The sequence below is a fragment of the Mycobacterium sp. MFM001 genome (assembly GCF_003402475.1).
In the GTDB taxonomy this organism is placed as follows: Bacteria; Actinomycetota; Actinomycetes; order Mycobacteriales; family Mycobacteriaceae; genus Mycobacterium.
In genome coordinates, this window is record NZ_BFAB01000011.1 from 1 (window position 1) to 55,994 (window position 55,994).

Sequence of the window (55,994 nt, forward strand, 5' to 3'; positions counted from 1 at the left end):
TCCTGCGGCGGCTCGGGTTCCGGTGCCGCCTTGGGGGCGGGCGGCTCGACCTTGGCCGGCGGCGGAGCGGGCGCCTTGGCGACCGGCGCCGGCGTCGCCTTGTGGACCGCGTGCTTCACCGGTGCGGCCGGCTTGTCCGGAAGCAGTCGCGGGCCTACCGCCAATGACACCGAGGCCACCAGCGTCACTGCGCCGGCAACCAGCATGGTCAGCGCCCCGGCGTAGCCCCGCGGGCGCGACGGCTCGGGCCGTTCGATGCGTGCCTCAAAGGACTCGACCAGCGGCGCATCGGTGAAATCGGTGTTCTGCGCCGCTGCCAGGGCCGCGCCACGCGCCAGGGCCAGCGGCGTGCCGTTTTGGGTGAACACCGGCACCGGCAACGCCTTCTCGAGTTGCCACGAGAGCGCGTCGAGGTCGCGATCGGGGCCGACGACCACCACGCCGCCCGGTCGCCACGAGCTCCGGTCGAACATTGCGATCAGCCACTCGGTGAGCCGCTCGGCCCCGCCGTCCAGCTGTTTGACAGCGGTTTCGGCCCGGTCATCGGAGTCGTCGACCATCACCACAGTCGTCGAGTCGCCCTCGAGTAGGCACACCGCGGCCTTGTCGTAGCCGACGACGGGTGCGATGCCCCGAGCCAACAGCTCGGCAGCATCGACCAACCGGATCGGCACGACGTTGTGGAACCCCGCCCCGGTCAGCGACTCCATCAGCAGCGCGGCCTCGGCCGCCGCGTCGTCGGTCCATGTCACGCCGACAGCGTGAAGGCGCTGATCGCGCCGTGCCGCCGCCTCTTGGGCATCCAGTACTGCCGCGGTCGCTTGCTCGGAGGTATCGGCTGCACGCGTCCCGCCGCCGGTGCGCACCTCGAAGTCGTCGTGATCCACGATCGTGCCGTCGGCGTGGCGGCCTTCGACAAGCACCCAGCCGCCGGCCGCCGGCGTGAGCGACAGCCCTAGTACCGTATCCAAATTCGCACCTCAATCGTGCCCCTACCTGCGACGTTGCCGTCTGAATAGCGGTGGTTCGCAGCGCCCGAACGGGACCGGGGCAATGTGGTCATCGTCGGCGTACCCGGGGTGAGCCTACGCGGGCATCGCGGCCTCTGCTGAACGGGTGTCGACCAATCCGGGGTGGTTCGCGGGCGGCAAAAGTAGCCACGGCCGGCGGCACGCGTCCAATAGCAAGGGCGCGAAGCAGGTGGTAGCTGCGGATACAGAACCGCGACATGTTTGCGCTGTGATCGACATATGGACTACCACACGGTAAGTTCTGCCCAGGGTGCGCGACGGCATACGACAAGGGGCACGGTATGACAGACGTGAGCAAGAAGGTGCGGGGCTGGGCGCGGCGGCTGACGATCGCCGCGATCGCAGCGGCTGCACTACCCGGCCTGGTTGGCCTTGTGGGTGGAGCTGCGACCGCGGGAGCGTTCTCCCGGCCCGGTCTGCCGGTGGACTACCTGCAGGTGCCGTCTGCTGCGATGGGCCGCAACATCAAGGTCCAGTTCCAAAGCGGCGGACCCAATTCCCCGGCCGTTTATCTGCTCGACGGTTTGCGTGCCCAGGACGACTACAACGGCTGGGACATCAACACCCCGGCCTTCGAGTGGTACTACCAGTCCGGTTTGTCGATCGTGATGCCCGTCGGTGGGCAGTCCAGCTTCTACACGGACTGGTACAACCCGGCGTGCGGCAAGTCCGGCTGCCAGACCTACAAATGGGAAACGTTCCTGACCAGCGAACTGCCCGGATATCTGGCCTCCAACCAGAATGTCAAGTCGACCGGCAGCGCCGCGGTCGGTATCTCGATGGCTGGCGCATCGGCGATGAACCTGGCGATCTACCACCCCGGCCAGTTCATCTACGCCGGTTCGCTGTCCGGCTACCTCAGCCCGTCCACCGGGCAGGGCTGGATCGGCATGGCGATGAATGACGCCGGCGGCTACAAAAAGGAAGACATGTGGGGGCCGGACAGCGACCCGGCATGGGTGCGCAATGACCCCACGGTCAACGTCGGTCAACTCGTCGCCAACAACACCCGGCTCTGGGTTTACTGCGGCAACGGCACCCCGAACGAACTGGGCGGCGCCAACCTCCCGGCCACGTTCCTCGAGAGCAATTTCATGATCGGCGGCAACAAGAAGTTCGAAGAGGCGTACAACGCGGCCGGTGGCCACAACGCCGTCTTCAACTTCCCGCCCTACGGCACCCACAGCTGGGAGTACTGGGGCGCCCAGCTGCAGGCCATGAAGCCCGATCTGCAAAGCAGCCTGGGCGCCGGTGGAGGTGCCGGCTAACCCGACTGACGACTAAGAAAACTGCGCTCGACGATGATCCGTCGAGCGCAGTTTTTGTTGGCCCACTCCCCTTTTCCGAACACCACCAATGCGCGCACAATCGGAATACGCCACACAGATAGCTCGACCAAAGAAGGAAGGTTCTGTGCGATGAAGGCCAAAGTTGGCGATTGGCTGGTCATCAAGGGGACGACAGTTGCACAGCCAGACCATCGTGGCTTGATCACCGAGGTGCGCTCGGCCGACGGGTCGCCGCCCTACGTGGTGCAGTGGGCCAGCGACCATGTGGCGACGGTGTTTCCTGGCCCCGACGCCCTCGTCGTCTCATCTCAGGAGATGGACGCCGCCGACACCCGGGCCGCGCACCGGGTTCACTGAACCCGGTCGGTCACGTCCACCCAGGCCGTCGTGTCGCGGCGGTGGTCGTTCATGTTCCGGCACTGACCGTAAAGACGAGCGACTCCGAGGTTGGGATAGTCGTCGTCGCGGTACAGAATCGCGGTGACGCCGTTCTTGTTCAGCGTTTTACCGAACAGATGCCGGTTGGGGGGCTGCCCTTCCGTCCAGCCGTGCGCCACCAGGGCCGCCCCGATGTCCTGGAAGTAAATGTCGGGGCGGGCGTCGGCCGGCACGGTGAAGTTCAGATAGACCGCACCCTGATACGGCGGGCTGTCGCGGTCCTTGCACGACATCAACAGGTAACCCGCGGTCGCTTTCTGTAAGTGCGCGACGTCGACGAGATGCCTTGCCTTATCAACGACTTCGTTCTCGCTTTGCTCGTCGGAGACGGTTTGGGCGGGCCGGTCGAGGTCGGCGGGCGACGAATGCAGCCTGCCCACCGCCAGGAATGCTCCGCCCAGCACCAGCGAAATCGACAACGCGGCGGCGAGCAACGCTCGGGCAGCCGGCGAGCGAAGCCAGCCTGGTTGGACTGCGGCCACGCACCAGGCTAACTCCCGGCTAGCCGCCGAGCGCTGCGATGAGCTCCTTGATCTTGGCCGCCTCGTCGTCGGTGGGCTGCTCGTCGGCTTCGAGTGCGTCGAGAAGGTCTGCCGTCAGCCCGGCGCCGTTGGCGGTCTCTTGCGCGGACAACTTGGCCCGGCGGCGAGTCACATACAACTGCTGGCCCAACGTCGCCCCGGGTCCTTCCGCGACCCGTTCCATCAACTCGTCGTACTGAGTCCGAACCCCACTGAGCGCCACGATGACCGACGGCGTCGACCGGCCTCGCGACGCCGCTTCGGTGAGCGCCGTCTGCAGCTTGCGCAGACCGGACAGGATCACCCCCGCGCGGCCGGAGAACTCGGGATCGCCGGAGTCCGGCAGGGCCTCGATCGACGCGGTGAACATCTGCATTGCCGCCTCGACCAAGCTGACAATGACCGGTGCCTCACCGTCATCCAGCGCGCCGTCGCCTTTGAATCGATTCATGTTGTCGTCAGGCCTCACTGATCTCCGTGTCGATGGTGATCACTCCATGTTGAACGTGGTGGAGGACGTCGAAACGCTAGCGCGTCTCGAGCGTCGATACAAGGGTCGCCGCGGCTCTTGTGCAGGTGCCTTATAGCGGCCAGAGTGAATATATGACGGACCAGAAATTGATCGAGCACTGGATTCAGGGCTGTGCGGTGCAGCGGATCATGTTCCGCGATGGTCTCGTGCTGAATCTCGAGGATTACAACGAACTCGTCATCTCCGCGCCGCTGCGGCTGACTTTGCCGGCCACGCCCACCGCGCCCAGCGAAGTCGTTTCGATCGACCCGAATGACCCGGCTGAGCAGGAGCGGGCGCTGTTCGATTTCTCCGGCGCGGAGTGCACCGAGGTCTTGTGGGATGACGCAGGGGATTTGCACCTGGAGTTTTCCGACGGCCACCAGATCGACGTGCCGCCCGACGAGAACGTGACCGCATGGGAGCTCTACGGCAAGTACCACGGGTATGCCGCTTGCCTGGCCCGCGGGAAAGTGCGCGTAGTGCGCCACGACATGCCGGAAAATTTCGGCGACGAGTAGCTCGGCGGATTTACGACGGCGGTCCATAGCGGACTGCCGGAAGTCATTTCGCTACGTAAACGTAGGATTTGTTTGCTTTTGTTTGTGTCGACGTTTTGTCGCCGCGCAATGGGTCGCCGATCGGCGCAAGACATGCTTGGATCAGCCCCATGCAAGGGTCGGCGACGGTTCATATGGCAGCACCAGCGGAGAAGATCTGGAATCTGATTGCGGATGTTCGCAATACCGGGCGGTTCTCCCCCGAGACGTTCGAAGCGGAGTGGCTCGACGGCGCCAGCGGTCCCGCGCCCGGTGCGCGATTCCGCGGTCACGTCCGGCGCAACGAGATCGGGCCGGTGTACTGGACTACCTGCCGCGTCACTGCCTGTGACCCCGGACGGGAATTCGGCTTCGAGGTGCTCGTCGGAGACCGCCCGGTGAACACCTGGCACTACCGGCTGTCGCCCAGCGGGGACGGCACCGACGTGACCGAGTCGTTCCGGCTCGCCTCGTCGCCGCTGACCACCCTGTACTACTGGGTGTTCGGCGGCTGGTTGCGCCAGCGCCGCAACATCCGGGACATGACGAAGACACTGCAGCGCGTCAAGGAAGTGGCCGAGAGCGAGTGAAAGACAGGGTGCACTGGTTCGCACTGCACGGGTTCGTCCGCGGACTCGCCTCCCTGGCTGCCCGGCGAGGTGATCTGCAGTCCCGGCTGATCGCCGATCCGAGCGTCAAGGCGAATCCGGTGCCGTTCTACGAGGAGATCCGGCGCCGCGGCCCGCTGGTGCGAACCCGCATCGGACACCTGACCGCGGATCATGCTGTCGCACATGAACTTCTGCGATCGGACGACTTCCGGGTGCTCTCGATCGGATCGAACTTGCCGGCGCCGCTGCGCTGGCTGGAGCGTCGCGCCCGCGACGATCTGCTGCACCCGCTGCGGCCACCGTCGCTGCTGGCCGTTGAGCCGCCGGAGCACACCCGCTACCGCAAGACCGTGTCGTCGGTGTTCACCCCGAGGGCGGTGGCCGCATTGCGGGACCGCGTCGAGCACACCGCGCTGACCCTGTTGGATCAGCTTGCCCGCGAGCCGGGTGTCGTCGACATCGTCGACCGGTATTGCTCCCAGCTGCCCGTCGCGATCATCAGCGACATCCTGGGTGTGCCCGACCACGACCGGGGCCACATCCTGGAGTTCGGCGAGTTAGCCGCGCCCAGTTTGGATTTCGGGCTCTCCTGGCAGCAATACCGGCAGGTGCAGGCGGGCATCGCCGGTTTCAACCGCTGGCTGGCCGAGCATCTGCGCCAGCTGCGGCGCGCACCCGGTGACGATCTGATGAGCCAACTGATCCAGACGACCGAAAGTGGTTCTGCCGAAACGTATCTCGATGAGCGCGAACTTCAGGCGACCGCCGGGTTGGTGTTGGCCGCCGGCTTCGAAACCACAGTGAACCTGCTGGGCAACGGAATTCGTCTGCTGCTCGATGCGCCCGGCCATCTGCAGACGCTGCACCAGCGTCCGCAGCTGTGGCCCAACGCGGTCGAGGAGATCCTGCGGCTGGAGTCGCCGGTTCAGCTCACCGCACGGGTGGCGCTCAAGGACACCGAAGTCGCCGGAACGCCCGTTTTGCGCGGCGCGCTGGTGGTGATCTATCTCGGCGCCGCCAACCGCGACCCGGCCGTATTCGACGAGCCGAACCGGTTCGACATCGAACGGGCCAATGCCAACCGACATCTCGCGTTTTCCGGTGGCCGCCACTTCTGCCTGGGCGCGGCGCTGGCCCGGGCCGAAGGCGAGGTCGGGTTGCGGACCTTCTTCGAACGCTTCCCCGAGGTGCGGTCCGCAGGCGCGGGCAGTCGACGCGACACTCGCGTTCTGCGGGGCTGGTCGTCGCTGCCGGTGGCGCTGGGCCCGGCGCGAGCGATGGCCGCCCGCTAGCTATTACGCGAGGCTGTCCGGATCGGCCAGCGGAATCACAATGTGCGACGGGGTGGCCCCACCCTGATGGACCTGATAGCGGCCACCCGCCAACGCCCGCCGCGACGGCTTGGTGGGCACCAGGTTCGGGAAGTCGTAGGTGGTCAGGGTGAGACACAGGCGGTGGTCGGGAGCGATCAACGCGGCGGTCGGGAAGATCTCGACGTCGTAGCGGGTCACCTCGCCGGGTACCACGGGTTCGACGGCGTCACGGGTGGACAGGTGATGCGGCCGCAGTACGGTCCCGTCGTCCAGATACCAGGTGCGATCGGGGTCCAACGCGCGATGCGAGCCGAGCAGCGCGCCCTGCGTCAGCGGGCGGCTGGCCCCGTCGGGCGCGACGTCGTCGAGGTAGGCCACCCACAGGGTCTCGGTCGTGTCGGCCGTCGCGTGCAGGGTCAGCGCGATCGGCCCGGCCACCAGCGTGGGCGAGGTGAACGGCTCGGTGGTGTAGGTCAGCGCGCCGCGCTGTAGGCGCCGGCTGTCCAGGTCGTAGCGGATCCGCCCGCCGCGCTGGGCGGCGAAGAAGCTGTTGAGGCCCAGGGTCCACTGCTCCAGGCTGCGGCCCGCCAGCGGGCCCCGCGCCTTGTAGTTGAGTGTCACCGCGCATTCGTCGTCGACGGGTTCGCGGGTCAGCCGGCTTTCCGGAGACAGGTAGAAGCGGGTGGGCGTCGCCTCGGCAACCGGATATTCGCGAGCATGACACCACTGCGAGCTGCCGATCGCTTGGAAGGTCAACGGGGATCCGGTCAACGCCGCGTCCGGATCGTCCTTCAGCCAGTGGTCGAACCAGCGCAACTGCAGCGAATTCAGGTGCAGGCCACCGAAATTCGACACGTGATACCACGGCCCCATCATCAGCCGGAATTTCTCGGACACCCGCTGGCCCGGTTCCATCGGCGAGCGCTCGGGCCGGCCGGCGAAAGCATTCTGCAGCGTGGCGTAGTTGAGCGGCGCCCCGCGCTGGAAGGCGTCGTTCCACCCGCCGACCAGGAACACCGCCACACCGTTGGCGGCGATATCCCCGATGACCGCACCCGGGCGCATCGCGTCCCAGAACGGCCCGTCGTACGCCACCTCGCCGCCCTTCATGGCGTCCGCGACCAACGGCCCGAAGTAGCGGCGCTGGTCGCGCCCGCGCTGCCGCACCGCGGCGAGGCCGCCGGCCCGCGGCCGCGGATGACCACCGGGGGTGAGCACCTCCAGCGTCGGGTTGACGACGTTGAGCAGCGTGTAGACCGCCCCGTACGCCCGGATGGTGCGCAAGTGCGGCACCCCGCCCATCGCCGCCGCGTCGCGGTAGAAGTCGTTGGCGGCCATCACCGGGAAAATCGCCTTGAGCGGCGAGTCCGGCCCGACGGCGGCGGCGGTGAACAGCTGGTTGATCGCCAGGTAGGAGATACCGAACATGCCGACCCGGCCGTTCGAGTTGGGCAGCGTCGACGCCCAGTCGACCAGCTCGACCCCGTCCCGGGTCTGCCGGTCGCCGAACATCTCGAACGAGCCGCCGGACGCGCCGGTGCCGCGGACGTCGACCATCGCCTCGATGTAGCCGCGCTTGATCAGATACGGCGTGGCGCCGCCGCCGATCTGCGCGGCCGGCGGCGGGGCCTTCTTGCCGTACGGCGTCACGGACAGCAGCACGGGAAACGGCCCGGTTGCGGGCTGCCCGCTGTCCGGGTCGGTCGGGTAATGGATGTCGGCGCGCAGCACGACGCCGTCGCTCATCGGGATTTCGACGTTGTGCCGCACGCCGTGTCCATAGACAGCGGGCCCCGGTGTCCACGGCGAGAACGGCGACGGACTTTCCTTGCGCGCGCGTACGGTTGCGGCCCGGCCGGCCACCGCCGTCGCGCCGAGGGCCGCCAGCGCCAACCCTGCCCGCCGCGCCAACCGCAGCCCCCTCGTCTTGGGCATCGCTTTCCTCCCGCATCGTCGGCTTCCCAGACTCTAGAGCGTGCCCGCTAATGGACACGTGTCCAGCGGCGTGGTTATAGTGCCGCCTGTGACTTTCGACACGATCATCCGCAACGGCCGCTGGTTCGACGGAACCGGTGGGCCGTCGGCGATCCGCAACATCGGCATCCGCGACGGCCGCATCAGCGCGGTCACGCCGCACGACCTCGACGCCGCGGGCTGCCCGCAGGTGATCGACGCGACCGGCAAGTGGGTGCTGCCCGGTCTGCTCGACATCCACACCCACTACGACGTCGAGGTGCTCGACGGGCCTGCGCTGTCGGAATCGCTGCGCCACGGGGTGACGACGGTGTTCGTCGGCTCGTGCTCACTGTCGACGATCCACGTCGACGGGGTGACCGCGGGCGATCTGTTCGGCCGGGTCGAGGCCATTCCGCGCGATCATGTCATCGCCGCGGTGGACAAGCACAAAACCTGGCGCAACTGCGACGAGTACGTCGCCGCGTTGGAGGCGTTGCCGCTGGGCCCCAATGTGGCCGCATTCATCGGGCACTCCGACATCCGCGCTGCCACAATGGGTCTCGACCGCGCCACCCGTAAATCCGTACGGCCCACCACGGCTGAACAAGCCGAGATGGAGCAGATGCTAGCCGATGCGCTGGCTGCCGGGTTTGTCGGAATGTCGTCGCAGCAACTGCTTTTCGACAAGCTGGACGGCGACACCTGCCGGTCGCGGACTCTGCCGTCGACGTACGCCAAGCCGCGGGAGCTGCGCCGCCTGAAGTCGTTGCTGCGCCGCAGCGGCCGGGTTTTCCAGTCCGGACCCGACATCACGAACCCGCTCAACCTTGGGTCGCAGGTGGCTCAGTCGCTGGGCGTGTTCCGCAAGCCCCTGAAGACCAGTCTGCTCTCCGCCGCCGACGTCAAGGCCAACCCGTTCGCGATCCACGCCTTGGGCCCGCTGGCCCGCCTGGTGAACCGGTTCGGCGCCGACTTCCGTTGGCAGCATCTGCCGGTGCCGTTCGAGGTGTACGCCGACGGCATCGACCTGGTGGTCTTCGAGGAATTCGGTGCCGGCGCAGCGGCTTTGCATCTGCGCGACGAGCTGGAGCGCAACGCGTTGATGCGCGACTCGGATTACCGGCGCCGCTTCCGCAAGGACTACGAAAGCAAGTTCGCCATGCGGGTGTGGCAGCGCGACTTCTTCGACGCCGAGATCGTCGCCTGCCCGGACCCGTCGGTGATCGGGAAGTCGTTCGGCCAAGTCGGTCTCGACCGCGGCGGGCTGCATCCGGTCGACGCGTTTCTGGACCTGGTGCTCGAACACGGCACCGCATTGCGCTGGCGGACCACGATCTCCAACCACCGGCCGCACGTGCTCAAGAAGCTGGCCCGCGATTCCGGTGTGCAGATGGGTTTTTCGGACGCTGGCGCGCACCTGCGCAACATGGCGTTCTACAACTCCGGGTTGCGGCTGCTGCGTCACGTCCACGACGCCGAGAAGGCCGGCCGGCCGTTCATGACGATCGAGCATGCGGTGCACCGGCTCACGGGCGAGCTGGCCGACTGGTTTGCGCTCGATGCCGGGCACTTGCGCGAGGGCGATCGGGCCGACCTGGTTGTGCTCGATCCCGCGCGGCTGGACTCCGCGTTGGACGAGTACGCCGAAGCGAAAATCGAGCAGTTCGACGGGATGTCGCGGATGGTCAATCGCAACGACGACACGGTGAACGCCGTCTTCGTCGGCGGGCAGGCGGTATTCCTGGACGGCGCCCCCACTGCGGTGCTCGGCAAGCAGCGCACCGGCAGCTTCCTGCGCGCCAAGACCGCGGCTGCCCCGACGAAAGGTGAGTTGGCCCATGCCAGTTGACGACGCCGTACTCGGACTCTGGCGGGCGCTGTCTCAGCGGGACTGGGATGCGGTCAAGACGTTTCTTTCGCCGGACTGCATCTACGTCGACATGCCGGTGGGGCCGACACTGGCCGCTCGCGGCCCCGACGACATCGTCAAACGCCTCAAGGTCGGTCTGGAGCCGTTGGCTGGTTATGAAAACCACGACGGTCTGCTGCTGTCCAACGGCGCCGACGCGATGTACGAGCACTCCGAGACGTGGAAGTGGGCGAGCGGCGAAACGGCACTGCTCAAGTTCGTCAGCGTGCACCGCGTCGAAAACGGCAAAGTGACGCTGTGGAAAGACTATTGGGACATGGGCTCGATGGTCAGCCAGGCGCCCGCCAGCTGGATGGAAGACCTGGCCGGCACCGACACGTCGTGGATTTACGACGCGACGGGGTTGATCTAGCGGGCGGCCGTCAGCGCTTGGCCTCGACGAGCTCCTTGAGGCGCTTGAGGGTCTGCGCGGCGTTGCGGCCCACCTGTCGCACCGCGACGCGATCGGCGATGTAGCCGAGAAGCCCGCCGGGCGCCTGATAGGACAGCCGGAAGATCACCTTCGTCTGGCCCTGCCCCGCATCGCGCAGCCGGAACCGGCCGCGCAGGGTGACCCCGGTGATTCCCACCCAGGCCAGGTCGCGGGCTTCGTCGAACTCGACCACCTCAACCAGGCCGCCGACCGGCACCGAGCCGATCTTCCAGTGCACGGTATAGCGGGCCCCTACCCCGGGCGGTTGCTCGTTGGCCGTCTCCCAGCGCTCCAGGCTGGTCATGAACAACGGGTAGCAGTCGGGGTCGCTGACCACCTTCCACACCGCGTCGCGTTCGGCGTCGATCACGCAGCGGCGTTCGACGCGCATCAGCCGATCACCGGGAATCGACGTTCGGCGGCGAGGCGATCCACGCCGGCTTGCAGGCTTGCCATCACCTTGTCGTGCACGGCCTGGTCGTCGCCGTCGACGTCGATGGGCTCCTGCACCTCGACCGCGATCTTGGCCGGCAGCGGAATGTGCCCGGCGAGGTCGCTGATGTTCAGGCCCCACGGCAACGCCAGCGAGATCGGAATGCTCTTGAGCCGCAGCAACTTATCCGTCATCAGCAGTCGGGCCAGCCACTGCCCGCGGGACAGGAACAAGGCGGTCTCCTGGCCGCCGACACTGGCGACCGGCACGATCGGCACACCGGTCTCGCGCGCCAGCCGCACGTATCCCATCCGCCCGCCGAAGTCGACGGTGTGCCGTTCCCACGACGGCCGGAACACTTCGTAGTCGCCGCCGGGATAGACCAGCAACGCTGCCCCGGATTCCAGTGCCAGCCGGGCGTTTTCGGGGTTTGCGGCGACGGTGCCGAACTTACGCAGCCAACCCAGCGGCGGCGCCGACACGACCAGGTTGTGGGCCAACTGGTAGAAGGGCCGCTCGACGCCGAAGTACGAGCAGAACGCCAGCGTGAACACGAACGTGTCGGGCGGCACGTTGCCGCCGCTGTGGTTGCCGACCATCAGCACCGGGCCCTCGGCCGGGATGCGGTCCAGGCCGCGCACGTCGGCCCGGAAGTACAGCGATGCCAGCAGCCAGGTACCGGGCAGTTGGTCTCGGATGTAGTCGGGATCGCGCTGGTCGAGGTCGGCCTTGGGCACCCGCGACGCCACCTGCGTGCGGACCCACTCCTTCAGATCCCCGAGTCCGGCCATAACCGCCGTTTATACCCAGCGCCGCCCGTCGTCAAACGCCGTAGAGGCGTGCCGCGTTGGCGTGCCCGATCAGGTCGACCACCCGGATGGCGTCGGGCTCCCTCCAGTCGCCGTCGGCCACGAATCGACTCAGTACCTTCCCAATGCCTTTGCGCCACAACGTGGCACCGAGAAAGTGCAGCTCCGCCGGACCGAACCCGTCCGACGAGTAGACGATCTTGCGGAACGGCGCCAACTCCAGCAGCCGGGCGATGAACGCCGGAGCCCGGGCACCCAGGTAGTTGATGGAGAGGCCGCCGTCGAGGTAGACGTTGTTGAACGCCTGGGCCAGGTAGCCGGCTTCGCGCTCGTAGGGGTAGCAGTGCAGCAGCACGATCGGCGTGTCCCCTGAGCGGCGCAGGAAGTCGAGCAGATACAGCGGGTTGGCTCGGTGCAGATCGCAGTCCCGGTCGCCGAAACCGACGTGGAACTGCAGCGGCTTGCCCAGCCGCAGCGCCTGGTGCAGCCCGAAGCGGAGCAGCACCCGGTCGCGCAGCCGGGTCCCGCCGCCGTCGCGCCACCGGGCCGCGGCCTCGTTGACCTCCGCGGCCGACGGCTCGGTCAGGTCGCCGTCGAATCCACCGCGATAGGCCAGGATCGATTTGGTGCCGACGGCGGTGGCCACGCGCCGGTGCAGGATCTCCTCGAACGCCGAGGCGTAATCGCCAGGCGCCTGCGCGGCCTGCTCGGCCACCTGCTCCAGGCGAACCACCTCGTGTGCGCGGGCTCCGGACAGCTCGGCGAGGTGCGGGACGTCGGCGACGCCCTCGGCGTACCCGGTGTCCACCAGCCAGTCGGTCACTCCCGCCGCGCGTAAGAAAATGCGAGCCAACTCGAGCTCGCTGAACTGACAGCGGCGCTCCCAATAGTCGTCGGCTCCAGCATGTTTCGCCAAACCCAGCAACGGGGCGCAGTGAGCGCGCACGGCAAACCCGAGTTGCGAGTCGAATCCGGAGTCGAAGTCGGCCAGCGGTTCGGTGTTGGCCTCGTTCAGGCCGTTCTCGAACCGCTGCCTGTCCCCTGCCGCCAGCCAGCAGCCGTGCACATGCTGATCGATCAGCGGCACGTCCGCGACGTGGTGCGCCAGCTCAGACACTCCAGGCCATCCGGAACTTGTCCGCCAACTCCTCGGGTTGCAGGTCCGCGTAACGCTCGTGTTCGAGACGGCGGACGGCGACAATCACGTCGACCGCGGCATCGCCCAGAATGGCGCGCATTCGAGACGAATTATCCAGCGCGGCAATGGCTTCCGATTGCGCCTGCGGCAGCTGGACGATGCTACCGCGGGTGCGCTCGGCATCGGACATTGTGGCCGGGTCCACGGTGGTTTCCCCTGGCAAAGTTGCTTTGTGCGTGATGCCGTCCAGTGCCAATCCGAGGATCGCCGCCGATGCGAAATACGGGTTGGCCGACGGGTCGACGACCTTCACCTCGACGTTGCCGCCGTAGGGGTTGGCCGGCCCGCTGGCGACGAAACGCAGTGCCGCCTCCCGGTTCTCGGCGCCCCAGCACGCGTAGGCACCGGCCCAGTTGCCGGGCCGGGTCCGCAGACCGGACACGATCGACCCGCACAGAACTCCCTGCGCTTCCGGCAGCCCGTCGAGCACGCCGGCCAGCGCGCTCTCCCCCGTCGTCGTCATGCCGTGCGCACCGCTGCCGTCGGAGAACAGCGGCCCTTCGGCTGTTGTCAACGAAAAATGCTGGTGTGCACCGGATCCCACGCCGTCGACGAACGGCGCCGGCGACAGGCTGACCCGCAGCCCGTAACGCCGCGCCGCCCGGCCAACCAAAAGGCGGGTGAGCACCAGCTGATCGGCGGCCGCCACCGGCGGTTGCGGCGTCAACGAGATCTCGAATTGGTTGATGCCGTATTCGGGATGGAACTGTTCGATTCCGACACCTGCCGCGGTCGCGGTGGCCGACACGTCACGAACGAACTCCTCGTACTCGAGGATTCCGGCCAGGCCGTACTGCGCCCACAGCGTCGACGGCAGCCGGCTGCCGTCCGGATTGACCAGCATGAACTCGATTTCGTGGCCGACGACCGCGTTGATGCCTTGTTCGGCCAGCGCTGCCTCGACCCGCTGCAGTGTCCCCCGGCTACACGCGGGCACCGGCGTGCCGTCCTGCTCGAAGAATCCCGCCGGCGCCCACGCCAGCCCGTCGCCGATGATGCGCAGCGCCGACGGATCGATCCGGACGCGTTGATCACCGACCACGCCGATGTTGTCGGTGAACGCAATGCCGGTCTGGTCGATGGTGAAGGCATGCCAGACCAGGCTGGCGCCCATGCCCGGGACGGCAAATGTGTTGGTGCGCCGTATCGGCACCGCTTTGGCAAGTACGAGACCGGCCGGGTTGACGACGGTGCCGATCACCGCGTCCACCCCTTCGGCCTCCAGCTGCGCGATGGCGGCGGCGGCAAGCGGGGTGGTGCTCACGGGCGGTGAATCAGGCTCGGCTGGGCAGGGTGAGCTTGCAGCTCTGCCCGATGTCCAGGGTTCGCAGCACGCGTCCCATTCCGACCCACAGTGCACACGACAACGCCAGGTCGGCGAGCAGCTCGTCGGAAAAGTGTTCGCTGCAGCGCTTCCAGAAGTCCTCGTCGTCGCGCAGCACGGTGTGCTCGGTGGCGAACCGGTGCGCGAATTCGGCGGCCAGCCGCTCCTGTTCGCTGTACCCCGGCCAGGTGCGCCACTCCGACGCGTGTGCGTAAAGCTCTTCGTCCACTCCGGCCGCGGGTCCGTCGCCGTCGCGGGTGTTGAGGCAGACCTCGCATTCGTTGTCGTGCGCGATCACTGTCCGTGCGAGTTCACGGGTGCGCATCGGCAGCCGGTTGCGGTTGTACACGGCGTCGCTGAACGCGCCGATGGCGCTGCCCAGTTCGGGTGATTTCAGAATCCAGCCGGCCAGGTCGTCGTCAGGGAATGGTCCGATTCGGCTCATGGCGGGATGGTACGCCACCGGTGAGTTGCCGGTGGCCCTCATGCCAATCACGTTGGGCCACAACCCGGTGTGCGATCCGATCGAGGGCCGCTTCGACCTGTGCGCGGTCCGGGCGGCCCTCGAAGCCGGGAACCCGCGCAAGTTTGTCGATGACCCAGTCTCGAATCAGTCTCGACACGAACTCGACCTGCTGGACACCGGACGGCGTGAGCCACAGCCGGTCGATGTCTCGTGCGGCGTAGCCGGCGCGTACCACGCCGTCGAAGACGGGCTCCAGGACTTCGTAAGGAACTCCCACGTCGTCGCCGATGTCGGTCAGCCGCGCCGCGCCGAATATCCGGGCATACCGGTGGATTCGCAAGACCGCCCACAGGCCGGCGACATCGAGTCGGCAATCGGGCCGCATGGCGATGCTGCGCAGCCGCATACCGGGAGTGCCAGCCAGCATGCGTCCGATCGCGGACTCCAGCAGTTCGTCCGACGTCTGGGCGGTCGGCATCGCGAATCCGTCACCCATGTCGGCGGCCCTGTTGCCGATGTCGCGCAACGGCACCTCCCGAAGGAACAGGGCCAACACGAACCCGACCGCGGCGACCGGCGCCGCCCACAGGAACACCTTGGACAGCGAATCGGCGTAGGCGGTGACGATCGGGGCCGCGACGTCATGCGGCAGGCGGCGCAAAAGCTCGGGTGAACTCGCCGCCGCGGGCGGTGTTCGGCTGGCCGCCAGTGCGGGGCCCAGCCGGCTGTGCAGGAAGTTCATGAACAGCGACCCAAAGATCGCGGCGCCGAACGAGCTGCCGATCGTGCGGAAGAAGGTCACGCCCGACGTGGCGACACCCAGGTCGTCAAAGCTCGACGTGTTCTGCACGATCAGGACCAGCACCTGCATACACAGCCCGATGCCGGCGCCCAGGATGACCAGGTAGAGCGACTGCAGCAGCGTCGACGTCGACGGCCCCATCCGGGACAGCAGCACGAACGCAAGCGCCATCACCGCGGTTCCGGCGATCGGGAAGACCTTGTAGCGGCCCGTCCGCCCGACCAGGACACCGCTGCTCATCGACGTGGTCAACATGCCGACCACCATCGGCAGCGTGCGAAGACCGGACGTCGTCGCCGACACGCCGTCCACGAACTGCATGTAGGTCGGCAAGAACGTCAGAGCGCCCAGCATCGCGAATCCGACCACGAACGAGAGCACGCAGCACACGGTGAACACCGGGCTGGCGAAGAGTCGCAGCGGCAGAATCGGTGCGGCCGACCGGCTTTCCACCCAGACGAAGATGCCCAGCGCGACGGCGGAGCCCACGAACAGGCCGATGATCGTGGACGATCCCCAGGGATAGGTGGTGCCGCCCCAACTCGTGGCCAGCGTCAGGCCGGCGGCGCCGAGCCCGACGAAAACGATTCCGGCATAGTCGATCACGGGCCTGGCGCGGTCGGCCAGCGACGGGATCGTCGCCGCGGCGACGAAGAACACCACCACCGACACCGGGACGTTGACCCAAAACGCCCACCGCCAGGTCAGGTCGTCGGTGAAATAGCCGCCCAGCAGCGGACCGACCACCGTGGTGACACCGAACACCGCGCCCAGCGCGCCCTGGTAGCGGCCGCGTTCGCGCAGCGGAATCACTTCCCCGATCAGCGCCGTCGCGGTCACCGTCAGCCCGCCGCCGCCGATGCCCTGCAGCGCGCGGGCCAGCACCAGCATGATCATCGAGTGCGACAGCCCGCACAGAATCGAGCCGGCGAGAAAGAACACCACGGCGCCCTGGAACACCGTCTTGCGGCCGAACAGGTCCCCGAGCTTGCCGACGAGCGCGGTGACGATCGTGGAGGCCAGCAGATAGCTGGTGACCACCCACGACTGGTGTCCGGCCCCGCCGAGGTCGGCGACGATCGTCGGCAGCGCGGTTGCCACGATCGTTTGGTCCAGGGCAGCGAGCAGCATGCCGAGCACGATCGCCAGAAAGATGAGGTTGCGCCGCTGCGGGCTGATCAGCGTGCCACTGGGCACCGCGTCTGCGCCGACAGGTGCCGATGCAGACGGTGCCGTCATACCAGCCTTTCTTACCTCATGTCGTCGGCGGTCGGGCCACGCACTGTGCGCTGTAGAGCGCCTCGCCGAGCTTATCCATCAGCTCGAGTTGCGTTTGGAGGTAGTCGATGTGGTCTTCCTCGTCGGCCACGATCTTTTCGAAGATGGTGGCGCTGGTGCTGTCCTGTTTCTCGCGGCACAAGACGATTGCCGGCCTGAGGCGGTTGACGACCTCGAGTTCGAGCGCCAGGTCGCTTTCGAATTGTTCGCGCAGTGTCTGTCCGACACGCAGTGACCCGATGCGCTGATAGTTGGGCAGACCGTCGAGCAGCAGAATGCGGTCGGTCACCATTTCCGCGTGTCGCATCTCGTCGAACGACTCCGCGCGGGTGTGCGACGCCAGTTCGGTAAAGCCCCAATTCTCTTGCATTTTGGAGTGCAAAAAGTATTGGTTGATCGCGGTGAGTTCACTGGTCAATTGCTCATTGAGCAGCCGCAAAACATCCGGGTCACCTTGCATTGTCACTCCTCATACAGCGTGCCGTGCGTACCGACGGCTAACGCTACAACACGTCAAAACCCTTGTCACCCAAGGTAATACTCAGTTCGGTCAGCTTTCCCTAAGTAAAGCAAGGCTACGTTGAACGTGCCCAAAGCGCGTTGGCGATTATTCACCGAAATTGCCTGGCGACCGCTCGGTACAAGTCCGTCGGCGGGAGGCCCGGTCCGCCAGCCACTCGGCCGACTCGCCGATCGGGGACTTAGGTTAGACTTCGCTAACCGACTTAGGTTAGACTCCACTAACATGAGGCCCGTTCACCTCGGAGTGTGCTGATGTACGTCTGCCTTTGCGTCGGCGCCACCAACCACACCGTGTCTGAGTGTGTGGCCCGCGGTGCGTCGACGTCCAAGGAAGTGGCCGCGGCCTGCGGCGCCGGTGCCGACTGCGGGCGGTGCAGGCACAATCTGCGGGCGATCATCGCGGCGGCCCGACAGCTCGAAACCAGCGCCTCCTAGTCCCCACGCGACCTCACTAGCTCCCGCGCCGGCCGGTGAAGTCGGCCAGCGCCGTAGCGTTGGCCTGCGAACCCATCAGCTCGGCGAAGTGAGCGTTTTCCCGGGCGCTCGCAGCGGCGATCTCGGGACGCAGCGGTTCGACCATGGTGTGCTTGACCGCCATCAGGCTCGAAATCGGCCGTGAAGCAAGGATTTCGGCGTGCCGGCGGGCCTCGGTGAGCAGATCGCTCGGCTCGCACACCTTCCAGACCAGGCCCATCCGCAGGGCTTCGTCGGCGTCTACCCACTCCGAGGACATCAGCAGCCAGGCTGCGTTCTGCCGGCCCACCAGCTGCGGCAACAGGTACGACGACGCCGCTTCCGGCGCGACGCCCAGGCTGGTGAACGGGCATTTCAGCCGCGCCGTCGACGACATGAACGCCAGGTCGGCGTAGCCGAGGACCGTGGCGCCGATTCCTATCCCCACACCATTGACGGCGCAGATCAGCGGCTTGGGGAATCGGCTCAGGGCGTCGATCAGCCCGGGGAAGCCGTGCTTTCCGGGGACGAAGTTGGGGTCGGTGATGCGCGCCTGCATTTCGCCGAGGTCAGTGCCTGCGCTGAAGGCGCGCCCGGCGCCGGTCAACAGGACGACGGCGACGTCCGGGTCCTCGGCGGCGGCCAACAGCGCGTCGGCGGTGGCGTCGTAGAGCGCCTCGTTGAACGCATTGAGTGCCTCCGGCCGGTTCAGCGTCAGGGTGCGCACGTTGTTGGCGTCGTCGATCTGCAATGTCACGGCTGGGCTCCTACCTGTCATCGTGTACCGCCAAACAGAAACCAGGGTTGTGATGTTGCGGAGATCGCAGCCATACCTTCTGTTTCGCGGTCAATCCGGTCAAGCAAACGGTGTCTTGAGGACGTAGCGGCTGGTCGGGACGGTGTCGATGTTCTCGTTGGCGCCGAACGCCGACGTGCTGGCCACCATCCGGCTCACCCGGTCCTCCAGGTCGGTGTCGTCGGCGGCTCCGAAGAAGGCCTTCAAGTCGGTGATCGCCTCGGCCGGGAACAGCTCTTCGACGATGCCCGCGATGGGCGGCGCGTCGGGGGTCAGCGCGCGCACCACCCAGTTCTGGGTGTAGCCGAACGTCGCCTGGGTCTCGATCGCGACCGGCGTGTGGTCGCGCTGCCAGCGGGCCAGCCAACTGTCCTGGTCCAGGCTCGCGGGCCGACGCAGCAGCGCGATATTGGCCAAACCCGTTGTGCGGCTTCCAAGTTCGAGTGGCGCCGGTAGCGGGACGGATTCGGTGACCAGATATGCGGCGAGCTGGTCGCACTCGGCGTCCAACAGCGTGAGTGCGGCGGCGATCTGCTCGCCGTAGCACTGCTGCGTCCACAGGCTCACCACCGCGACCACCGGCGGGTCGAGCGTCGTGAGCGTCATCAGCGAGTCGCGCACTACGCCGTCGCGGACATTGACGGCCAGGCCGGGAACATCGAGCGCCAGTACCGCGTCGGCGACCGGGCCGCGCTGGCGGGCGCACCAGTCGTCGTCGCACGTGGCGGCCCGCATCAAAGCGATGACCTTCTCCATTACTGCTGCTCCCGGGCCCACCGGGGCGTGATGAACACCCCCTGCGCTTCGACGGTGACGCCCTCGTCGTCGGCGAGGTGGCCCGTCGCAAACGTCTTCACGCCGTCGACGCGGGTGGTCGTCGCTTCGGCATGCAGGCGGCCCAACCGGGTGGCCCGCACGTAGCGCAGGGTGATGGTTCCGGTGAACCGCGGATTCACGCCGTCGCTGGCCGCTTCGCCCAGCACATGGTCGAGCACCAGGGCGGCGACTCCCCCGTGTACGTGACCGGGCGGACCCTCGTACGCGGCGCCCAGATCGAAGTCGCACCACACTTTGCCCGACGGGTCGTGCTGGATTGCCAAAGGCGGCGCGACGGGGTTGCGCACCCCGATCACGACGTTGCCCCACGCCATCCGCTCACCGGTGGACAGGTAGCGCACCCCGTATGTGCCGTCGAGCTGCTTTTGGCGCAAACGTGCTGTCGCCGAATCGATTTCGGCCTTGGCCGCAGCGACGGCTTCTGCGTCGACTTCGGTCCGGACGGTGGCGTCGATCAGCTCGCGCACCGACTGCGCAAGCGGCTCGTAGATTGCCCGCAGCCGCTCGACCTCGGCGGCGCTCAGGTTCTCCAGGGTGAAGTCCAGCATGACCAACTAGAACATGTTCTCATTGCGGGCTCGCGATCGGGTCCACCGCTACCGGACCAGGCGTACGTGCTGGTCGGCGCTGACCAACTCGCCGATGGTTGCGGCCAGCTGCCGGTAGGGGGCTTCACGGCCGCTCGACGAGCGGAACACCAGCCCGATGCGTCGGCCCGGGCGTGGCGTGGCGAACTTCGCCAGCCCCAGCCGGCTGCGGGCGGCTTCGACCGAGACCGCGCTCTGCGGGATCAGCGTCACTCCCAATCCGCCGGTCACGCATTGCACCGCGGTGGCCAGCGAGGCGGCCCGGGTGTTGGCGAGGTCGGCGCGCACACCGGCCTTGCGGCAGACGTCGAGGGCCTGGTCGCGCAGGCAGTGACCCTCGTCGAGCAGCAGCAACGGCAGGTGAGCCAGCGCCGTCGGCGGCACCCGCTGCTTGCCTGACAGTGGATGTCCGGGCGGCAGCGCCAGCACGAAGTCCTCGTCGTAAATCGGGATCTCGGTCACCCCGGCGGTTTCGGACGGCAGCGCGATCAGCGCGGCATCCACCGAACCTTCCCGCAATGCCGCCAGGAGCCGTTCGGTCTGGTCCTCGATCACCCGCAGCGTCAGCCCCGGCAGCCGGTCGGCCAATCCCGCCAGCACCGTCGGCAGCACGTAGGGCGCCACCGTCGGGATGAGTCCCAGCCGCATGGTCCCCTGCAACGGGTCGGAGGCGCCGGCCGCCGCTGCGGCGAATTCCTCGACCGCCTCGATCGCCGTCTGGGCGTACGGCAGCAGCTGCCGCCCCTCGGGTGTCAAGAAGACACGCCGGGTCGAGCGCTCGACGAGATGAACGCCAAGCCCGGTCTCCAGCGCCGAGAGAGCCTGCGACAACGTCGACTGGCTGACGCCGAGAGTTGTTGCGGCACTGCTGAAATGTTGTTTCTCGGCTACCGCGACGAACGCTCGGAGGCCGGCGATCGTCGGTTGATAACTCTTATCGGTCATGCCTATTAGTATAGTGGGAAATATCACCTTTAATTCTAGGTCGATTTTAGGCACGATGGGTTTTGAGACAGAAGTCCCACTTAGACCCGATCGTGACCAAAGGAGTGACATGGCACTGCTGACCATCGGTGACCAGTTCCCGGCCTACCAGCTGACCGCCCTGATCGGCGGTGACCTCTCGAAGGTCGACGCCAAGCAGCCGGGCGACTACTTCACCACCATCACCAGCGACGACTACGAGGGCAAGTGGCGGGTGATCTTCTTCTGGCCGAAGGACTTCACGTTCGTGTGCCCGACCGAGATTGCCGCGTTCGGCAAGCTGAACGACGAGTTCGAGGACCGCGACACCAAGGTGCTCGGCGTCTCGGTGGACAGCGAATTCGTGCACTTCCAATGGCGCGCCCAGCATGAGGACCTCAAGAAGCTGCCGTTCCCGATGCTCTCGGACATCAAGCGCGAGCTCGTCGAGGCCACCGGCGCGCTCAACTCCGAGGGCGTCGCCGACCGGGTGACCTTCATCGTCGACCCGAACAACGAAATCCAGTTCGTCTCGGTGACCGCCGGTTCGGTGGGCCGCAACGTCGACGAGGTGCTGCGGGTGCTCGACGCGCTGCAGTCCGACGAGCTGTGCGCCTGCAACTGGCGCAAGGGCGACCCGACGATCGACGCGGGCGAAGAGCTGAGGAAGTCGGCCTGATGAGTATCGACACCCTTAAAGAGGCTCTGCCCGAGTACGCCAAGGATCTCAAGCTCAACCTGGGGTCGATCAGCCGCAGCACGGCGCTGAGCGAGGAGCAGCTATGGGGCACGCTGCTCGCCAGCGCCGCGGCCACCCGAAATGACCGGGTGCTCAGCGAGATTGGTGCCGAAGCCGCGGATTATCTGTCGGCGGAGGCATACCAGGCCGCGCTGGGTGCCGCGTCGATCATGGGCATGAACAACGTGTTCTACCGTGGCCGCGGCTTCCTCGACGGCCAATACGACGACCTTCGGCCGGGGTTGCGGATGAACATCATCGGCAACCCCGGTGTGGACAAAGCCAATTTCGAGCTGTGGTCGTTTGCGGTGTCCTCGATCAACGGGTGTTCGCACTGCGTGGTTGCCCACGAGCACACGCTGCGCGAAGCCGGCGTCGACCGGGAGGCGATCTTCGAAGCGCTGAAGGCCGCCGCGATTGTGGCCGGCGTGGCGCAGGCGATCACCACGGCACAGACACTGGCCAGCGTCGCGACGTAGCCCGGCGACGATGCAGCCCGCAGCGCGGGCTGAGGAGGAGCCGGGCAATTGGACGTAGACTCGCGCTCTGTGGGACTCAGCGAGGTTGACCTCCAACACTTGCGTCGCTGCGTCGAACTTGCACGTGCCGCACTCGAGAACGGCAGCAGCCCTTTCGGCTCGATCCTGATCGATGCTGACGGTCAGACTCTCTACGAAGACCGCAACCGGTGCACGGACGACGACCTGACGCGGCACCCGGAGTTCGCCATTGCCCGCTGGGCAGCGGCGAACCTCGCCCCGGCGCAGCGCATCCGGACCACCGTCTACACCTCCTGCGAACACTGCCCGATGTGCGCCGCGGCGCACGGCTGGGCGGGCTTGGGCCCCATCGTGTATGCGACCTCGTCGGAGCAGCTGTGGGGGTGGCTGGCCGATTGGCATGCGCCGGTACCGCCGGTGGCACCCTTGTCGATCACCACAGTCGTGCCCGCGGCGGTGGTCAGCGGCCCGGCTCCGGAGCTCGAAGACGAGATGAAATCCCTCTACGCGGCGCGCTTTCGGTCGTGAGCACGCCTGCGTGGACCGAGCATGTGATCTGGTGGCAGATCTATCCGCTGGGCTTCGTCGGCGCTTTCCCCGCGGATCAGCCGGCGGATCCCGGCGAGCATCGGCTGCGGCGGATCGCTGACTGGTTCGACCACGCTATTACGTTGGGGGCCTCGGGGATTGCGCTGGGGCCGATCTTCGCCTCGCGCACCCACGGCTACGACACCACCGACCACTACCGGATCGATCCGCGCCTCGGCGACGACGCCGACTTCGATTTTGTTGTGGCCGAGGCGCATCGACGCGGTCTTCGCGTCCTGCTCGACGGTGTGTTCAACCACGTCGGTCCCGAGTTCCCCCGTCACCGCGAGACGTGGTTTCGGGATTACAGCTTCGAAGGCCACGGCGATCTCACCACGCTGAACCACGACAATCCCGAGGTCGCCGAGTATGTGGCCGACGTGATGGCGCACTGGCTGGGACGCGGCGCCGACGGCTGGCGGCTGGACGCGGCTTATGCTGTGCCACCGAAGTTTTGGGCTGCAGTGCTGCCGCGGGTGCGCGACCGTCATCCCGACGCCTGGTTCGTCGGCGAGCTCATCCACGGCGACTACGCAGCGATGGTCGACGAGGCAGGCTTCGACTCGGTCACCCAGTACGAGCTGTGGAAGGCGATCTGGAGCAGCCTCAACGACGGCAACTTCTACGAGCTCGATTGGACGCTTCAGCGGCACAACGCATTTGTGCAACGCTTTGCGCCGCTGACCTTCATCGGCAATCACGACGTCACCCGCATCGCCAGCCGGCTGGAAAATGCCGAGCACCTGGCGCATGCGCTGGTGCTGCAAATGACCGTCGGCGGCATTCCCAGCGTGTACGCCGGCGACGAACTCGGCTACCGCGGCGTCAAGGAGGAGAGATTCGGCGGTGACGACGCCGTGCGCCCCGAATTCGGTTCTCCCCCGGCACCTCTGGACGAGCACGGCACGCAGGTATGGGCGCTGCACCAATACCTGATCGGGTTGCGCCGTCGCCACCCGTGGCTTTTCGGGGCGTCGACAACCACGCTGCGATTGGACAACCGGCACTACGTCTATCGGACACACCGCGGTGACGAGGCGCTGATCGTCGCGCTCAACATCGACGAGTCGCCGCTGCAGATGTCTGTGCCCCGAGCCCAAGTGATCGCCGGGTCGGGAGCGCCGCCGGCGGAAGTCGTCGACACGCTGGTGGTCGAACCGCACGGCTGGCGCATCCTGGCGCCTACCTGAGCCGCTCGAGCGTGAGCGGGTCCTCTTCGCCGTCGTAATACTTGTCGAGCAACTGCACGAAGTCCCGGTTGTCGTCGATGGCGTGGGCGAACAGCGTCATCGACGAGCGCACCTTGAGGTCGTCGGGTGAGCCGAAGATCTCGCCGATCGAGCGGCCCGTGATGTGGTTGACCAACTGCGTGCACTCGCGCAATCGCGGTCCGAGCACGTCGTGATCCAGATACGCCCGGGCCTCTTCGAGCGAGGAAATCGCATACCGTTCGGCCGTCGGGCTGCGGCCCAGCCCGGCGATCTGGGGGAAGATGAACCAGATCCAATGGCTGCGTTTGCGTCCGGCGCGTAACTCCTCGACTACGGTGTGGTACACGCCGGCCTGCGCGTCGACGAAACGCTGCAGATCGAAGGGGTCGGTTGCAGAGTCCATGCCACCACAGTCGCACAGACGGGTTCCCAAGGTCCGCGACCTCGCGCCGCTGATCCGATTCCGCAGGCCCCGCTTCGACCGCACCCAGCGCCGCCTCGACGCGGCGTTGACCATCGACGACCTGCGGCGCCTCGCCAAGCGGCGCACTCCCCGGGCGGCGTTCGACTACACCGACGGTGCCGCCGAGGAGGAGATCTCGCTGGGTCGTGCTCGGCAAGCCTTCCGCGACATCGAGTTTCACCCGGCGATCCTGCGCGACGTGACGACGGTGCGAACCGGATGGGACGTATTGGGCGGACCGGTCGCCTGGCCGTTCGGCATTGCGCCGACCGGTTTTACCCGGCTGATGCACACGTCGGGTGAGATCGCCGGTGCTCGTGCCGCGGCGGCAGCCGGCATCCCGTTCTCGCTGTCGACGCTGGGTACCGCATCGATCGAAGACGTCGTCGACGCTGTTCCGCAGGGCCGCAAATGGTTTCAGCTCTACATGTGGCGTGACCGGGACCGGTCGATGGCGTTGGTGCGCCGCGCAGCCGACGCCGGATTCGACACATTGCTGGTCACCGTCGACGTGCCGGTGGCCGGCGCCCGGCTGCGCGACACTCGCAACGGGATGTCGATTCCGCCGGCGTTGACGCTACGGACCGTGCTCGACGCGCTGCCCCGTCCGCGCTGGTGGTTCGACCTGCTGACCACCGAGCCGCTGGCGTTCGCGTCGCTGGACCGTTGGTCCGGCACCGTCGGCGAATACCTGGACACCATGTTCGATCCGAGCGTGACCTTCGCGGACCTGGCGTGGATCAAGACGCAGTGGCCGGGCAGGCTCGTCGTCAAGGGAATCCAGACGCTCGACGACGCCCGCGCCGTCGTCGACGTCGGCGCCGACGGCATCGTGTTGTCCAATCACGGTGGCCGCCAGCTTGATCGGGCGCCGGTGCCGTTTTATCTGCTGCCGGTCGTCGCCCGGGAACTCGGTACCGACACCGAGATTCTGCTGGACACGGGCATCATGTCGGGCGCGGACATCGTCGCCGCCGTCGCGCTGGGCGCGCGCTGCACGCTGATCGGGCGGGCCTACTTGTATGGGCTGATGGCCGGAGGCGAAGCCGGCGTGCGGCGCGCCGTCGAGATCCTGACCGGCCAGGTGGCCCGGACCATGCGGCTGCTCGGGGTCAGTTGCCTCGAGGAGCTCGCCCCCAAACACGTGACCCAGCTGCGGCGGCTGGTGCCGTTTTCGCCAGCTTGACCGCCCTGGCGCGGTTACTCTTCCGTTTACGCAGGTCGATAGGAGGAGTTCCCATGAGCTATCGCCGTGTTTTGTGGGTGCTCGCTGCTTTGGCGGTGACGCTTGTTGTCCCGGTCCCGGCTCATGCGGAGCCGCCGGCGCAGTGCTTGAGCAACACTCCGAAGGGCAAGCAGGTCTACATCCCCTGCGATCTGATGAACGCCCGCGTCAACTACCCGCCAGGGCAGCGCTGTGTGGGGCCGCTCGACGACTATCCGCCCGATGTGCGCGAGTGGTGTGGCTAAGGGAGGGTGAGCCGTCCAGTCCGGCCAGCTGGCGCCACGAGTCGATGGCGTGGCCGGTGACCTCGACGATGCGGCTCGCCATGCTGGTGCGCGCTGCCAACGCGTGGGCGCGCACGGCATAAGCGGTCACTTCCTCGACCGTTACCCGCAGGCGGGTATCCACGAGCGTGGTCGATTCGTAGGCGGCCCGCACGGCATAGAGTCCGGCGGCGTCGAGGGTCGGGGTCAGCGCACGGGCGGCGCGCTCAGCAGCGTCCCAGGCGGCCACGGGCGGCATGTTTCCCGACGCCGCGGCGCGGTGCAGCTCGGCAATGTCGAGGATCGCTTTGACCGCAGTGATTTTCGCGTACCGAAGCACACCCCAGGTCGGATTGGCCAGAAGTTCGGCCAGCCATGCGTGAACGACGGCGTCGGGGACATCGGCGGTTCCCACGGTCCGCCAGGCAAGGTCGAGGGCGAGCACGCTGTTTTCCGGTGACAAATAGCCGTCGGCGCCGGCCAGCACGTCGTTGCTCGATTGGACGAGCAGGCTCAGTGGACGGGCCGAGCACACCGGAAAGTCGGTGATCTGATCGTCGCCGGTGATGTAGGAAATCACGTTCATCGCGCAGCCTTTGCCCGAACCCGGCTGGTGCGATCCCTTGGCCAACCTCAGCGGGTGGGTGATGCGGTAGAGGTCCATACGGGTTGGCTCCTTTCACCTTCCGTCACTCGAGTACGGCGACTGGTTATTCAGTTAAGACGTGTGAAACGGTCGCCGGGTTCACGCCGTCCGGATCTGTAACCGCCTTAGACAGTTACAGATTGCGCCCAACGATGAAACCTGTCAAGGTGGTTACTTGTGAAGTTCGTCTACCTGAGCGGGCGCCACTGCCTGGACTTCGTAGGCACCGTGAAGCGCCGCGATTCGGAGCGCGAAGAACTGTTGACGGACCCGAAACTGTTGTCGGACTGGGCCGTTCAAGCCGGGCTCGTGGACGCTGGCATCGGCGTCACCGACGAGGATCTCGCGACCGCCATCGCGTTGCGCGAAGCCATCCACCGGACTGTGATCGCCCGGATCGAGGGCCGGCGGCCCACGCTCGCCGACGTCACCCTGCTCAACGAGTGCGCATCCCGACCCCGGCTCACGCCGCGATTGCTCCGAACCGGGTCCGTTCGTCGCGACGGCGTCGCATCGCAGCTGCTCGCCACCCTGGCCGCGGACCTACTCGACCTGCTCGCCGGACCCGATATCGACAACGTCAAGCGGTGTGCCCACCCCGGCTGCACCCGGCTGTATCTCGACTCGTCGCGAGCCAAGACCAGGCATTGGTGCGGGATGAGCACCTGCGGCAACCGCGCCAAGGTGCAGGCTTTCCGCGCCCGACAGCGCAGCCGGGAACAAACCCCGTCCAACCAAGGTTGAGTGCACAAGACTTAACTTTGGAGGATTGATGGCTGAAGCCAAATCAGTGCCCGTTTTGTTTGTCAGCGACCCGATCGTGCTGCCGGGAATGGTGGTGCCGATCGCGCTCGACGAGGCCGCTCGCACGGCCGTCGACGCGGCCCGCGCCAGCGAATCAGGCGAGCTGCTGATTGCGCCGCGGCTCGAGGACCGCTACCCGTCCTACGGGGTGCTGGCGACGATTCTGCAGGTCGGCCGCATCGCAGGCGGCGGCACCGCCGCCGTGGTGCGCGGCGAGCAGCGGGCGCACATCGGCGTCGGCGCCGCCGGCCCCGGCGCGGCCCTGTGGGTCGAGGTGACCGAGGTCCCCGAGCCCGACCCTGACGACGAGACCCGCGCGCTGGCGGCGGAATACAAGAAACTGCTGGTGGCGATGCTGCAGCGACGCGAGGCGTGGCAGATCGTCGACGTGGTCAACCGGATCACCGACCCGTCGGCACTGGCCGACACGTCCGGGTATGCGTCGTACCTGACCGACGTGCAGAAACGCCAGCTGCTGGAGACTGAAGACGTGGCCGAGCGGCTGCGCGTCCTGATCGACTGGACCAGCGACCACCTGGCCGAGGTCGAGGTCAACGACAAGATCGCCCAGGACGTGCGAACCGGCATGGAAAAGCAGCAGAAGGAGTTCCTGCTGCGGCAGCAGTTGGCCGCGATCCGCAAGGAGCTGGGCGAAGACGACGCCGACAGTTCCGACGACTACCAGGCCCGCATCGAGGCGGCCGACCTGCCGGAGAAGGTGCGCGAAGCCGCGCTGCGTGAGGTCGGCAAGCTGGAACGCACCAGCGAACAAAGCCCCGAAGGCGGCTGGATCCGGACCTGGCTGGACACCGTGCTCGACCTGCCCTGGAACGTCACAACCGAGGACTCCACCGACCTGACGGCTGCGCGGGAGATCCTGGATGCCGACCACCACGGCCTGGACGACGTCAAGGACCGCATCGTCGAGTACCTGGCCGTGCGGGCCCGTCGCGCCCAGCGTGGGCTGCAGGTCGTCGGCGGCCGGGGCTCCGGCGCGGTGATGGTGCTGGCCGGCCCGCCCGGCGTCGGCAAGACCTCGCTGGGTGAAAGCGTGGCCCGCGCGTTGGGCCGCAAGTTCGTCCGCGTTGCCCTGGGCGGCGTGCGCGACGAGGCCGAGATCCGCGGCCACCGGCGCACCTACGTCGGGGCGTTGCCCGGCCGCATCGTGCGCGCGATCGCCGAAGCGGGGTCGATGAATCCCGTTGTGCTGCTTGACGAAATCGACAAGGTCGGCTCCGACTTCCGGGGCGACCCGGCGGCGGCGTTGCTCGAGGTGCTCGACCCGGCGCAGAACCACACGTTCCGCGACCACTACCTCGACCTGGATCTGGACCTGTCCGACGTCGTGTTCCTGGCGACCGCCAACGTCGTCGAAAACATCCCGTCGGCGCTGCTGGACCGGATGGAGCTAGTCCAGATCGACGGCTACACCGAGGACGACAAGCTCGCGATCGCCCGCGACTTCCTGTTGCCGCGGCAGCGCGACCGGGCCGGGCTGACCGCCGACGAAGTCAGCATCACCGACGCGGCGCTGCGCAAGATCGCCGCCGACTACACCCGCGAACCCGGCGTTCGCCAGTTCGAGCGGCTGCTGGCCAAGGCGATGCGCAAGGTGACGACCAAGATCGCTGCGGATCCGGTGACCATCGACGAACCCGACCTGGTCGGCTACCTGGGCCGGCCGCGGTTCACTCCGGAGTCGGCCGAACGCACGGCAGTGCCGGGCGTGGCGACCGGCCTGGCAGTGACCGGACTGGGCGGCGACGTGCTCTACATCGAGGCCAGCGCCAACGACGGCGAGCCCGGGTTGCAGCTGACCGGTCAACTGGGCGACGTGATGAAGGAATCCGCGCAGATCGCGCTGTCCTACGTGCGCTCGCACGCCGCGGAGCTGGGCGTCGACCCGGCGGCACTCGACCGGCGCATCCACGTGCACGTCCCCGCCGGCGCGGTGCCCAAGGACGGGCCGTCGGCCGGGGTGACGATGGTGACGGCACTGGTGTCGATGGCCACCGGACGCCAGGTCCGCGCCGACGTCGGGATGACCGGCGAGGTGACACTGAACGGCCGGGTGCTGCCCATCGGCGGCGTCAAGCAGAAGCTGCTGGCCGCCCAGCGCGCCGGGTTGTCAACGGTGTTCATCCCGGCTCGCAACGAGCCCGACCTGGACGACGTGCCCGCCGAGGTGCTCGAAGCGCTGGAGGTCAAGCCGATGACCGACGTCGCCGACATCGTCGCGCAGGCGCTGGAACCGGCAGATGCGGCGCTGGCGGCGGCGTAACGTTCGCCAGCGTGAGCACTGTGAAACAGCGCCTTGTTCATGGCGCGCAACGGCTCGTCGTCAACCCGGTCGGTCGGAAGATGCCAGTCACCATGCTGGAAACCATTGGCCGCAAGTCCGGCAAGCCGCGGCGCACCGCGGTCGGCGGGCGGGTGGTGGACAACCAGTTCTGGATGGTCTCCGAGCACGGCGAGCGGTCCGACTACGTGCGCAACATCCAGGCCAATCCCGCGGTGCGGGTGCGGCTTCGCGGGCGGTGGCGCACCGGAACGGCCCATCTGCTGCCCGACGACGACGCGAAGGCGCGACTGCGCAGCCTGCCGGCGCTCAACAGCGCCGTGGTCCGTGCGGTGGGTAGCGACCTGCTGACCATCCGGGTCGACCTGGACTGACCGCCGCGTCTCGCCGCCACGAAACGGGTACACCGTGCGATATGGACAAGCACGCCCAGGTGGTGCGACGACTGCTGAAGGTCGCCGGCACCACGTACGCCGCCGAGGCGGGCGTCCGGGTCGCCGACAAACCGATGCCGCTTTTTCAGTTGCTGGTGTTGTGCATGCTGGCCAGCAAGCCGATCGACGCGTCGATCGCGATGTGCGCCGGCCGCGAGCTGTTCAAAGACGGTCTGCAAACGCCGAAAGCGGTGCTGGCGGCTAACCGGCGCACGATGATCGACGCGTTCGGCCGCGCCCACTACGTGCGCTACGACGAAAGTTCGGCCACCCGGCTCACCGACATGGCCCAGCGGGTCCGCGACGAATACTCCGGTGATTTGCGTGAATTGGCCCGGCGCAGTGACCACGACGTACGAGCGGCCACCGGGCAGCTCACGCGGTTCAACGGCATCGGTGCCACCGGCGCCGACATCTTCCTGCGGGAAGTGCAAGACGTATGGACTTGGGCGCGGCCGTATTTCGACAAGCGGGCCATCGGCGCGGCCAAAAAACTTGGCCTGCCCGCCGATCCGGGAAAACTGGGTTCGCTGGCGCCGCGAGCCAATGCACGCCTGGCCGCGGCATTGGTGCGGGCTTCGCTGGACGCCGACATACGGCGGCAGGTGACCGGTTGAGTCGCCGGTGACGGTGCGGATCGGCACCTCCGGATGGTCATACGACCACTGGGCTGACGTGCTCTACCCGCCGGGCCTGCCGTCGGCGCGGCGGTTGGCCCGCTACGTCGAGGTGTTCGACACCGTCGAGTTGAACGCGAGTTTCTATCGCTGGCCCAAGGATTCGACGTTCGCGGGGTGGCGTGAGCAGCTGCCGGACGGATTCGCGATGACGGTGAAGGCGCACCGCGGCCTGACCCACTATCGGCGGCTGTCCTCACCGGAGCCGTGGATCGAGCGGTTCGAACGCTGTTGGCAGACACTCGGTGACCGCCGCGGCGTACTGCTGGTTCAGCTGCATCCCGAGCAACGCCGCGACGACGAGCGGCTCGACTCCTTTCTGGCCGCCATGCCGGCGTCGATACGGGTGGCCGTCGAGCTGCGGCATCCGTCCTGGAACGACCCGGCCGTATACGCGCTGCTGGAGCGACGCAATGCCGCCTATGTGGTGATGAGCGGCGCCGGACTGGCGTGTATCCCCCGCGCCACCACCGACTTTGTGTACATCCGGATGCACGGCCCGGATCCCGACTCCATGTACGCCGGCTCCTACCCCGACGACGAGCTGCGCCGCTGGGCCGAGCGGATCACCGGATGGGACGGCGAAGGCCGCGACGTCTGGATGTACTTCAACAACGACCCGCACGGCCACGCCGTGCGCAATGCGCTTTTCCTCAAGGACCTTTTGCACTGAGTCCAGCCGAGTAGGGTGGACACCATGGCCAGCTCAACCACATTCGTCATCATCGGCGGCGGGCTTGCCGGCGCAAAAGCCGCAGAAGCCATGCGCGACAAGGACTTCGACGGGCACATCGTGCTGGTTGCCGAGGAGGAGCATCTGCCCTACGAGCGACCGCCATTGTCCAAGGAGTTTCTGGCCGGCAAGAAATCGCTCACCGATTTCACCGTGCACGAGTCGGCCTGGTACACCGACCACGACATCGACCTGCGGCTGGGCGCGCGGGCGGTTGCCGTCGACGCGTCGGCGCACGGCGTCACGCTCGGCGACGACACCACCGTCACCTACGACAAACTCTTGCTGGCCACCGGGTCGCGGTCCCGGCATTTGCCGATACCCGGAGCCGACGCTGCCGGGGTTCACTACCTGCGGACGTTCGAAGATGCCTCGGCGCTGAATTCCATTCTGGCCGAAGGCTCTTCGCTGGCAGTAGTGGGCGCGGGGTGGATCGGTCTGGAAGTGGCCGCCAGCGCCCGCCAGCGCGGCGTAGACGTTACCGTCGTCGAGACCGCCAAACTGCCGCTGATGGCCGCGCTCGGTGAAGAGGTGGGCACCGTGTTCGCCGCTCTGCACCGCGACCACGGTGTCGACCTGCGGTTGCAGACCCAGGTCCAGGAGATCACCACCGCCGACGGAAAGGCAACCGGCCTCAAGCTGGGCGACGGGTCCACGGTCAGTGCCGATGCCGTGCTGGTGGCCGTCGGCGCCCAGCCCAACATCGAACTCGCCGAGCAAGCCGGGCTGTCGATCGGTGACGGCGGCGTGCTGGTCGACGCGTCGCTGCGCAGCAGCGACGCGGACATCTACGCGGTCGGTGACATCGCCGCCGCCGAGCATCCGTTGTACCGCACCCGTATTCGCACTGAGCACTGGGCCAATGCGCTCAAGCAGCCCGCGGTGGCGGTCGACGGAATGCTCGGAAAGCCAGGCGAATACGCCGAACTGCCCTACTTCTTCACCGACCAGTACGACCTCGGCATGGAATACGTCGGATATGCACCCAGCTACCACCGGGTGGTATTTCGCGGCGACGTGGACGGCCGCGAGTTCGTCGCGTTCTGGCTGGACGCCGAAAACCGGGTGCTGGCCGGGATGAACGTCAACATCTGGGATGTGCTCGACGACATCAAAGCCCTGATCCGATCGCAGAATCCGGTCGACCCCGACCGGTTGGCCGACCCGCAGGCCCCGCTCAGTTGACGTCGAGCGGCCGCCAGCTGCGGTCGATGACGGCGGGTAATTCAAGCGCCTGCAACCGTTCCCGCTCAGTGCGCCGTCGTTTGATCCGCAGCCGGGCATCGCCCGGCATGGTGAGCAGTTCGTCGCAGGTCAGGTAGTATACGTCGTCCACCGCATCGATGAGTTCTGCTGCCACCCGTCGAGACCCCAACTCCCGCAAGGCCATTCGTAATTCATGGGTGTACCGCATGGTGGTGTCGCGCGCCAGCTCCCGGGACAGCCGGGCGTTGGCTGCCATCCGCTCCGGGAGCGTTTCCGCGAATACATCCGGCGGCGCCCCCCCACCAATCGGCGCCGCCGCCGCATGTGCGGTGGCAATGAGCAACCTGGCCGGATCATCACCGAACACGGGGTTTGCCAGTTCGGCTTCGCCGGGCCCCCGGTGGGAAATCCTGCTCATGACCGCCTTGATCTCGGCGGAAGCACTCAGGGAAAGCGCGCGCACGCTGTCGAGATCGCCTTTTGCCGCCAACGCACGCACCCGCGGGTCGCGCCGCAGCACCGCCTCCAATGCAGCCGTTTCGGTCGCGACGCGTCGGCTGTCCAGCAGCGCCTCGACACCCGGTACCGGTGCGTGCGCGCCGGTGCGTTCCAGCGTTGCCGCGGTGACGCCGCTGTCGATCAGCCAGAGCGCGGTCAGGCTCCAGCCCTGGTGAATCCGGTCGCGCAGCAAGCGAATCCGGGCCTGCAGCGCGGCGTCGGACAACGAGGCAAGTTGTGCGGTGTCGAGGTGCTCGGCCGTCGCCGCGGCGCTGTAGGCCTGCGTCTCGGATTTCAGGTGGCGCAGCATCGCCAATGCCCGGGTCACGACGACGGCCTTGGCCGCCGATCCCAGCAGCCCACCGGCCAGCGGCGGACGGCCCAGCGGCAGCAGTTCGCCGACCGGTGCGTCGCCCACCGAGTGCTGCAGGACCGCGTTCTCGTCCCAGCCGGGTAGCTGGCCGGCGGCGATCACGCCGGCCGACACCCCGACGTAGGGCCGATGGCCGAACACCGCGATGGCGCGGCTGCCCCACTCGGCGGCCATCACGCCGCCCAGCGCCATCACCTGGCCCATCACCCGGTTAGCCAGCCGCAGGCCGGACAACTGGACGTCGAGCGTCATCGGGGTCAGCGGGCCTGGCAGCGCCTCGCCCAGCGTCGACGCGGCGAAGACCGGGAACCGGGGATCGATCCTGTCGTCGAATTCGCCTTCCAGCCCGTCCGGCGCCGCGCACTGCAACGGCGTTCCGTCGGGCGGGCCGGAGCGTGGCACCGGCTCATAGGGCAACGGCAGATGACCGGGAAGGTCGATGGCACCAGCGCCGTCGAGCTTGCGGCCGGACAGACCGCGCGCCGTGTCGACGAGCGCGTCGACCGCCGACCAGCCCGGCTCAAACTGCCAATCCTCTTGCATCACAGCAAGATCCATGTCCGGCGTCAGCTGCGTCCAGATGGGCAGCCGATGCGGGCGGGGCCGCTGGTCAGCCGCGCGCAGCAGGTGCCGCGCAACCACCACGTTGGTGGTGTCCGGGGTCGCGACGTTCACGACACCGGTGGTGGTGGCCGTGGCCGCGACCGCCAGGAAACGGACCAGGTCGTCGACGTGCAGGAGCCGCAGCGGCCGCAGCGACTCCTTGCCGCGCATCACGGTGGCCACCGTGCGGCACACCGCCCAGTCGAGCTGGCGGCCCATGAGTGGCGCTACGCGCACGATCAAGCTCGGGGCCCAGCCGGTGGACACCAACTTCTCGGCCTGCTGATACAGCCCGGGCTCTCCGGCGGCGTGCGATACGAAGATCAGCCGGGCGCCGGCACGTGCGGCGGCGTGCGCGACGTGCACCAGACCGTTGATGCCCGCGGTGCCGGGCGCGGTGGGATCGACCGGGGCGAGATGCACCACCACATGCGACTCATCGGCAAGTTGCTGCAGTACTGGGCCGCCGAGCCTCGCGCAAACAAAATCGACCTCAGAGTCCAGGTTGTGGTGCGGATGTCGCGCGATGCCACTGACCGAGTGTCCCGCGGCGATCAACTGCCGGGCCAGTGTGCGACCCATCATCCCGGTGACGCCGGTGACCAGGATCCGCATACTGCTCACCTCCCCGGTGTCTACCCCGACAATAGACGCGCGAGGAGGGTTCCCAGGAAGCTTTTGACCCTAACGTCGATTTCGTGACCTACCTGTATACCTAGCGCAAAGTGGCGGTGCCGTCGGGGCGGACGGTGACCTTGGCGCCGGCGATGTCGTCCCGGACGGTCGCCTCGGCGGCCGCCGCATCGGGGATCACGGCCAGCGTGCGCGACTCGTCGGGGGTGCGGACCGCCAGATAGGCCTTCTCCGGGCGGCCGTCCCGGTCGAACGGCGTGGTCCAGGATTCGACGGTGCCGACGCCGTCCCATTCGACCACCGCCGGTCGGGTCGGCTCCCGGTCGACGACCGATTGCACGTCCTCCCAACGGAATTCCGAGACCGGCGGCTCGGTGCCGTACACACCGAAGCTGTGTTTGGTCAGATAGCCGCCATTGGCGGTGATCAGGCCGCGCCGCCCGGGGTTTGCGATCAGCAACTCGGCCATCGTCGCAATCGAGTGCGTGACGTAGTTGCTCCACGGCCCGCCGGCGAACGTCAGCCCGCCGGTCACGGTCAGCGGCCGGCTCGGGTCGTCGACCGGCAGCCCGAGTTCGGCGGCCGCGATCTGCACAGCGGACGGGAAGCACGAATACAGGTCGACGTGGTCGACGTCGTCGACGCCGAGCCCGGCCAGTTGCAGCGCACGTGCACCGCCGATCCGGATTGCCGGGCAGCGGTGCAGTTCGGCACGCTCGCTGATCGCGTAGGTGTCGTGCGCATCGGTGCCGGCGTACGGGTACACCCAGCGTTCGGTGGGTATCTGCAGTCGCGCCGCGGCCTCCGCCGAAGCCAGCACCAGCGCGGCGCCCTGGTCGACCATGTTGTTGGAGTTCATCAGCTTGGTGTAGGGCCAGCTGATCATCCGGTTGGTCGGGCCGGCCTGCCAAATGTCCTCAGCGTCAAGGGGTTTGCGGATCCACGCATGCGGGTTGTCAACGGCGACGGCGTTGAACCGCGCCCACAGTTCACCGATGCGCCTGCGGTGGTCTTCGATCGGCTCGCCGTTGCTGATCCGCAGTGCCTGCTCGAACAGTGGATAGACGTGAGCCGGGCGGGCGAGCTCGATGCGCTCTTCGGCCGGCCCGGCCATCGGGACGTTCTCGTCACCGCCCGGCGCGAGCGGGACCGAGCCGTCTTGCTCCGTCCAGGTCAGTCTGCGGCCCTGCGCCTTCAACTGCATTCTGGTGCGCCAGGTTTCGGCGCCCGCCACCAGGACCACGTCGGCGCGTCCCTGCTGGATGTCCAGGCATGCCCGGTTCACCAGCGTCTGCGGCACGTTGCCCCCCACCCCGCTGTAGCGGGTGGCCGGGTTGTCGGCGCCGATGCGCTGCCCGAGCAGCATGCCGGGATCGCGGTAGCGCGCCGATAGCAGGTTCACCACCCGAATCGAGTCCACCGCCGCGAGGACCCGCTGGTCGGCGGCCTCGCAGGCCGCGGCGACCATCAGGTCGACCGGCTCGATGTCCGGGTTGTCCTCGAACTGGTTGACCTGGCCGCAGCCGATCAGCACTGGTGTGCGTGGGTCAACGGGCAATGGAAACAAGCCTTCCGTGTTGCTGGTGCGCGCTCTGCGACGTATTGCCGTCGGACAGGGGCCAGCTTGCCGAAAGACTATCGAACGACCGTACCGCGACCGGTGCGACCGTGCGGTCTCCGAAATGAACATAGGCTGCGGTGTCTACCGACGGCGCGGACAATCGGACGGATGAGTCTGCAAACCGCGACACCGGCCACCCTCTCCGACGACGAACTCGCCCTCATCGACGCCTACTGGCGGGCCGCCAACTACCTGTCGGTCGGCCAGATCTACCTGCTGGACAATCCGCTGCTGCGCGAGAAGCTGGCACCCGACCACGTCAAGCCGCGGCTGCTCGGCCACTGGGGCACCACCCCCGGACTGAACCTGATCTATGCCCACCTGAACCGGGTCATCCGCACCCGCGACACCAACGCGATCTTCATCACCGGGCCCGGGCACGGCGGCCCCGCACTCGTCGCCAACGCGTATCTGGAAGGCACCTACAGCGAGGTGTACACCGGGATCGAACAAGACACCGACGGGATGCGAAAGCTGTTCCGCCAGTTCTCTTTTCCCGGCGGCGTGCCCAGTCACGTAGCGGCCCAGACCCCGGGCTCCATCCACGAGGGCGGCGAGCTAGGCTACGCCCTGGTCCACGCGTACGGCGCGGCGTTCGACAACCCGGATCTGGTGGTGGCCTGTGTGGTCGGCGACGGGGAAGCCGAAACCGGGCCGCTGGCCGCCAGCTGGCATTCCAACAAGTTCCTCAACCCGGCGCGCGACGGCGCGGTGTTGCCGATCCTGCACCTCAACGGCTACAAGATCGCCAACCCGACCGTGCTGGCGCGCATCGGCCACGACGAGCTCGAGTCGCTGCTGCGCGGCTACGGCTATCGGCCGATCACCGTCGCCGGTGACGACCCGGCCAACGTGCACCAGCAGCTGGCCGCCGCGCTCGACGACGCGTTCGACGGTATCGCCGCGATTCAGCGCGACGCCCGCAGCGGCGCGAGCGCCGAGCGGCCGGTGTGGCCGATGATCGTGCTGCGCACCCCCAAGGGCTGGACCGGGCCGAAGGTGGTGGACGGCAAGCAGGTCGAGGGCACCTGGCGCGCGCATCAGGTTCCGCTGGCCCAGACGCACGACAATCCCGCTCACCGCGCGCAACTCGAGGAGTGGTTACGCAGCTACCGGCCCGGGGAGCTATTCGACGACGACGGGCGGTTGCGTCCGGAGCTGCGGGCGCTGGCGCCCAGCGGTGATCGCCGGATGAGCGCCAACCCGCATGCCAACGGCGGTCTCCTGCTGCACGATCTGGATCTGCCGGACTTTCGCGATTACGCGGTGGACGTCTCGACGCCCGGTACGCAGACCCATGAAGCCACCCGCGTGCTGGGCACCTTCCTGCGCGACGTGATCGCCCGCAACCCCGACCGGTTCCGGCTGATGGGTCCCGACGAGACGGCGTCCAATCGCCTCGACGCCGTGTACGGCGCGACCGACAAGGTGTGGCTTTCCGAAACGCTGCCCGACGACGAGAATCTGGCGCCCGACGGCCGGGTGATGGAGGTGCTCTCGGAGCATCTGTGCCAGGGCTGGCTGGAGGGTTACCTGTTGACCGGCCGGCACGGGTTGTTCAACTGCTACGAGGCGTTCGTGCACATCGTCGACTCGATGTTCAACCAGCACGCCAAGTGGCTGGCGACCTGCCGCGAGCTGCCCTGGCGGCGGCCGATCGCATCGCTGAACTACCTGCTGACCTCGCACGTGTGGCGCCAAGACCACAACGGCGCCTCGCACCAGGATCCCGGATTCATCGACCTGGTGGCCAACAAGCGCGCGGAGATCGTGCGGGTGTACTTGCCGCCGGACGGCAACACGCTGCTGTCGGTGGCCGACCACTGCCTGCGCAGCCGCGATTACGTCAACGTGATCGTCGCCGGCAAACAGCCGGCGCTGGCCTACCTGAGCATGGAGGAGGCGATCGCGCACTGCACCCGCGGCCTGGGCATCTGGCAGTGGGCCAGCACCGCGACCGCCGAGCCCGACGTCGTATTGGCTTGCGCCGGAGACATTCCGACGCTGGAGACGCTTGCCGCCGCCGACATCCTGCGCCGCGAGCTGCCCGACCTGGCGGTGCGGGTGATCAACGTCGTCGACATCATGCGGCTGCAGCCGGAATCCGAGCATCCGCACGGGTTGCCCGACAGCGAGTTCGACGCGCTGTTCGGCACCGACACCCCGGTGATCTTCGCCTACCACGGCTACCCGTGGCTGATCCACCGGCTGACGTATCGCCGCGCCAACCACGACCACATGCATGTGCGTGGCTACAACGAGCGGGGCACAACAACGACGCCGTTCGACATGGTGATGCTCAACGACCTCGACCGCTTCCATCTGGTGATGGACGTGATCGACCGGGTCGACGGGCTGGTCAACCGCGCCGCCGTGCTGCGTCAGCAGATGGCCGACGCCCGGCTGGCCGCGCGCCGCTACACCCGTGAGCACGGCGAGGACGACCCGGAGATTTCCGGGTGGACCTGGGTAACCTAGGGAAATGACCACCGAACCGCACCCGCTGGCGGTGCAGCTGTCCGCGCTGCACCGCTTCCGGGTGTACGTCGACGTCGCCGTCGTCGTCGTGGTGTTGGCGGTGACCAACCTGATCGCGCACTTCACCACACCGTGGGCGGGCATCGCCACGGTGCCGGCCGCCGCCATCGGATTGGTGATCATGTTGCGCTGCAACGGCTTAGGCTGGGCCGAACTCGGCCTCGGCCGGGAACACTGGCGGGCCGGGGTCGGATATGCGCTGGCCGCGGTGACCGTGGTGATGTCGGTGATCGCGGTCGGTGTGCTGTTGCCGATGACTCGGCCGATGTTCATGAACAACCACTACGCGACGATCTCGGGTGCGCTGATCGCGTCGATGCTCATCATCCCGCTGCAGACCGTGATCCCCGAAGAGCTGGCGTTCCGCGGTGTGCTGCACGGCGCGCTGAACCGGGCGTGGGGATTTCGCGGTGTCGCGGTGGCGGGGTCGCTGCTGTTCGGGCTGTGGCACGTCGCGACGTCGTTGGGGTTGACCAGTAGCAACGTCGGCTTCACCCGGCTGTTCGGCGGCGGGGTTGTCGGCATGCTGGCCGGAGTGACGTTGGCGGTGTGCGCGACGGCCGTGGCGGGCTTCGTGTTCAGCTGGTTGCGGCGGCGCAGCGGCAGCCTGATCGCGCCGATCGCATTGCACTGGTCGCTGAACGGACTCGGTGCTTTGGCCGCCGCGCTGGTGTGGCACCTGTCCACGTGAGGGCGGCTCGCTACAAGTCGAGGACCAATTTCGGCGATCGCGACCGCGACACACAGACGAGCATCGACTCGTCGCGCTCGGCGTCGGTGAGCCGGTTGTCGCGGTGGTCGGGCGTCCCGGCGAGCACCCGCACTTTGCAGGTGCCGCAGAAGCCCTGCCGGCAGGAGTAGGCGACGCTGGGTCGGTGCCGGGCCAGTACCTCGAGCACCGTTTCGTCGGCGGGTACATGCAGCACCTCGCCGCTGCGTCCCAACCACGTCGAATGCGGTCCCGTCGCGTACGGGCGGAGCGCTGAACCGTTCGTAATACAGCGCTTTCGCCGCCGTGGTGTCGATGTTGTCGCGGACCAATTCGATCATCGGCGGTGGTCCGCACACGTACACCGCACCAGACCCCTCGATGACGTCATCGCCGAATTCGAGGCACTGCTCGGGAATACCGCGAGCGGGCGATAACAAACAGCTACACCAGGAGCACCGCCGCACCGGCGATGCGGCCCTCGCTGAGATCGGTGAGCGCTCGATCAGCTTGTCCCAGAGGGTATTCCGGCGTGGTGACGTTGATGTGATGCTGCCCGGCGAACTCCAGGAAGGCCCGCGCGTCGGCGCGGGTGTTCGACGTCACGGAGCGAATCTGCCGCTCCTGGAACAGGTGCCGCTGATAGTTCAGGATCGGGATGTCGCTCAGGTGGATACCGGCGATCGCCAGTGTGCCGCCGCGGTCCAACGCCTCCAGCGCCGGCAGCACCAGGTCACCGACTGGGGCGAACAGAATCGCCGCGTCGAGCGGTACCGGCGGCGGGTCGGTCGCGCCTTGCGCCGACGCGGCGCCCAGTTCCAGCGCCAGCTCGCGTGCCTGAGCGCCGCGGGTCATCACGTGCAGCTCCGCGCCCTGCGCCACCGCCACCTGCGCGGTGATGTGGGCGCTGCCGCCGAATCCGTACAGACCCAGCCGCCCGCCCGGCGGCAGCTCGGCGCGCAGCAGCGAGCGGTATCCGATGATGCCGGCGCACAGCAACGGCGCCAGCTCGCTGTTGCTGTAGCCGCCGGGCAGGTGATGTGCGAAAGCCGCAGGGACGGTGGCGAATTCGGCGTACCCGCCGTCGGCGTCCCAGCCCGTGTAACGGGATTTCGGGCACAGGTTCTCATCACCGCGGCGACAGTATTTGCACATCCCGCAGGTGTGTCGCAGCCAGGCGATCCCCACCCGGTCACCGACCGCGAAGCCGTCGCCGGCGTCGGCGCCGACCTCGACGACCTCCCCCACCACTTCGTGGCCCGGGGTTACCCGGTCGCGGTGCACCGGCAGGTCGCCCTCGGTGACGTGCAGATCGGTGCGGCACACCCCGCAGGCGTGTACGGCCACGAGCAGCTCGGACGGCTCGGGGCGCGGCACCTCGGTGGTAACCCGTTCCAGTGGCCCGGTGTTCATCGGGCCGGGTTTGCGTACCCGCCACGCACTCATCGTGGGGGCGGTCGGCTCGGACGCCATCACTCCATCATGCCGCGACGGACCGGCTGATGCCGATCCGCCACGGCCGCAAGGGTTTAGCGAGCTAGCCTCGCCCGCGGACGAGCCCGACGATCCACAGCAGGATCACCGAACCCAGTACCGCGGTGAACAACGTGAACCACCACCCGCCGGAGGCGGTATCGACGAAGAAGCTCAGCAGAAACCCGCCGATCAACGCGCCGACGATTCCGATCACGATGTTCATCAGAATGCCCGCACCGCCACCCCGCACGATCTTGCCGGCGATCCAGCCTGCAATGGCACCGATGATGATGTAGCCGATCCAGCCGACACTGGTCAGTGTCGTTGAACGGGCGAGGAACTCGGTAGCTGCCGTGACGTACATCCGGATCTCCTTGCTGTCGCAGGCAGTTCCAGCGGTTCGGCTGGACTATGACCCGGTATACCGCGCCAGGGTAACGATTCGGCAGCCATGTTGGAAACGGGTCGACTTAAAGCCAGCCCGGGCCGCAGGACGGATTGGCGCGTCTACAGAGTTCGTGTGCGCCCGGTGACAAACTTATAAATCAGCACCAAGATCACTGCACCGACCAGTGCACCCAGAAACGGGTGGGCGGTCGGCTGGCGCGGGATGAATTGATGGTCGAAGATGAGGGCGCCTAGCGTGCCGCCCACGAAACTTCCGGCGATGCCCAGTAGCGCCGTCGCGATCAAACCCATGGACTGCCTGCCGGGCACGATAAGCCGTGCGATTGCGCCGACGACAAGACCGACGATGATCATCCAGATGATGTGCAAGACCACGGCCAGCTCCTTTGACTATTGGCCTGCAAGCAGGACGGCGAGACGTTGAGCCCACTGCTGGACTGCTATTCGGTACACCGCGTCAGCGTAACGATTCGTCACGCAGACCGGACGCGGTCGACGCGGCTCATGTCGTCCGCGTGTTGCCCGTCGCCGACGTGGTGACCGGACCTTGCTCGCCGGCGGGAGCCGGCGCCGCCGGAGCCGGCTGCTGTTGCGGCGCGTTGGGCGGCGGCGCTGCCGGTGCTCCAGGTGCGGCCGGCGGTGGAGCTGCCGGTGCTCCCGGCGCTCCCGGAGCCGGAGCCGTTCCCGGTGCCGCGGCCGGCGGCGGCGCCAACGGGCGGACCGACTCGGCCAACGCCTTGGCAGCGTTTTGGTCCACCGGGTTATTGGAGGTCCCCAGCCACACGACAAACCAACGCTGCTTTTGCGCACCTTGCGCCGCGTTCGGGTTGCTCGGGCCGATCACGCCCGTCCAGATCTGGCCGTTGGGCTTGCTCGCGTCGCTGAACTTCACTTCGTAGTACGACGCGCTTCCCGACACGCCGTTACCGGCCAGCGGGACATTCGCCTGGTTGATCCGGGTGCCCGGGTAGGGCATGAAGAACTCGCCCATATCCGAAGCCAGCCGTGTCGCGGCCTTGGTGTTATCGGCTTCGGCACTGGCATAAAGCTTTTGGTCCAGCTTGCCGAGAACGATGCGGGTGTCGTTGGCGACGGCAGGCGGTTGCCCGGGCGCCGGCGGCGGGCCCGTCTCCTTGCTCAACAGCGCCGACCCGTAGTCGAGGTGGGTCGCATCCGATTCCACCCAGCCGGCCGGAATGACATAGCTGAACCCGCCGGGCGGATTGTCGACACGCCCCGGTTCGGGTGCGTTGGGGTCGGCCACCGGCGGCGTCGCGTTCGGGTCGGTTCCGGGCGGGGCGGCGACGGGGTCGGCGGTCGGTGGCGCGGCACTGGGGCCGGCCGGCCCGGGCGCGGTGTCGGGCGCTGCGTTGGCTCCCGGTGGCGGCGGGGGCGCCGGCGTCGTCGTGCCAGGCGGCGGGGGCGGATCGGCGCTTGCTGTCGTCGCCGGGAATGCGATCGTGGCGGCGCTGGCCGCGGCGATTGCCAGCGTTGCCCATAAGGCTTTCGGCCGTGTCGAGGTTGAGTCCACCTGCTTCATGGCGACGAACCTACCGTGTTACAGCCGTGACGCAAGTGTGGATTGCTGACATTGTGATTTGTTTGCCAGCTGTTATGCAGGCGCGGCTGGGCGGTGTGCCGGCGCGGTGTACAGCGCCACCTCCTGCGCCTTGACCGAGAACCATACGGATTGGCCCGGCGTCAGCCGCAACTCCGCGGCGGCCTCGACCGTGACGTCGGCGGCCAGCCCGGGCGCGCCATCCGGTTGGTCTGCCCCGCGCACGCGGACTGCGGGCCCGCGGGTGTCCAGCTCGGCGACGGTCTCCTTGACGGTATTGCGTGGGCTGCCGTGCGGCGGGTCCCGGTACACGGCCACCGCCGCCGGCGTGAATACCGCGACCGCCTGCTGTCCCGCGGCAAGCTCGTCGACGGCGGTGCCGTGCCACTGGTTCCCGGAGCAGTCAGCCAGACTGCCGTCGTCGCCGATCGTTCCGTTGACCAGGTTGACGCCGGCGATGCGCGCACCGAAATGACTGCGGGGCGCCGCCAAAACCTCAGCGACCGAACCGATTTCGGCAATCTTGCCCGACTCGAGCACCATCACGCGATCGGCCAGCGTGACAACGTCGAGCAGGTCGTGGGTCACCAGGATGGTGGCGCGCGCATCCCGGGTGACGATCTTGCGGAGCACTGCGCGGACGCCTGCGGCCGCGGCGACGTCCAGGCCGGACAGCGGCTCGTCGAGCAGCAGCACGTCGGGTTCGGCGGCCAATGCCCGAGCGATCGCCACGCGCTGGGCCTGGCCGCCGGAAAGCTGGCGCGGACGCCGATCGGCCAGCTGCTCGGCGTCCACCTCGCGCAGCCAGTGCATCGCCGAGGCCCGCTCCGCGCCGCGTGTCCCCCACATTCGACGTCGACGGCTGTGCGGCCCGAACGCCACATTGCCGGCCACGCTCATATGCGGAAACAGCAGCGGGTCCTGCAGCAGCAGCCCAACCCGGCGCCGATGCGTGGCCACATGCAAACCCGTTGCAGTGTCGGTGAGCGTGCGATCGCCCAGGCGGACGTGGCCCGCGTCGGGTCGAACCAGCCCCGCAATCACATGCAATGCCGTCGACTTGCCTGCCCCGTTCGCTCCCAGCACGGCCAGCACCTCACCCGGGGATACCGAGAACTGCACGTCCAGCTGGCGCTCGGCGACCACGGCACGAAGCTGCAATGCGGTCATCCGGCACCGACTCCGGTAAGCCGGCGGGTGCCGACCCCGAGCACGACGACCGCGGCGACCGCCACCAACAGAATCGACAAGGCCACCGCCGCGTCGGCGTCACTGACCCGCTGCAGGTAGATCTCCAGCGGCAACGTCCGCGTCACGCCCTGCCGCGAGCCGGCGAACGTCAGTGTCGCACCGAACTCCCCCAGCGAACGCGCAAAGGCCAGCACCGCACCCGAGACCAGACCGGGCAACAGCAGCGGAAGCGTCACCCGCCACCACACCGTCCCCGGCCGGGCACCCAGCGTCGCCGCCACCACCTCGTAGTCGGCTCCCGCCGTGCGGGCCGCGCCCTCCAGAGCAATGACCAGAAACGGCAGCGACACGAAGGTCTGCGCCAGCACCACCGCGGTGGTGGTGAACGCGATGCTGATGCCCGCCGCATCCAGATACCGCCCGATCAGCCCGAGCCGGCCGAACGCGTACAGCAGCGCAATGCCGCCGACCACCGGCGGCAAAACCAGCGGCAGCAGGATCACCGGTCGCAGCCACCGCACCATCCGGGCCCGGCTGCGTGCCAACACCAACGCCATCGGCACGCCCACCAGCACGCACAGGGCGGTGCTGGCCGCCGCGGTCTTGATGCTCAGCAGCAGCGCCGTACGCGACGACGGGCTGGTGATCAGCGACCAGAAATGTGGCCAGTCGACCTTGACCGCAACCGCCAGCAGCGGCAGCGCGACGAAGACCATCCCCGCGACCGCCGGGAGATACACCCAGCGCGGCAGTCCCGATGGCGCGTTCAACGCTGCTCGTCAGGGCTTGGCGAATCCGGCCTGGTCCAGGATCTTCTGCCCGGTTTCGCCGGTCACCAGGTCGACGAACTTCTGTGCCAGCGCGGCGTGGGGCGCCTTCTTGAGCACCGCGATCGGATACACGTTGACCGCGCCGGCGGACTCGGGGAACTTCACCGTGGCGACCTTGTCGCCGGCGTTCACCGCGTCGGTGATGTAGACCAGCCCGACGTCGGCCTGCCCGCTGGTCACCTTGCCCAGAACGTCGGTCACGTTCGGTTCCTCGCTGACCGGGTTGAGGTGCACGCCCGTCTTATCCTCGATGCGCTGCGTCGCAGCTCCGCACGGAACCGGCTGCTGGCACACGACCACGCTCAGCCCCGGTTTGGTGAGATCGGCGAACGACTCCACCTTTTTCGGATTGCCCGGCGCGGTGACGATGACCAAGGTGTTCGACGCGAAATTGACCGGCGTCCCGTTGAGCAGTCCGGCACTTGCGACGGTGTCCATTTGCGCCGTGTCCGCCGAAGCGAAGACGTCTGCGGAGGCGCCCTGGGTCAGCTGAGTGGCCAGCTCCGATGAGCCCGCGAAATTGAAATCGACGCTGGCGCCGGGGTTGTCGGTCTTGAAGTGCTCACCGATCTGGGTGAACGACGGCTTCAGCGAGGCGGCGGCAAACACCAGGATCGACTGCCCGGGCGGCGGTGCGGACGACGACGTCGACGCCGACGGGGAAGAGGATTTCGAACCACACCCGACCAGATTCGCGACCACGAGCAAAGACGCAAAGCCGGCAAGCAGCCAGGACCGACGCATGCCGTCAAACCTAGCTGGTCGGCGGCACGGGCGCGCGGCGCCCGAACCGTTATCCAATGTTGTCCGCTTCGGTGGCGCGTCCGGAGTTCCGTGGGTAGCTACTGTCCAGTAACATTGATCGGGATCGACGCCATCATGCGCTGCGATCTATGGATCCGGCGCTAACACGAGGAGGTCATGGCGGTGGAGGTGCTGGTCACCGGGGGCGACACCGAACAGGGCCGCGTCGTTGCCGAAGGCTTTCGCGATGCCGGCCACAAAGTGACGCTGGTGGGCGCGCGACGCGACGACCTGGAGGTGGTTGCGAAGGAGCTTGACGCCGACGCCATCGTCTGCGACATCACCGACCCGGCCAGCCTGACCGAGGTCCGTGGCATGTTCCCGCATCACCTGGACACGATCGTCAACGTGCCGGCGCCGCAGTGGGACGCCGGTGACCCGCGGGCCTACACACTGGCCGACCTGGCCGGCGCATGGCGCAGCGCGCTCGACGCCACCGTGCTCTCGGCGGTGATGACCGTGCAGGCCGTCGGCGACCATCTGCGTTCGGGCGGCTCGATCGTCAGCGTCGTGCCGGAAAACCCGCGCCCCGGCAGCGCCGACGCCGCGGTCAAGGCAGCGCTGGCGAACTGGGTGGCCGGGCAGGCAACGGTTTTCGGCACCCGCGGCATCACCGTCAACGCCGTCGCGGCGGGGCGTAGCGCGCAGCCCGGCTATGAGGGCCTGAGTAGCACGCCGCCGTCGGCCGCGGCCGAGGTCGCCCGGATGGCGCTGTTCCTCACTACGCCGGCGGCACGCCACATCACCGGCCAGCTGCTGCACGTCAGCCACGGGGCGCTTGCGCATTTCGCGTAGCTGAATCCGCTAACTAGATTTCTTGCCACCCTTTCGGCCGGCGGCCTTTTTCTGAGATGTGTTCCCGCCGCTACCCGAGCCGCTGCTGCGTTTGCTTTGACTGCTTCCTGAGCTCTTGCCGCCTCTGCTGGATGAGCCGGGTGAATTCGAAATCGCCGCTGCCCGAGACTTGCTCATTCCTTTCTTGCGCAAACCCTCGTATTGCTTGTCGTTTTTGACGCTCGGACCGTGATCTTTTGCCATTTGCGCCTCCTTTGACGTTGCTTCGGGTACCCGCTTTGGCATCACGAACCACGTCACGATCGAGGTCGCCGGTGTGGCTGATCACACAGCGTCGGCGTCGATAGCGGCCAACCCGGGCGACTACCGTGTTAATGAACGCAGTCGCCGTCGAGGAGCAACCCCCACAATGAGTGCCCAACCCGAAGACACTGCTGCACCCAATCGCCGGCATCGTGTCGTCGTCATCGGATCCGGATTCGGTGGACTGAACGCGGTCAAGAAGCTCAAGCGGGCCGACGTCGACATCAAGCTGATTGCCCGCACGACCCATCACCTGTTCCAGCCGATGCTGTACCAGGTCGCGACCGGCATCGTCGCGGAAGGCGCCATCGCCCCACCGACCCGGGTCATCCTGCGCAAACAACGCAACGTCCAAGTGCTGCTCGGCGACGTCACCCACATCGATCTAGCCGGCAAGTTCGTCGTCTCCGAGTTGCTCGGCCACTCCTACGAAACCCCGTACGACAGCCTGATCATCGCCGCGGGCGCCGGCCAGTCCTACTTCGGCAACGACCATTTCGCCGAGTTCGCTCCCGGAATGAAGTCCGTCGACGACGCCTTGGAGCTGCGGGGCCGCATTTTGAGCGCGTTCGAGCAGGCGGAACGGTCCAACGATCCCGAGCGGCGCAAGAGGCTACTGACTTTCACCGTCGTCGGAGCCGGTCCGACCGGTGTTGAGATGGCGGGCCAAATTGCCGAGCTTGCCGAATACACGCTGAAAGGCACATTCCGCCAAATCGATCCGACGAAGGCACGAGTGATTCTTCTCGACGCCGCCCCCGCGGTCCTGCCGCCAATGGGTGAGAAGCTCGGAAAAAAGGCCGCCGCACGGCTGGAGAAAATGGGCGTCGAAATCCAGCTGGGCGCAATGGTCACCGACGTCGACCGCAACGGCATCACGGTCAAGGACTCCGACGGCACTGTTCGGCGCATCGAATCGGCCTGCAAGGTGTGGTCGGCCGGCGTCTCGGCAAGCCCGTTGGGTCGGGATCTGGCCCGGCAATCGGGGGTCGAACTGGACCGCGCCGGGCGGGTCAAGGTGCTGCCCGACCTGACGATCCCGGGCCACCCCAACGTGTTCGTCGTCGGCGACATGGCGGCCGTCGACGGGGTGCCGGGCGTGGCGCAGGGGGCCATCCAGGGCGCCAAGTACGCCGCGACCACGATCAAAGCCGAACTCGCCGGGGCCAATCCGGCAGAGCGTGAGCCGTTCCAGTACTTCGACAAAGGGTCGATGGCCACCGTCTCGAGGTATTCCGCGGTAGCCAAGATCGGCCCCCTGGAATTCGGCGGACTCATCGCCTGGCTGGCCTGGCTGATGCTGCACTTGGTCTACCTGATCGGCTTCAAGAACAAGATCACCACGGTGCTGTCGTGGATGGTGACGTTCTTAAGCGGTCGCCGCGGCCAGCTGACGATCACCGAGCAGCAGGCGTTCGCCCGCACCCGGCTCGAGCAGCTGGCGGTGCTGGCCGCCGAGGCGCATCAGGGCGAGACGACCAAAGCAGCCAGCTAACGCGGCGGCGTTTCCAGGTTTTGCAGCCGGACCTGCCCGCGGGCGACGGGCCGCTCGTCGGCTCCGGTGATCGTGACCAGCCATAGTTGCTGCAGCCGGCCGCGATGCACTGGTTCGGCCCGGCCGTACACCATGCCGCTGCTGATGGCACGCAGGAAGTCGGTGTTGTTGTTGACGCCGACGACGGCGCCGCCGCCGTGTTCGCTCAGCCAGGTATAGGCGGCCACACTGGCCATGCTCTCGACCATCGAGCAGTACACTCCGCCATGCACAATCCCGAAGGGCTGCAACAGCTTTGGCTGAACCTCGAGCTGCGCACGCGCGCCGTCCGCAGTGAGCTCAGTGAAGACCAGCCCGAGGTGGTTGTCGAACGGTGCGCCGAATTCGGGCGGCACGACGGATCCTGGCAGCGGTTGCACGCCCTTGTGTCTACACCAACACGGGCGAGCCCCGCGCACCAGGCACGGGGCTCGCCGATCGAGTCGACCGGGGGTCGCTGCAGCCCTCAGGACTCGCCGCGGTCATTGTGTTGCTCGACGGAAATTAGCATAGGCAAGGCTGCCCTAACTTTGCAAGAGGCCGGTGCGCGGACGGGCCACGCACCGGCAGCCCGAAGCCAACCAGCGCGTCCAGCACCGCTTGACCTCGCCGCATGGCGGTCACCTCGTCGACGGCGGCCAGTTGCGGCAGCTGGGTCGCGGTTGCCACCACGGCGGACCCGACGATCTGCCACATCGCCGCCATCGAAAGCGCTCCGAAGCTGACCGTGTGCAACCGGGCGAACAGCGGCGCCAACGTCCGGTGGCAGCGGTGCGCGACCCACGTCGTCAACGCGGCCTCGCTCGGCAGCCGCACGATCGCTTCGGGCGGCTCGCCCGCAAAGCAGGGGTCGTCGGGCAGTGCACGCAGCGTCGGGTCGACCACCGCCGCCCAGTCGATGGCGCCCTCGGCGTCGACATGGACCCACAGGTTCTCGATGCCGGTGTCCCAAGCCCTGCCCTCGAGAACCACCAGCGCCACGACGCGCCCGAGCACCGTATGGACCAGCGTGGTCGCCAGTTCCCGGGCGGCGGAACGCACATCCATATCGGCGGCGGCACCGTCGAACATCATCTGGAGCCGGTCAGTGGTGAGGGCCGACGCGAGCGGCCACCACCGCCGCAGCGATACGTCGGCGAGCACCGCGACCCCGTACACACGCGGGCTGTGTGGATACAGGCCGCGAAGCCGCCGGCTGGATTCATGCAGCGGCAGCGTCCGCCCAATGGCCATCGCCGCGATCAGCGGGTCGTCCACCTCAGCCGGCACGGGGCCTCCTCGTCGCGCTCAGTTTGGTTAGGCTAACCATACTTAACTCGACCGGCGGCCGAAGGAGTTCTGTGACGACTTTCACACCGGTGTCCAATAGCCTGGGTTATGGCTGGTTCCCACGGGTCGATAGATCGTGTCACGATGGATTGGCGGTTCACGGCAGAGCGCTCGGTACGACGGACGGTAGTAAGCCGGAGTACGCTTGCGTCATTGCTCAGGAGATGAACGGATATGGCTAAGCTGACGCGTCTGGGGGACCTTGAACGGGCGGTGATGGACCACCTCTGGTCTGCGCCGGAACCTCAAACTGTTCGCCAGGTGCACGAAGCGTTGTCGATACAGCGCGACCTGGCGTACACGACCGTGATGACCGTCTTGCAGCGGTTGGCCAAAAAGAATCTGGTCTCCCAAATCCGCGACGACCGCGCGCACCGCTACACCCCCGTGCACGGACGCGACGAGCTGGTCGCCGGGCTCATGGTCGACGCGCTGGACCAGGCTGCGGACTCCGGCAGCCGGCAGGCGGCGCTGGTGCATTTCGTCGAACGGGTCGGCGCCGACGAGGCAGAGGCGCTGCGCCGGGCACTCGACGAATTGGAATCCGGCCAGCCCAACAGCCCAACCGCTGGCGATCAAGCCGAGGACTGAGAGAGACTGGCAGCGTGTCCGCGCTGGCCTTCACCATCCTCGCGGTGCTGCTTGTCGGCCCGGTGCCGGCCCTGTTGGCACGAGCGAGCTGGCCGTTGCGCGCCCCCAGGGCGGCGATGGTGTTGTGGCAGGCCATCGCCGTGGCCGCGGTGCTGTCGGCGTTTTCCGCCGGCATCGCGATCGCCAGCCGGCTGCTGATGCCGGGGCCCGACGGGCGGCCCACCGCCAGCATCGTCGGTGACATCGGGCGGCTCGGCTGGCCGTTGTGGGTGGCCTACGTCAGTGTTTTCGCGGTCACCGTGCTGGTCGGCGCACGGCTGGCGGTCGCCGTGCTGCGGGTGGCGATCGCCACCCGGCGCCGCAGGGCCCACCACCGGATGCTGGTCGACCTGCTCGGCGTCGGACACGAGACGATGCCCGCTCCGACCGGTGCCCGACCCCGCGACCTGCGGATCCTCGAGGTGGCGCAACCCCTCGCCTACTGCCTGCCCGGTGTGCGCAGCCGCGTGGTGCTCAGCGAGGGCGCCTTGACCAGCCTCGCCGACACGGAGGTCGCGGCGATTCTCAGCCACGAGCGTGCGCACCTGCGCGCCCGCCACGACCTCGTGCTCGAAGCGTTCACCGCGGTACGCGCCGCCTTCCCCCGGTTTGTCCGCAGCACCAGCGCGCTGAACTCGGTGCAGCTGCTCGTCGAGCTGCTGGCCGACGACGCCGCGGTGCGGGTGGTCGGTCGCACTCCCCTGGCCCGCGCGTTGGTGGCGTGCGCGTCCGGGCACACCCCGTCGGGCGCGCTGGCGGCCGGCGGACCGACCACAGTGGTGCGGGTGCGCCGACTGTCCGGGCGCGGCAACAGCCTGATGCTGTCGATCGGTGCCTACCTGGCGGCGGCCGCCGTGCTGGTGGTGCCCACGATCGCGCTGGCCGTGCCGTGGCTGACGGAACTCGAACGGCTGTTCATCGGCTAGCTATGCCACAGTGATCGGGTGAAAGGCTGGGACACGGCCCCGGGATCTGAGAGGCGGATACATGAGCTCGTCGCAATCGAACGGTAGCGCGCAAATCGGGGTGACCGGGCTGGCGGTGATGGGCTCGAACATCGCGCGCAACTTCGCCCGGCACGGCTACACCGTGGCGCTGCACAACCGTTCGGTCGCCAAGACCGACGCGCTGCTGAAAGAGCATGGCGCCGAAGGAAATTTCGTGCGCAGCGAAACCATCCCGGAATTCCTGGCCGCGCTGGAGAAGCCGCGCCGGGTGCTGATCATGGTCAAGGCCGGCGAGGCCACCGACGCCGTCATCAACGAACTCGCCGACGCGATGGAAAAAGGCGACATCATCATCGACGGCGGCAACGCGCTCTACACCGACACCATCCGTCGCGAGAAAGCGATGGCCGAACGCGGTCTGCACTTCGTCGGGGCGGGCATCTCCGGCGGCGAAGAAGGCGCGCTGAACGGGCCGTCGATCATGCCGGGCGGCCCGGCCGAGTCCTACAAATCGCTGGGCCCGCTGCTCGAGGAGATCTCGGCGCACGTCGACGGCGTGCCGTGCTGCACGCACATCGGGCCCGACGGCTCAGGGCATTTCGTCAAGATGGTGCACAACGGCATCGAGTACTCCGACATGCAGCTCATCGGCGAGGCCTACCAGCTGCTGCGCGACGGGCTGGGCCTGACCGCCCCGCAGATCGCCGACGTCTTCACCGAGTGGAACGACGGCGACCTGGACAGCTACCTGGTCGAGATCACCGCAGAAGTGCTGCGCCAGACGGACGCCAAAACCGGCAAGCCGCTGGTCGACCTGATCCTCGACGAGGCCGAGCAGAAAGGCACCGGCCGCTGGACCGTCAAGTCGGCGCTGGACCTCGGCGTGCCGGTGACCGGGATCGCCGAGGCGGTGTTCGCCCGCGCGCTGTCGGGAGCGGTCGAGCAGCGCAAGGCCGCCGTCGGGCTGGCCTCCGGCCGGCTCGGCGAACGGCCCAGTGACCCCGACACGTTCACCGAGGACGTCCGGCAAGCGCTCTACGCCTCCAAGATCGTCGCGTATTCGCAGGGGTTCAACCAGATTCAGGCCGGCAGCGCCGAATACGGCTGGAACATCACGCCCGGCGACCTGGCCACCATCTGGCGCGGCGGCTGCATCATCCGCGCGAAGTTCCTCAACCGCATCAAGGAAGCCTTCGACACCGACCCGGACCTGGCCAGCCTGCTCGTCGCGCCGTATTTCCGCAGCGCCGTCGAATCGGCGATCGACAGTTGGCGCCGAGTGGTGTGCACCGCTACCGGTCTGGGTATCCCGATCCCGGGATTCTCCTCGGCGCTCTCGTATTACGACGCACTGCGCACCGAACGGTTGCCCGCCGCGCTCACCCAGGCGCAGCGCGACTTCTTCGGCGCGCACACCTACGGGCGGATCGACGCGCCGGGTAAGTTCCACACGCTGTGGAGCGGAAACCGCAGCGAGGTACCCGCCTAGTCTGGCGACGATGCAGAGCGAAGCGATGAGGAGGAGCCGGACAAATCGAACCAAAGCAGGACAATCGATATCGATGAGGTTTCTGGACGGGCATCGACCCGGCTATGACCTGACGTACGACGACGTCTTCATCGTCCCGAACCGTTCGGATGTGGCGTCGCGGTTCGACGTCGACCTGTCCACCGACGACGGCTCGGGCACCACGATTCCGGTGGTGGTGGCCAACATGACCGCGGTCGCCGGCCGTCGGATGGCCGAGACGGTGGCCCGCCGCGGCGGGATTGTCGTTCTGCCGCAAGACCTTCCGATCACCGCGGTGCAGCAGACGGTGGACTTCGTCAAAAGCCGCGACCTCGTCGTCGACACCCCGGTGATGCTGGCGCCCGACGATTCGGTGTCCGACGCGATGGCGCTGATCCACAAGCGCGCGCACGGCGCGGCGGTGGTGGTGTTCGAAGGCCGCCCGATCGGCCTGGTCACCGAATCGGCTTGCGTCGGCGTGGATCGCTTCACCCGCGTGCGCGACATCGCCACCACCGACTTCGTCAGCGCGCCGGTGGGCACCGAGCCGCGAACGGTGTTCGACCTGCTCGAGCACGCTCCGGTCGACGTCGCCGTGCTGACCGCGGACGACGGCACCCTGGCCGGCGTCCTGACCCGCACCGGCGCGATCCGCGCGGGCATCTACACGCCTGCAGTGGATTCCGCGGGCCGGCTGCGGGTCGGCGCGGCCGTCGGCATCACCGGCGACGCGGCCGCCAAGGCCCAGGCCCTCGTCGAGGCCGGCGTCGACGTGCTGGTCGTCGACACCGCGCACGGACACCAAGTCAAGGCGCTCGACGCGATCAAAGCCGTCTCGTCGCTCGACCTGGGGGTCCCGCTGGTGGCCGGCAACGTGGTGTCGGCAGAAGGCACCCGCGATCTGCTGAGCGCCGGCGCGGACATCGTCAAGGTCGGGGTCGGCCCCGGCGCCATGTGCACCACCCGGATGATGACCGGAGTCGGTCGCCCGCAGTTTTCTGCCGTACTCGAATGCGCTTCGGCCGCACGGCAACTCGGCGGACGGATATGGGCCGACGGCGGGGTGCGCCACCCGCGCGACGTGGCGCTGGCGCTGGCGGCCGGCGCGTCGAACGTGATGATCGGATCGTGGTTCGCCGGCACCTACGAGTCACCCGGCGACCTGATGCGCGACCGCGACGACCAGCCCTACAAGGAGAGCTACGGGATGGCGTCCAAGCGCGCGGTGGTGGCCCGCACCGCCGCCGACAGCGCGTTCGACCGCGCCCGCAAGGCGCTGTTCGAGGAGGGCATCTCCACCTCGCGGATGGGTCTGGACCCCGACCGCGGCGGCGTTGAGGACCTGATCGACCACATCACCTCCGGGGTGCGCAGCACCTGCACCTACGTCGGTGCGTCAACGCTGGCCGAGTTGCACGAGCGCGCGGTGGTCGGGGTGCAGTCGGCGGCGGGTTTCGCCGAGGGACATCCGCTGCCCTTCGGCTGGTGAGCCGCGGTGGCAGTGGTTTTCGATACCATGTGAACTTCACGCGCAGCCGCAGCAAGGGAAAGGGATCACGTGCCGCAGGCACCCGTCGAGGCCGTTGGCTTCCGGGCCGAGGGGCCGTGTGCCGAATCCGAGGAGCCGGTTTCTAGACGGCCGGGCCGGCGGCCCGGCGGATTCGACTCCCGATGAACCTCGTCGTCACCCTGCTCAGCCTGCTGGCGATCGTGGTGCTGACCGCGGGCACCGCGTTGTTCGTCGCCGCCGAGTTCTCGCTGACCACCCTCGAGCGCAGCACCGTCGAGGCCAACGCCCGCGGCGGGGCCCGCCGCGACCGCTTCGTGCGGCGCGCTCACCACACGCTGTCCTTTCAGTTGTCCGGCGCGCAGCTGGGCATCTCGATCACCACCCTGGTGACCGGTTACCTGACCGAGCCGCTGGTGGCCGAGCTGCCGCATCCGGCGATGGATGCAATCGGGGTGCCCCACCGGATCGCCGACGCGGTGATCGCGTTCGTGGCACTGGTGATTGTCACGTCGCTGTCGATGGTGTTCGGCGAGCTGGTGCCCAAATACATCGCGATCGCCCGGCCGCTGCCGACCGCCCGTTTCGTCGCCGGGGTGCAGCTGTTGTTCTCGCTGGTGATGACCCCGGCGATCCGGCTGACCAACGGCACGGCGAACTGGATCCTGCGCCGGCTGGGCATCGAGCCGGCCCAAGAGCTGCGGTCGGCCCGGTCGCCGGCCGAACTGGTGTCGCTGGTGCGCAGCTCGGCGCGCAGCGGCGCGCTGGACCCGGTCACCGCCGCGCTGGTGCACCGGTCGCTTCAGTTCGGCACGCTGACCGCCGAGGAGCTGATGACGCCGCGCTCGAAAATCGTTGCGCTGCAAAAAGACAACACCGTCGCCGACCTCGTCGCGACCGCCACCGAGACCGGCTTTTCCCGCTTCCCGATCATCGACGGCGACCTGGACGAGACCGTCGGCATCGTGCACGTCAAGCAGGTGTTCGAGGTGCCGGCCGCCGAACGGGCACACACGCTGCTCACCGCCGTCGCGCAACCGGTCGCCGTGGTGCCGTCCACGCTGGACGGCGATGCGCTGATGTCGCAGATCCGCGCCAACGGCCTGCAAACGGCGCTGGTCGTCGACGAATACGGCGGCACCGCGGGCATGCTCACCGTCGAGGACCTGATCGAGGAGATCGTCGGCGACGTCCGCGACGAGCACGATGACGCCACGCCGCACGTGGTGGCCGCCGGTAACGGGTGGCGGGTGTCGGGGCTGCTGCGCATCGACGAGGTGGCCGCTGCGACCGGTTATCGCGCCCCCGAGGGCGAATACGACACGATCGGCGGGCTGGTGCTCCAAGAGCTCGGCCACATCCCGGTGGCCGGGGAGTCGGTGGAGTTGAC

The 55,994-nt window shown here is 67.6% G+C and carries 55 protein-coding genes and 2 pseudogenes (1 of these 57 running past the window's edge); 28 read left to right on the plus strand and 29 right to left on the minus strand.

Features of this window, described 5'->3' with window-relative positions:
* A partial coding sequence (locus tag MFM001_RS18065) for a hypothetical protein (RefSeq protein WP_142760708.1) occupies positions 1 to 971 on the minus strand: 971 nt, incomplete at its 3' end.
* A 341-nt stretch (positions 972 to 1,312) separates the two neighbouring features.
* On the opposite strand from MFM001_RS18065, the gene MFM001_RS18070 reads away from it, so the two are divergent.
* The gene (locus tag MFM001_RS18070) at positions 1,313 to 2,299 is read left to right on the plus strand and encodes an esterase family protein (RefSeq protein WP_116376658.1); all 987 of its coding nucleotides are present in this window, start codon (positions 1,313 to 1,315) and stop codon (positions 2,297 to 2,299) included.
* A 150-nt stretch (positions 2,300 to 2,449) separates the two neighbouring features.
* On the plus strand, positions 2,450 to 2,677 hold the full coding sequence (locus MFM001_RS18075) for a DUF1918 domain-containing protein (RefSeq protein WP_116376659.1): 228 nt from the start codon (positions 2,450 to 2,452) through the stop codon (positions 2,675 to 2,677).
* Here the strand turns inward: MFM001_RS18075 and MFM001_RS18080 are convergent.
* Positions 2,671 to 3,240 carry a hypothetical protein gene (locus MFM001_RS18080; RefSeq protein ID WP_116376660.1) on the minus strand — a complete coding sequence of 190 codons (570 nt, stop codon included), beginning with the start codon at positions 3,238 to 3,240 and terminating at the stop codon, positions 2,671 to 2,673. The genes MFM001_RS18075 and MFM001_RS18080 overlap by 7 nt on opposite strands.
* Positions 3,241 to 3,259: 19 nt before the next feature.
* Positions 3,260 to 3,649, minus strand: a complete 390-nt coding sequence (locus MFM001_RS18085) for a hypothetical protein (RefSeq protein ID WP_192886989.1) — start codon at positions 3,647 to 3,649, stop codon at positions 3,260 to 3,262.
* Between the two features lie 233 nt (positions 3,650 to 3,882).
* On the opposite strand from MFM001_RS18085, the gene MFM001_RS18090 reads away from it, so the two are divergent.
* The 3 genes and pseudogenes from MFM001_RS18090 to MFM001_RS18100 all read left to right on the plus strand — a co-directional run bounded on the left by MFM001_RS18090 (position 3,883) and on the right by MFM001_RS18100 (position 6,232).
* Entirely contained in the window at positions 3,883 to 4,311 is a 429-nt protein-coding gene (locus tag MFM001_RS18090; protein ID WP_116376662.1) for a DUF6188 family protein, read from the plus strand.
* 82 nt (positions 4,312 to 4,393) lie between these two features.
* Positions 4,394 to 4,919 (plus strand): annotated as a pseudogene (locus tag MFM001_RS18095) (SRPBCC family protein).
* Positions 4,916 to 6,232, plus strand: a complete 1,317-nt coding sequence (locus tag MFM001_RS18100) for a cytochrome P450 (RefSeq protein WP_116376664.1) — start codon at positions 4,916 to 4,918, stop codon at positions 6,230 to 6,232. Before MFM001_RS18095 ends, MFM001_RS18100 begins: the two are co-directional and overlap by 4 nt.
* A gap of 3 nt (positions 6,233 to 6,235) precedes the next feature.
* Here MFM001_RS18100 and MFM001_RS18105 read toward each other — a convergent pair whose 3' ends face one another.
* Complete coding sequence (locus MFM001_RS18105) at positions 6,236 to 7,999, minus strand: CocE/NonD family hydrolase (RefSeq protein WP_238159281.1); 1,764 nt, start codon at positions 7,997 to 7,999, stop codon at positions 6,236 to 6,238.
* Positions 8,000 to 8,276: 277 nt separating this feature from the next.
* Between MFM001_RS18105 and MFM001_RS18110 the strand changes: the two genes are divergently transcribed.
* Positions 8,277 to 10,058: an amidohydrolase family protein gene (locus MFM001_RS18110; protein WP_192886984.1), complete on the plus strand. Its 1,782-nt coding sequence runs from the start codon at positions 8,277 to 8,279 to the stop codon at positions 10,056 to 10,058.
* Positions 10,048 to 10,491, plus strand: a complete 444-nt coding sequence (locus tag MFM001_RS18115; RefSeq protein WP_116376667.1) for a nuclear transport factor 2 family protein — start codon at positions 10,048 to 10,050, stop codon at positions 10,489 to 10,491. Before MFM001_RS18110 ends, MFM001_RS18115 begins: the two co-directional genes overlap by 11 nt.
* Before the next feature lie 10 nt (positions 10,492 to 10,501).
* Here MFM001_RS18115 and MFM001_RS18120 read toward each other — a convergent pair whose 3' ends face one another.
* The 7 genes from MFM001_RS18120 to bfr are packed head-to-tail and all read right to left on the minus strand — an operon-like array spanning position 10,502 to position 17,321.
* Entirely contained in the window at positions 10,502 to 10,942 is a 441-nt protein-coding gene (locus MFM001_RS18120; protein ID WP_116376668.1) for an SRPBCC family protein, read from the minus strand.
* On the minus strand, positions 10,942 to 11,775 hold the full coding sequence (locus MFM001_RS18125) for a lysophospholipid acyltransferase family protein (RefSeq protein ID WP_116376669.1): 834 nt from the start codon (positions 11,773 to 11,775) through the stop codon (positions 10,942 to 10,944). The genes MFM001_RS18120 and MFM001_RS18125 overlap by 1 nt, the downstream gene beginning before the upstream one ends.
* Before the next feature lie 31 nt (positions 11,776 to 11,806).
* Positions 11,807 to 12,910, minus strand: a complete 1,104-nt coding sequence (locus MFM001_RS18130) for an amidohydrolase family protein (RefSeq protein WP_116376670.1) — start codon at positions 12,908 to 12,910, stop codon at positions 11,807 to 11,809.
* Positions 12,903 to 14,255: a glutamine synthetase family protein gene (locus MFM001_RS18135; protein WP_116376671.1), complete on the minus strand. Its 1,353-nt coding sequence runs from the start codon at positions 14,253 to 14,255 to the stop codon at positions 12,903 to 12,905. Before MFM001_RS18135 ends, MFM001_RS18130 begins: the two co-directional genes overlap by 8 nt.
* 10 nt (positions 14,256 to 14,265) lie before the next feature.
* Positions 14,266 to 14,760, minus strand: a complete 495-nt coding sequence (locus MFM001_RS18140; protein WP_116376781.1) for a carboxymuconolactone decarboxylase family protein — start codon at positions 14,758 to 14,760, stop codon at positions 14,266 to 14,268.
* Positions 14,735 to 16,822 (minus strand): MDR family MFS transporter, encoded by a 2,088-nt coding sequence (locus MFM001_RS18145; RefSeq protein WP_116376672.1) that lies wholly within the window; start codon positions 16,820 to 16,822, stop codon positions 14,735 to 14,737. The genes MFM001_RS18140 and MFM001_RS18145 overlap by 26 nt, the downstream gene beginning before the upstream one ends.
* Positions 16,823 to 16,838: 16 nt before the next feature.
* On the minus strand, positions 16,839 to 17,321 hold the full coding sequence (gene bfr / locus MFM001_RS18150; RefSeq protein ID WP_116376673.1) for a bacterioferritin: 483 nt from the start codon (positions 17,319 to 17,321) through the stop codon (positions 16,839 to 16,841).
* Positions 17,322 to 17,635: 314 nt separating this feature from the next.
* Here bfr and MFM001_RS18155 point away from each other — a divergent pair, with 314 nt between their 5' ends.
* Complete coding sequence (locus MFM001_RS18155) at positions 17,636 to 17,818, plus strand: bacterioferritin-associated ferredoxin (RefSeq protein ID WP_062541331.1); 183 nt, start codon at positions 17,636 to 17,638, stop codon at positions 17,816 to 17,818.
* A gap of 16 nt (positions 17,819 to 17,834) precedes the next feature.
* Here the strand turns inward: MFM001_RS18155 and MFM001_RS18160 are convergent, their stop codons facing one another.
* From MFM001_RS18160 to MFM001_RS18175, 4 genes are all read right to left on the minus strand, one after another.
* Positions 17,835 to 18,593, minus strand: a complete 759-nt coding sequence (locus MFM001_RS18160) for an enoyl-CoA hydratase/isomerase family protein (protein ID WP_116376674.1) — start codon at positions 18,591 to 18,593, stop codon at positions 17,835 to 17,837.
* Between the two features lie 99 nt (positions 18,594 to 18,692).
* Positions 18,693 to 19,388: an EthD domain-containing protein gene (locus tag MFM001_RS18165; RefSeq protein ID WP_116376675.1), complete on the minus strand. Its 696-nt coding sequence runs from the start codon at positions 19,386 to 19,388 to the stop codon at positions 18,693 to 18,695.
* Entirely contained in the window at positions 19,388 to 20,017 is a 630-nt protein-coding gene (locus tag MFM001_RS18170) for a PaaI family thioesterase (RefSeq protein ID WP_116376676.1), read from the minus strand. Before MFM001_RS18170 ends, MFM001_RS18165 begins: the two co-directional genes overlap by 1 nt.
* A 48-nt stretch (positions 20,018 to 20,065) precedes the next feature.
* Positions 20,066 to 21,001: a hydrogen peroxide-inducible genes activator gene (locus MFM001_RS18175; RefSeq protein ID WP_116376677.1), complete on the minus strand. Its 936-nt coding sequence runs from the start codon at positions 20,999 to 21,001 to the stop codon at positions 20,066 to 20,068.
* 109 nt (positions 21,002 to 21,110) lie between these two features.
* Here MFM001_RS18175 and MFM001_RS18180 point away from each other — a divergent pair, with 109 nt between their 5' ends.
* The 4 genes from MFM001_RS18180 (at position 21,111) to MFM001_RS18195 (ending at position 24,036) form a co-directional block, all read left to right on the plus strand.
* On the plus strand, positions 21,111 to 21,698 hold the full coding sequence (locus MFM001_RS18180; RefSeq protein ID WP_116376678.1) for a peroxiredoxin: 588 nt from the start codon (positions 21,111 to 21,113) through the stop codon (positions 21,696 to 21,698).
* Positions 21,698 to 22,237: an alkyl hydroperoxide reductase gene (locus MFM001_RS18185; protein WP_116376679.1), complete on the plus strand. Its 540-nt coding sequence runs from the start codon at positions 21,698 to 21,700 to the stop codon at positions 22,235 to 22,237. The genes MFM001_RS18180 and MFM001_RS18185 overlap by 1 nt, the downstream gene beginning before the upstream one ends.
* 69 nt (positions 22,238 to 22,306) lie before the next feature.
* Complete coding sequence (locus MFM001_RS18190; protein WP_116376680.1) at positions 22,307 to 22,786, plus strand: nucleoside deaminase; 480 nt, start codon at positions 22,307 to 22,309, stop codon at positions 22,784 to 22,786.
* A complete protein-coding gene (locus tag MFM001_RS18195; RefSeq protein WP_116376681.1) occupies positions 22,783 to 24,036 on the plus strand; it encodes an alpha-amylase family protein in 1,254 nt (417 codons plus the stop codon). Before MFM001_RS18190 ends, MFM001_RS18195 begins: the two co-directional genes overlap by 4 nt.
* Here MFM001_RS18195 and MFM001_RS18200 read toward each other — a convergent pair.
* Positions 24,029 to 24,460, minus strand: a complete 432-nt coding sequence (locus MFM001_RS18200; RefSeq protein ID WP_116376682.1) for a DUF1810 domain-containing protein — start codon at positions 24,458 to 24,460, stop codon at positions 24,029 to 24,031. The two genes, MFM001_RS18195 and MFM001_RS18200, sit on opposite strands and share 8 nt — an antisense overlap.
* Here MFM001_RS18200 and MFM001_RS18205 point away from each other — a divergent pair.
* Positions 24,459 to 25,706, plus strand: coding sequence for an alpha-hydroxy acid oxidase (locus MFM001_RS18205; protein WP_116376683.1), 1,248 nt, complete (start codon positions 24,459 to 24,461; stop codon positions 25,704 to 25,706). The genes MFM001_RS18200 and MFM001_RS18205 overlap by 2 nt on opposite strands.
* A 207-nt stretch (positions 25,707 to 25,913) precedes the next feature.
* On the opposite strand, the gene MFM001_RS24940 is transcribed toward MFM001_RS18205, so the two are convergent.
* Positions 25,914 to 26,672, minus strand: coding sequence for a hypothetical protein (locus MFM001_RS24940; RefSeq protein WP_238159277.1), 759 nt, complete (start codon positions 26,670 to 26,672; stop codon positions 25,914 to 25,916).
* A 159-nt stretch (positions 26,673 to 26,831) separates the two neighbouring features.
* On the opposite strand from MFM001_RS24940, the gene MFM001_RS18215 reads away from it, so the two are divergent.
* Genes MFM001_RS18215 through MFM001_RS18240 form a run of 6 tightly spaced genes read left to right on the plus strand, consistent with a single transcriptional unit; the run spans position 26,832 to position 32,786 of the window.
* Entirely contained in the window at positions 26,832 to 27,398 is a 567-nt protein-coding gene (locus tag MFM001_RS18215) for an ABATE domain-containing protein (protein WP_116376684.1), read from the plus strand.
* Between the two features lie 28 nt (positions 27,399 to 27,426).
* Positions 27,427 to 29,739: an endopeptidase La gene (lon, locus tag MFM001_RS18220; protein ID WP_116376685.1), complete on the plus strand. Its 2,313-nt coding sequence runs from the start codon at positions 27,427 to 27,429 to the stop codon at positions 29,737 to 29,739.
* Between the two features lie 11 nt (positions 29,740 to 29,750).
* Entirely contained in the window at positions 29,751 to 30,131 is a 381-nt protein-coding gene (locus MFM001_RS18225) for a nitroreductase/quinone reductase family protein (protein WP_238159278.1), read from the plus strand.
* A 41-nt stretch (positions 30,132 to 30,172) separates the two neighbouring features.
* Positions 30,173 to 30,808 carry an endonuclease gene (locus tag MFM001_RS18230; RefSeq protein ID WP_116376686.1) on the plus strand — a complete coding sequence of 212 codons (636 nt, stop codon included), beginning with the start codon at positions 30,173 to 30,175 and terminating at the stop codon, positions 30,806 to 30,808.
* 7 nt (positions 30,809 to 30,815) lie between these two features.
* Entirely contained in the window at positions 30,816 to 31,541 is a 726-nt protein-coding gene (locus tag MFM001_RS18235) for a DUF72 domain-containing protein (protein WP_116376687.1), read from the plus strand.
* Positions 31,542 to 31,565: 24 nt separating this feature from the next.
* Positions 31,566 to 32,786, plus strand: a complete 1,221-nt coding sequence (locus MFM001_RS18240; protein ID WP_116376783.1) for an NAD(P)/FAD-dependent oxidoreductase — start codon at positions 31,566 to 31,568, stop codon at positions 32,784 to 32,786.
* On the opposite strand, the gene MFM001_RS18245 is transcribed toward MFM001_RS18240, so the two are convergent.
* Both MFM001_RS18245 and MFM001_RS18250 read right to left on the minus strand, forming a co-directional pair.
* Entirely contained in the window at positions 32,779 to 34,896 is a 2,118-nt protein-coding gene (locus MFM001_RS18245; protein WP_116376688.1) for an NAD-dependent epimerase/dehydratase family protein, read from the minus strand. The two genes, MFM001_RS18240 and MFM001_RS18245, sit on opposite strands and share 8 nt — an antisense overlap.
* A 100-nt stretch (positions 34,897 to 34,996) precedes the next feature.
* Positions 34,997 to 36,472 (minus strand): acetyl-CoA acetyltransferase, encoded by a 1,476-nt coding sequence (locus tag MFM001_RS18250; protein ID WP_116376689.1) that lies wholly within the window; start codon positions 36,470 to 36,472, stop codon positions 34,997 to 34,999.
* Between the two features lie 171 nt (positions 36,473 to 36,643).
* Here MFM001_RS18250 and MFM001_RS18255 point away from each other — a divergent pair, with 171 nt between their 5' ends.
* Entirely contained in the window at positions 36,644 to 39,013 is a 2,370-nt protein-coding gene (locus MFM001_RS18255; protein WP_116376690.1) for a phosphoketolase, read from the plus strand.
* A 4-nt stretch (positions 39,014 to 39,017) separates the two neighbouring features.
* Complete coding sequence (locus tag MFM001_RS18260) at positions 39,018 to 39,764, plus strand: CPBP family intramembrane glutamic endopeptidase (RefSeq protein WP_116376691.1); 747 nt, start codon at positions 39,018 to 39,020, stop codon at positions 39,762 to 39,764.
* Positions 39,765 to 39,774: 10 nt separating this feature from the next.
* Here the strand turns inward: MFM001_RS18260 and MFM001_RS18265 are convergent.
* The 8 genes and pseudogenes from MFM001_RS18265 to modA all read right to left on the minus strand — a co-directional run.
* Positions 39,775 to 40,153, minus strand: a pseudogene (locus MFM001_RS18265) (2Fe-2S iron-sulfur cluster-binding protein); the annotation flags it as partial.
* Positions 40,154 to 40,226: 73 nt separating this feature from the next.
* On the minus strand, positions 40,227 to 41,255 hold the full coding sequence (locus MFM001_RS18270; RefSeq protein WP_116376692.1) for a zinc-binding alcohol dehydrogenase family protein: 1,029 nt from the start codon (positions 41,253 to 41,255) through the stop codon (positions 40,227 to 40,229).
* Between the two features lie 64 nt (positions 41,256 to 41,319).
* Positions 41,320 to 41,622 carry a GlsB/YeaQ/YmgE family stress response membrane protein gene (locus MFM001_RS18275; RefSeq protein WP_062538849.1) on the minus strand — a complete coding sequence of 101 codons (303 nt, stop codon included), beginning with the start codon at positions 41,620 to 41,622 and terminating at the stop codon, positions 41,320 to 41,322.
* 143 nt (positions 41,623 to 41,765) lie between these two features.
* Positions 41,766 to 42,041, minus strand: a complete 276-nt coding sequence (locus MFM001_RS18280; RefSeq protein WP_116376693.1) for a GlsB/YeaQ/YmgE family stress response membrane protein — start codon at positions 42,039 to 42,041, stop codon at positions 41,766 to 41,768.
* 127 nt (positions 42,042 to 42,168) lie between these two features.
* Entirely contained in the window at positions 42,169 to 43,206 is a 1,038-nt protein-coding gene (locus MFM001_RS18285) for an alanine and proline-rich secreted protein Apa (protein ID WP_116376694.1), read from the minus strand.
* Between the two features lie 72 nt (positions 43,207 to 43,278).
* Positions 43,279 to 44,394: a sulfate/molybdate ABC transporter ATP-binding protein gene (locus MFM001_RS18290; RefSeq protein WP_116376695.1), complete on the minus strand. Its 1,116-nt coding sequence runs from the start codon at positions 44,392 to 44,394 to the stop codon at positions 43,279 to 43,281.
* Complete coding sequence (locus MFM001_RS18295) at positions 44,391 to 45,131, minus strand: ABC transporter permease (protein WP_371685567.1); 741 nt, start codon at positions 45,129 to 45,131, stop codon at positions 44,391 to 44,393. Before MFM001_RS18295 ends, MFM001_RS18290 begins: the two co-directional genes overlap by 4 nt.
* 63 nt (positions 45,132 to 45,194) lie before the next feature.
* Positions 45,195 to 45,989, minus strand: a complete 795-nt coding sequence (gene modA, locus MFM001_RS18300; protein WP_116376697.1) for a molybdate ABC transporter substrate-binding protein — start codon at positions 45,987 to 45,989, stop codon at positions 45,195 to 45,197.
* Positions 45,990 to 46,166: 177 nt separating this feature from the next.
* Here modA and MFM001_RS18305 point away from each other — a divergent pair, with 177 nt between their 5' ends.
* On the plus strand, positions 46,167 to 46,844 hold the full coding sequence (locus MFM001_RS18305) for an SDR family oxidoreductase (protein ID WP_116376698.1): 678 nt from the start codon (positions 46,167 to 46,169) through the stop codon (positions 46,842 to 46,844).
* Between the two features lie 409 nt (positions 46,845 to 47,253).
* Positions 47,254 to 48,642 (plus strand): NAD(P)/FAD-dependent oxidoreductase, encoded by a 1,389-nt coding sequence (locus tag MFM001_RS18315; RefSeq protein WP_116376699.1) that lies wholly within the window; start codon positions 47,254 to 47,256, stop codon positions 48,640 to 48,642.
* Here MFM001_RS18315 and MFM001_RS18320 read toward each other — a convergent pair.
* Together MFM001_RS18320 and MFM001_RS18325 are read right to left on the minus strand one after the other, a co-directional pair.
* Complete coding sequence (locus tag MFM001_RS18320) at positions 48,639 to 49,061, minus strand: PaaI family thioesterase (protein ID WP_116376700.1); 423 nt, start codon at positions 49,059 to 49,061, stop codon at positions 48,639 to 48,641. The two genes, MFM001_RS18315 and MFM001_RS18320, sit on opposite strands and share 4 nt — an antisense overlap.
* A gap of 124 nt (positions 49,062 to 49,185) precedes the next feature.
* Positions 49,186 to 49,950, minus strand: a complete 765-nt coding sequence (locus MFM001_RS18325; protein WP_116376701.1) for an iron reductase — start codon at positions 49,948 to 49,950, stop codon at positions 49,186 to 49,188.
* 234 nt (positions 49,951 to 50,184) lie between these two features.
* Between MFM001_RS18325 and MFM001_RS18330 the strand changes: the two genes are divergently transcribed.
* The 5 genes from MFM001_RS18330 to MFM001_RS18350 all read left to right on the plus strand — a co-directional run.
* Positions 50,185 to 50,601, plus strand: a complete 417-nt coding sequence (locus tag MFM001_RS18330) for a BlaI/MecI/CopY family transcriptional regulator (RefSeq protein ID WP_116376702.1) — start codon at positions 50,185 to 50,187, stop codon at positions 50,599 to 50,601.
* Between the two features lie 14 nt (positions 50,602 to 50,615).
* Entirely contained in the window at positions 50,616 to 51,566 is a 951-nt protein-coding gene (locus MFM001_RS18335; RefSeq protein WP_116376703.1) for a M56 family metallopeptidase, read from the plus strand.
* Positions 51,567 to 51,627: 61 nt separating this feature from the next.
* Positions 51,628 to 53,076, plus strand: a complete 1,449-nt coding sequence (gene gndA / locus MFM001_RS18340) for an NADP-dependent phosphogluconate dehydrogenase (RefSeq protein ID WP_116376704.1) — start codon at positions 51,628 to 51,630, stop codon at positions 53,074 to 53,076.
* A 73-nt stretch (positions 53,077 to 53,149) separates the two neighbouring features.
* Entirely contained in the window at positions 53,150 to 54,586 is a 1,437-nt protein-coding gene (locus MFM001_RS18345; protein ID WP_116376705.1) for a GuaB1 family IMP dehydrogenase-related protein, read from the plus strand.
* A 182-nt stretch (positions 54,587 to 54,768) separates the two neighbouring features.
* Positions 54,769 to 55,994 carry the 5' portion of a hemolysin family protein gene (locus MFM001_RS18350; protein WP_116376706.1) on the plus strand. It continues 112 nt past the right edge of the window, so only the first 1,226 of its 1,338 coding nucleotides appear in the window; its start codon is at positions 54,769 to 54,771; its stop codon lies beyond the right edge, outside the window.

Excerpts from the sequence above, each read along its gene's own strand:
- MFM001_RS18070 (WP_116376658.1), top strand. The coding sequence starts at position 1,313 with ATGACAGACGTGAGCAAGAAGGTGCGGGGCTGGGCGCGGCGGCTGACG.
- MFM001_RS18075 (WP_116376659.1), top strand. The coding sequence starts at position 2,450 with ATGAAGGCCAAAGTTGGCGATTGGCTGGTCATCAAGGGGACGACAGTT.
- MFM001_RS18085 (WP_192886989.1), bottom strand. The coding sequence starts at position 3,649 with ATGTTCACCGCGTCGATCGAGGCCCTGCCGGACTCCGGCGATCCCGAG.
- MFM001_RS18090 (WP_116376662.1), top strand. The coding sequence starts at position 3,883 with ATGACGGACCAGAAATTGATCGAGCACTGGATTCAGGGCTGTGCGGTG.
- MFM001_RS18105 (WP_238159281.1), bottom strand. The coding sequence starts at position 7,999 with ATGAGCGACGGCGTCGTGCTGCGCGCCGACATCCATTACCCGACCGAC.
- MFM001_RS18115 (WP_116376667.1), top strand. The coding sequence starts at position 10,048 with ATGCCAGTTGACGACGCCGTACTCGGACTCTGGCGGGCGCTGTCTCAG.
- MFM001_RS18120 (WP_116376668.1), bottom strand. The coding sequence starts at position 10,942 with ATGCGCGTCGAACGCCGCTGCGTGATCGACGCCGAACGCGACGCGGTG.
- MFM001_RS18125 (WP_116376669.1), bottom strand. The coding sequence starts at position 11,775 with ATGGCCGGACTCGGGGATCTGAAGGAGTGGGTCCGCACGCAGGTGGCG.
- MFM001_RS18140 (WP_116376781.1), bottom strand. The coding sequence starts at position 14,760 with ATGAGCCGAATCGGACCATTCCCTGACGACGACCTGGCCGGCTGGATT.
- MFM001_RS18145 (WP_116376672.1), bottom strand. The coding sequence starts at position 16,822 with ATGACGGCACCGTCTGCATCGGCACCTGTCGGCGCAGACGCGGTGCCC.
- bfr (WP_116376673.1), bottom strand. The coding sequence starts at position 17,321 with ATGCAAGGTGACCCGGATGTTTTGCGGCTGCTCAATGAGCAATTGACC.
- MFM001_RS18155 (WP_062541331.1), top strand. The coding sequence starts at position 17,636 with ATGTACGTCTGCCTTTGCGTCGGCGCCACCAACCACACCGTGTCTGAG.
- MFM001_RS18165 (WP_116376675.1), bottom strand. The coding sequence starts at position 19,388 with ATGGAGAAGGTCATCGCTTTGATGCGGGCCGCCACGTGCGACGACGAC.
- MFM001_RS18170 (WP_116376676.1), bottom strand. The coding sequence starts at position 20,017 with ATGCTGGACTTCACCCTGGAGAACCTGAGCGCCGCCGAGGTCGAGCGG.
- MFM001_RS18175 (WP_116376677.1), bottom strand. The coding sequence starts at position 21,001 with ATGACCGATAAGAGTTATCAACCGACGATCGCCGGCCTCCGAGCGTTC.
- MFM001_RS18180 (WP_116376678.1), top strand. The coding sequence starts at position 21,111 with ATGGCACTGCTGACCATCGGTGACCAGTTCCCGGCCTACCAGCTGACC.
- MFM001_RS18185 (WP_116376679.1), top strand. The coding sequence starts at position 21,698 with ATGAGTATCGACACCCTTAAAGAGGCTCTGCCCGAGTACGCCAAGGAT.
- MFM001_RS18205 (WP_116376683.1), top strand. The coding sequence starts at position 24,459 with ATGCCACCACAGTCGCACAGACGGGTTCCCAAGGTCCGCGACCTCGCG.
- MFM001_RS18200 (WP_116376682.1), bottom strand. The coding sequence starts at position 24,460 with ATGGACTCTGCAACCGACCCCTTCGATCTGCAGCGTTTCGTCGACGCG.
- MFM001_RS24940 (WP_238159277.1), bottom strand. The coding sequence starts at position 26,672 with ATGGACCTCTACCGCATCACCCACCCGCTGAGGTTGGCCAAGGGATCG.
- lon (WP_116376685.1), top strand. The coding sequence starts at position 27,427 with ATGGCTGAAGCCAAATCAGTGCCCGTTTTGTTTGTCAGCGACCCGATC.
- MFM001_RS18230 (WP_116376686.1), top strand. The coding sequence starts at position 30,173 with ATGGACAAGCACGCCCAGGTGGTGCGACGACTGCTGAAGGTCGCCGGC.
- MFM001_RS18240 (WP_116376783.1), top strand. The coding sequence starts at position 31,566 with ATGGCCAGCTCAACCACATTCGTCATCATCGGCGGCGGGCTTGCCGGC.
- MFM001_RS18245 (WP_116376688.1), bottom strand. The coding sequence starts at position 34,896 with ATGCGGATCCTGGTCACCGGCGTCACCGGGATGATGGGTCGCACACTG.
- MFM001_RS18255 (WP_116376690.1), top strand. The coding sequence starts at position 36,644 with ATGAGTCTGCAAACCGCGACACCGGCCACCCTCTCCGACGACGAACTC.
- MFM001_RS18260 (WP_116376691.1), top strand. The coding sequence starts at position 39,018 with ATGACCACCGAACCGCACCCGCTGGCGGTGCAGCTGTCCGCGCTGCAC.
- MFM001_RS18270 (WP_116376692.1), bottom strand. The coding sequence starts at position 41,255 with ATGGCGTCCGAGCCGACCGCCCCCACGATGAGTGCGTGGCGGGTACGC.
- MFM001_RS18275 (WP_062538849.1), bottom strand. The coding sequence starts at position 41,622 with ATGTACGTCACGGCAGCTACCGAGTTCCTCGCCCGTTCAACGACACTG.
- MFM001_RS18285 (WP_116376694.1), bottom strand. The coding sequence starts at position 43,206 with ATGAAGCAGGTGGACTCAACCTCGACACGGCCGAAAGCCTTATGGGCA.
- MFM001_RS18290 (WP_116376695.1), bottom strand. The coding sequence starts at position 44,394 with ATGACCGCATTGCAGCTTCGTGCCGTGGTCGCCGAGCGCCAGCTGGAC.
- MFM001_RS18295 (WP_371685567.1), bottom strand. The coding sequence starts at position 45,131 with ATGGTCTTCGTCGCGCTGCCGCTGCTGGCGGTTGCGGTCAAGGTCGAC.
- modA (WP_116376697.1), bottom strand. The coding sequence starts at position 45,989 with ATGCGTCGGTCCTGGCTGCTTGCCGGCTTTGCGTCTTTGCTCGTGGTC.
- MFM001_RS18305 (WP_116376698.1), top strand. The coding sequence starts at position 46,167 with ATGGCGGTGGAGGTGCTGGTCACCGGGGGCGACACCGAACAGGGCCGC.
- MFM001_RS18315 (WP_116376699.1), top strand. The coding sequence starts at position 47,254 with ATGAGTGCCCAACCCGAAGACACTGCTGCACCCAATCGCCGGCATCGT.
- MFM001_RS18330 (WP_116376702.1), top strand. The coding sequence starts at position 50,185 with ATGGCTAAGCTGACGCGTCTGGGGGACCTTGAACGGGCGGTGATGGAC.
- gndA (WP_116376704.1), top strand. The coding sequence starts at position 51,628 with ATGAGCTCGTCGCAATCGAACGGTAGCGCGCAAATCGGGGTGACCGGG.
- MFM001_RS18345 (WP_116376705.1), top strand. The coding sequence starts at position 53,150 with ATGAGGTTTCTGGACGGGCATCGACCCGGCTATGACCTGACGTACGAC.